Raw genomic sequence first — 54497 nt, 5'->3', positions numbered from 1 at the left:
TATCCTCCTTTGATTCCTCTGAGTCTTGAAATGGTGGTCTTACTGCCCGTTAGACTGCGATAAAAGGAAGGCCGGAATCGGCCTCCCCCCCTGAGCCCGCCTGATTAGCGGGCTTTTCACTTTCTAACAAGATCCCCAATCAGAATGTATCTCTGTGGCGCATCTCCAATAAAATTAAATGGGTAACAGGTGGTTACAGTCAGAGTTGCTCTAGGTTTAGGAACAATAACTGTTCTGTCGTCTGCATCGACAATCCTGATTTTACGCACCTTATAAGTGAACTCTCCGGCTGAAGTATTCACGACAAGCAGATCACCTATCTCTACTTCGCCAAGTTTACGAAAGACGGTATCCCGGTGGCCGGACAGGACAGAATTATCTTCTTCTCCAGGAAGGACGCTGCCTGCATAATGGCCAACGCCTTTTTCCAGTTCATCTTCATTAGTGCCATGGAAGATTGGCAAATCCGCTGATATCTTCGGTATTGACAGGACACCCATTTCTTCGCCCATTTTAGGACGGACATTGTAAAGGTTATGAGGCTCCGTTTTTTGTGCGGCCTTCACTTCTGTTTTTACATTGCTGCTCGGGGGAGCTATATGGGCTGAAGTCTTTTGATCATTCAAATATGGCATAAGATTTGAAGCGGCAAGCCAAACCCCACCCAAAATAAAAGCCAGACCAATAACTCCTTTTAACGTGAGTTTTCTTTTCACGCCTCTTACACTTTCCGTCTGAGTAAAATGGCAATCCCAATTAGGAGAAGTCCAATGCCTGCTATTACTCCTTCAATATAGTTTCCTGCTGTGTTTGGCAGTTTTCCGCCTTTCACAGTTTTTACAGGCTTTGAAGCCTGTTTTACTTTACCAGGATCTTGTTTTTTAATTACCGTTTCGGCCTGATCCAAATCGGTCACTGTGTCCTCTATCAGCTCCGAACTGAACATGTCAGCTGTAATAATCATATCTGCCAGGAACTGGCCTTGTGTATTATATAGCTCTATAAGCATGTCGTAGCCATTTGTATCTTCTAAAGCAATCATTTCAGCTGTTGTTAAATGGATTTTTTCACCATCTTTAAATAGGTAAAACTCGGCATCAAGCTGGAACAGATTCATCATTTCCTGCATAATGCTGATTAGTTCAGCAATTTCTGCTTCTGTTAAGTCATCGGCACTGTCAAACTCGCCAAATGCCATTAACCGGCTTTCAAGATCCATCATTTTATCAAGCAATTCTGGATCTTCGAAATCCAGAGTCATAAAATGTGCAAATAATGCTTCAAGTTCTTCATCGGTAAGATCTATATCTCCAAGAATTTGAGTCATTTCGTCATCACCGGGCATTTCATCGCCGCCCATATAAATGGAAACCATGATATCAAGATCCTCAATATATTCGTAGTTTTCAAGGGAGTCATCGTTCTCCTCAAGCAGAGAAAGGAGCTCTTCTTTTGTAAGTCCGTAATCATTTAATAGCTGCTGAAGAGTTTCGTCGTTAATTTCAGTGCCTGTATAGGTTAAAAAAGAAACAGTTGAATCCAATGCATCAAAATATCTAAACACATCGCTAACATCATCAGTTGGTTCCATTTCTCCGTTCTCGACCAGCAATGCCGTTAATTCTTCCTCATTTTCAAAACCATAGTCAGCCAGCAGCTGCTGAAGGTTTTCTTCAGTAATAGGCTCACCAAGATATTCAATCATTTCTTCGATTGTCTCGAAATCTTCAATACTCATATCCCAAAAGTATTCCAGATGGTCATTTAAGCCTTTTTCAGACCAATTTGTTTCCTTCAGGAATTTTGTCACTTCCGCATTGCTTGGAGCTGCCAGGCTGACAGCCGGAAACAGGCTCAACAAAAAGATCAATGCTATAACAATACTTAGTCTTTTCAATGGTGGTTCCTCCAAATAAGATAATTAATTCTAGAATAATATAATGGAAAAAATATTTTTCGGATAGAATTGTTATTTGGGATTTTATTAGCTATAATATTTGGTTTTTTTGCAGCAGAAAGGGACGGAAGAAATCCTTGTTTATCAAGGGATTTAATAATTGGGGGCATAGAATTCAGAACAAAACTGTGCGTGAAGTTCCTTAATGCACCATTTCTTCCTGTAATTAAATAAAGTTTAAATACACTTCCCTGCGAAGTAATAAATGCCAAATCAGGGATTGATTAATTTGTTTTATGTGTGTAATATTACACTAAAAGAACCGATTATAACTAAAAGAGGTGGATCCTTTGAACCCACAGACAGAAAAAGATCATCACGACATATTTCATGCTGAACTCACTAAATTGAAAGAGAAGGACTATATTTCACCAGAACATTATGAAATGACTATGAAAGCCCATCATCAGTACTATCAGGACCTTGAAGAGATGAAAAGAGAGCACATAAAGGCTGTAAATGCTGCAGAAGAAATCAGACTAAAGCCCATTCAGCCGGCAAAAAAAACTGTGAAAAAGAAGTTATCTCAGGAAGAAATCCGTGAAAGGAACATTTCCTGGCTGCTGAATATTGGAGTCATCCTGCTCCTGATCGGCGGACTTTTTGTTGCAACAAGCAACTGGGCGACAATGTCGAATTATATGAGAAGTGCATCCATTGCAGTGGTTTCCCTTCTTTTCTATGGCTTTGCGTTTATTTCCGGAAAGCTGCTGAAAATTGAAAGAACATCGTTTGCTTTCATTGTTCTTGGGAGTTTATTTTTGCCAATATTTATTTTGTCTGTCGGCTGGTTTGAACTGCTTGGCCCATATCTTTCCTTTTATGGGGAAGGACGCTATATACTTGGAGCGGCTGGCAGCTTATTGATCTTTCCAATATACGGTATATTTGCTAAGAAACTGAATTCCCGTCTTTTTGTCTGGTTTGCTTTTATTGCCCTGACTGCATGTGCAGGTTATATCCTGGCAGCATTCAGCCTTGAAAATGACAGTTTTTATCTAGGTTTAATGATTTTTAATGCTCTTCTGTCTGCAGCCTTTCATCGCATAAAAAAGCATACTTTCCTTAAATTATTTACAAGAGAAATGGTTTACTTTGCTCAAATCAATTTAGTGATCTCCACTTTATTGATGCTTATCTTTTTCAATAGCCATGTTTTTTACAGTGTGAATATCCTGCTGACTGCAGCCGTTTATTTATCAATGGTGTATGTAACAGGCAGGAAGGAGTTTCATTTCGTCTTCAGCTTACTGATTGTCTATGGTGCCTATCAGCTGATTGAAAACAGTATGTTAAATGCAGCTGGCCCGGTTTTCTATGCGCTTGCAGGAATTGGTTTTCTGTTTGTTCCTATGGTAATGGATAAGCAATATTCCTGGGAGAAGATTTTCAGACTGACCAGTGCAGGAGTTGCGCTACTTGCTTTTCTTTATATTTCAATCGAAGGAATCCTGTTAACGGCCGGGGAACCCTCTTTATCACTGCTGCTGGCTTATACAATACTCGCGGGGCAGTTTATATATTTGGCAAATATTATGGGAAACAGGCTGTTTGCTTACCTGGCACCTGTATTTTTAGCTTCTGCCCTATTCCAAGCAGTTCTTATGCTGGATAAAGCCCTCCCGTTCAACAATCTATCTTTACCTGTTTTCTTCATTGGCTTTGTGCTTTTTATCAGTTTCGGGTATCTGCTTAAATATCCGCTAATTAAAGTCGTGGAATCAAGCTCACGCGATGTGGCTGTCAGTATTATGCTGTTTTCGGCTGTGATAGCTGCAGGACTTCTCGATTGGCTTGCTGCAGGCACCGTGCTATTAATCTTCAGCTTTGTCCTGTACCTCATGAATAAGGCTGAAAATCGGATTTTTTATACAGAAACGATTCCCTGGGCTATTCCATTGTCAATCGGGTTTGCCTTTATGTTTTATGGTGAACATCTGCGAAGTTACTCAAGCTTTTATCAGAATGAGCTGGGTATGGCCATGAATACCGTAATGGCAAGTATAGCCCTCCTTATCCTTTATGTCATCCTTTCTAAGAAGGGGCACAAAACTCAAGCCAAAAACGTGTTTTTAATCTCGCTGGGATTTTATACAATCTCACTGTTTACAGCGGCTGCTTTGACGATCAATGAAGTTTGGATGAGACCTGCAGTATTTATAGGCGGTATAATAATGTACCTTGCCCTATATCAATTCCATAAGCAAAGCTGGATTCCGTTTGTGACAGCATCGATTTCACTTTTTACTTACTTTATGATTTTGATTGGTTTACCATTTAACTTTACATTTTTTAATTGGGTTCAATTTCCGCTGGGGGCATGGATCCTGCTTGGTGCGGCTTTTTATATTTCTAAAAAAGACGTTGTCCTGGCAAGAGGGTTCAGCTGGATTGGCCATATCTTCATGCCTTTTGCCATGATCCTAACATTTATCCTTTACAGGGAAGATAGTATCTGGCCATTTATAGCCACCCTGGCAGTCTATTGGATCAGTTTCAAGGTTTCTGCTAATGAGTGGAAAGAAAAGATATTCCTCTACAGCTCATTTATGACTTTGTTTATGGTGATTTTGACAGGTATGGGGCATATTTGGGAGGAGAGCTATAGTGAGTATGCTATATTATCAGTCAGCTGTGTCGTACTCTTATTCTGGATGACTGGTAAAACTCAGGATAAACAGAGGAGTGTTTACTTTTTTATACCCTGGTCTGTGATTGGGTTATTGGCTTTTCTGGCGTCCTATCCCTTTGGAGTTCTCCCGTTTATCGTATCTATTATCTATGCAGCAGGGTTAATCTTATATATGCATAGAACCAAGCTTGATATATTAGGTGCTATTCCATTGTTTTTACTGTATGCAGCAGTACTTAAATTCTTATTCATTAACGGTATTGCTCCAGATATGAAAATTGTGATTTCCGCTGGCTTCGGTATGGCTGCGGTTTTCACCGGCAAAATGGTATATGCCAAAATTTTCATGGGCAAAAAAGCTGATAGCTACACAATTATTTCCCTGCTATTTTTGCTTACCGCTTATCTTTTTCCGGCGGTTTCCCTATGGGCGGAAGTTCTCCCTGGACTCCTGATCAGCGCATTTTTATTTTTTCAGAGGAGCAGAGTGGCATCTAAATACTATAGGCTCCCTGAATTGCTGGCAGGAGCAGTATTACTGGAGCCATATTATAGTGTATTAAGGAATATTGAAATACCGGATCTTTTTTTTAGAGAGGCATATGTTCTCCCTTGGATCATCCTGATTATTTTTGTCAGGAAAGTCCTGAAGGGGCAGTACTCAAAGCTGACCAGTAAAATTCAGTGGGGAGTTCTCATAGCAGTATCGTTGCTGCTTGTGCAGGATGCTCTTTCAAGTAATACGGTTTATGATGCACTTATAGTCGGTACGCTCTCGCTAACCTCGATGCTGGCCGGCACTTTTTGGAGGGTAAAGTCTTATTTCTTTGTAGGTTCCGGGGTTCTGCTCCTGAATGTACTGCTTCAAACCAGACCGTATTGGGGGAACCTCCCTTGGTGGGCATACCTTTTAATCGCAGGCTCTATTCTCATTTCTGCAGCAAGCTATAATGAATGGCAGAAACAGAAAACAGCAAAAGGTGAAGAGCCTTTAATTTCTAAATGGAAAAATAACATAGTAAATAAGTTAAAAGAATGGTCCTGAGAAATTTAACCTAGCCCTCCATTATATGGGCTAGGTCTTTTTATTAACTTTAAAATAAAAAAGTAAATTTTCAGAAAATAAGTTGACTTTTTCCTATTTACACGGTATCTTTGTGTTAAATATATAACACTTATTTTATCTAACGATATTTAAACGTTATATTAAATTATTATCCTAATATTCTGGGAGGTCATGTCTTGATTCTGCATGATATTGAAACGGAAAGCCGCGATATGATAGAGGAATTGCAGCTGGACCGGCTCAGGCAGACAGTGGAGAGAGTATATAACCATGTGCCTTTTTATCGGAAAAAGTTTTTGGAAAGTAATATTGCGCCTCAAGACGTTACCAGCCTGGATGATATTCAAAAGCTGCCCTTTACTGTGAAAGCAGATTTGCGGGAACATTACCCATTCGGGCTTTTTGCTGTGGATAAAAAAGAAATTGTGCGTCTGCACGCTTCATCAGGAACGAGCGGAAAGCCGACTGTAGTGGGCTACACCCGGAATGACATCGAAATGTGGAGCAATCTGATAGCCAGGGCAATCTCCATTGGAGGAGGGGAACCTGGTCAGATATTGCATAATGCTTATGGGTACGGGCTGTTTACCGGCGGATTGGGCCTGCATTATGGCAGCGAACAGCTTGGCATGGCAACCGTACCTGTTTCTGGAGGAAACACAGAGAGACAAATTATGCTGATTCAGGACTTTAAGCCGGAGGTTATTTGCGGAACTCCTTCATATGTTCTCAATTTAGCAGAGAAGATGGAGGAGCGGGGAATCGAGCCGGCAAGTACATCATTAAAATTTGGGATATTTGGGGCTGAACCCTGGTCTGAAGAAATGCGGAAAGCACTTGAAGCTAAGCTTGGGATTAAAGCATGCGATATTTATGGGTTGAGTGAAGTGCTGGGACCGGGCATAGCTATGGAATGCCATGAAGCTCAGGATGGGCTGCACATTGCAGAGGATCACTTTTTTGCAGAGGTGATCGATCCAATAAAAATGACACCGCTTCCAAGCGGAGAAGAAGGTGAGCTTGTTTTTACCAGTTTAACGAAGGAAGCTTTTCCTGTCATCCGCTATCGGACTGGGGACATCGCCTCCCTTTCAAAAGAGAAATGTGCGTGCGGAAGAACCACGATCCGCATGAGCCGTGTGAAAGGCCGCATTGACGATATGCTCAGCGTTAATGGTGTAAACATCTTTCCGTCCGAAATTGAACGGTGTATTCTTCAAGTGCCTGAGCTTGCTCCCCATTATCAAATCCACGTGCATAAAAAGGGAAGCTTAAAAGTTTTAGAGCTTCATGCTGAATGGAGCGAAGAGTTTTATAGGGATATGGGAGAAGCGGAATTTGTAAAAAAGAAGATTCAGGAAGCATTGAAACAAAACTGCTTTATTACCATCAGACTTGTTCTCCATCCGCCCAAAACGCTGCCGAGATCGGAAGGGAAAGCTGTCAGGGTTGTAAGCCCGGCAGTGGAAAATGCAGTAACCTGAATGAACTATTTTAAACTCACTGGGGGTGAAACACATGTCAGAAGCTCTTTTCTTTCAAGAAATGACGGAAGAACAAAAATATGAGCAGTTCATGAAACGCATTAATGCAGGAGAAAAAATTGAAGCGGATGATTGGATGCCGGAAGATTATCGAATGACATTAATCAAATTAATTTCAATGCATGGTATCAGTGAAATTATGGGAGCACTTCCTGAAAAGGAATGGGTGCCGAAAGCTCCTTCATTAAAACGCAAGCTGGGCATCATGGCAAAGGTACAGGATGAGATGGGACATGGTCAGCTGCTGCTTCGTGTTGCGGAGGATTTAATGAAGCCCCTCGGCAAAAACCGTGAAGATATTATGCAGGATTTATTCAGCGGCAGACTGAAATTCCATAATGTCTTTCATATGGAAGCACCAACATGGGGGGATGCCGGTCTGATTGGCTGGCTGGTTGACGGTGCAGCGATCATTACCCAGACCAATATGCTTAACGCCTCTTACGGACCTTATGCAAGAGCACTTAAGAGAATTTGCGCGGAGGAGGTTTTTCATGCCCAGCATGGTGAAGCCATAATTATGGCCCTGGCTGAAGGAACCGGCGAGCAAAGAGCGATGGTTCAGGATGCGGTTAACCGATGGTGGGAAGCGCTGTTAATGTTCTTTGGCCCGGGTGATGCTTCTACAACAGGCACTTCCAAACAGGACACAACGATAAAATACAGAATTCGGACAAAGACGAACGAAGACTTAAGACAGGACTTTTTTACAAAATATATTCCCCGAGTTCTCTCGCTTGGCCTCACTCTGCCGGACGAGACGATGCATTTCGATCAGGAGCGGGAGCTTTGGGTTTATAAGCAGCCTGATTGGAATAGGTTCAAGGACATTATTAAAAATAATGGGCCAAAATCTCAAGAGCGGCTCGGCCTCCGGCGCACAGCTTATGATACTAACAAATGGGTGCGTGAAGCTCTCAATACTGCAAACTAAACCGTTCAGATGGGAGGGGTACCTTTGGGTAACGAAGGATTTTATCAGGAATATGAAGTTTTTAGTCAAAGAACAGATACCTCGCCTCTGCAATATCAATTTTCCCTGCTGGCGCCAAATCGGGAGCTTGCACTCGTCATGGCGCAGGAAAATTTTATGAGGAGAGAGCCGGCTGCTGATATCTGGGTCGTCAAACGCTCTGATATCCGGAAGATGACTCCGGAAGAAAAGCAATCACTTCAGCGTCTGGACAACAAAGAATACCGCACGACAAAAGGATATGGCTATCTGAAGAAAAAGTGGCGCCACTATGAGCAGGAAATGCTTGATGAAAAGGAAATACTTTCATGGGGAGGGATGAAGAAAGGTGACTGAGCCAGCAGGAAATATGCCTATCGACGCTAAGATTAAGCCGCCACTGACATCATTATTGTATCAGCTGGCTGACGATGATTTCATTCTTGCCTACCGTGGATCAGAGTGGCTTGGCCTGGCGCCTCACATAGAGGAGGATGTCGCCTTTTCATCCATCAGCCAGGATACCATGGGCCATGCGGCCATGTTTTATCAGCTGCTGGCTGATCTCGGGGAAGGCAATGTAGACAGTCTTGCTCATGCAAGAAAAACATCTGAAAGGAGAAATGCAGTCCTTTTGGAATTGGTAAATGGACCAGGTCATTATCTGTCTTCAGCACAATATGACTGGGCATTTGCGGTTGTAAGAAATTATTTTTATGCCCAAGCGAAAAAAATCAGAATGGATTCTCTGAAAAACTCTTCTTATCAGCCTTTAGCCGAAGTGGCATTAAAGGTCAATATGGAGCTTTATTACCACCTTCTTCACTGGAAAACATGGTTTATACAGCTGATGCAGGCTGGCGGGGAAGCCAGAACGAGAATGGAAGCGGCCATTGGAAGGGTATTAGCGGATTTCGAAGGAGTCCTGAATTTGGGACCCCTGGCAAAAGAAATGGCTGAACATGGCCTCATTGACAAGGAAGACGTTTTAAAGCAGCGCTGGCTGTTTATCATGAAGCCTGTTTTTGAATCTGTCAAACTGGCAGTCTCAGAAGCAGACCTGGCTATGAAGACTGGAAACGGACGAATAGGAGAGCATACTGCCGACCTTGATGACGCTTTATCCACTTTGAGCGAGGTATATAACATAAATCCAGCTGCAAGCTGGTAAGTTTTCTAAAGGGTGATGTAAATGGAGCAGGATCAAATATTGCTAAAAAACGTGTTAGAAGCGCTTCATAATGTTAAAGACCCTGAAATAGATACCATTTCAATCGTTGATTTAGGAATGGTAGAACAGATTAAGGTGGAGGGTCAGTCAGTTTTGATTAAACTGCTGCCTACTTTTATGGGATGCCCTGCCCTGGATATTATTCAAAAAAACGTTGAAGGCGAGCTGAGGAAAGCAGGGATTTTTGAAAAAATAGAAGTCCAGTTTATCTATCATCCGCCATGGACGTCTGACCGGGTAACAGAGACAGGCAGGATAAAGCTAAAGGAATTCGGGATCGCGCCACCTCCAAAATTCATAAGTGAAACGGGCGAATGGCATGTGGATTGTCCTTTTTGCGGGTCCGCATACACGACGATGGATAACCTTTTTGGCCCCACAGCCTGCCGCAGCATCTTATACTGCAAATCCTGCAAGAACCCTTTTGAAGCTATGAAACCAGTATCGACTATGATGTAGCAGGTATCTTTAAAAATAAAATCCAATACGTAAAACTATTAAAAATTGAGAGGAAGTTGACAAATGGTAAAATTAATCGCTCTTTATAAGCATCCTGAAAATAAGGAGGCATTTGATGATCATTATTTTAACACGCACGCGCCCCTTACAGCCAAAATTCCGGGTCTCCGAAAAATGGAAGTTACAAAAATTGTGGGCAGCCCTATGGGAGGCGAAGGGAAGTACTATTTGATGTGCGAAATGTACTATGACAGCCATGAAGCATTGCAGGAAGCCATGAGAACAGACGAAGGCAAGGCATCAGGCAAAGACGCCATGAAATTTGCAGGTGATATTATCACACTTATGATCGGTGAGGAAGCAGATGAGTAAAAGCTATGAAACCATTGAAGTTTCACAGCAAGGAAAACTTGGATTAATCGTTTTGAACCGGCCCAAGGTTCTAAATGCTATTAATCGCACGATGGTTTCAGAGATTCTTGCTGCAATGGAGGGCTTTGAGGCAGACTCAACCGTCAAGGCCATCGTATTAAGCGGCAATGGAAGAGCCTTTGCAGCCGGGGCAGACATTGATGAAATGGCAAATGATCATGCGATCGATTTTGAGCTTCGCAATCAATTTAAAGATTGGGATCGGCTGGCCATGATCAAGAAACCGATTATCGGAGCGGTGCAGGGCTTTGCCCTTGGCGGAGGCTTTGAGCTAGCGTTATGCTGTGATTTGCTTTATGCGGCGGATAATGCTGAATTTGGGTTTCCGGAGGTGAACCTTGGCGTTATGCCTGGTGCAGGCGGCACGCAAAGGCTTACTAAGCTTGTCGGAAAAACGAAAGCAATGGAATGGCTTTTTACCGGCAAAAGAATCTCGGCGAGGGAAGCGCTTCACCACGGCATCGTCAACCAGCTTATAGCAGAAGAGCTTCTGATGGAAGAAACAATGAAAGCGGCTGAGCATATTTCCAGCCAGGCGCCAATCGCCATACGCCTCATAAAAGAAGCGGTCCTAAAGGCAGTTGACACTCCTTTAAATGAAGGAATGGAATTCGAAAGAAAGAATTTTTACCTATTATTCTCGACAGAAGATCAAAAAGAAGGAATGAATGCCTTTATTGAAAAACGCAAGCCTCATTTTAAAGGAAAGTAGAGGAGGTGTACATAGCGAATGTTTGAAACTGTTAAATACGAGGTCGGAAACGGTGTAGCATGGATTACCTTAAACCGGCCGGATAAGCTGAATGCGTTCACCGAACAGCTGAATAAAGAGGTTCAGCATTCCGTAAAACAGGCAAGCAGAGATAAAGAAGTCAGATGTCTTGTCATTACAGGTGAAGGACGTGCATTCTGCTCCGGCCAGGATCTTCAGGGTGTAAATGAGGACATGGATCATGGTGAGGTTCTTCGGCAGTTCTATAATCCAATGGTGATGGAGATTCATAGATGCGAAAAACCTATTATCGCGGCTGTTAATGGGGTGGCAGCAGGTGCCGGAATGAGTCTTGCGTTAGCCTGCGATTTCAGGCTCCTGTCTGAAAAAGCCAGTTTTTTAGAAGCTTTTATTCATGTCGGGCTTGTGCCTGATGCCGGCAATCTATACTTTCTGCCAAAACTTATCGGTCATGCCAAAGCTATGGAGCTTGCTGTGCTTGGTGAAAAAATTAATGCAGAGGAAGCCAAAGAGCTGGGCCTTGCTACTAAGGTAATTCCTATGGAGCAATGGCAGGCTGAAATAACTGCTTTTGCAGAAAGGCTTGCCAGTATGCCGACAGCGGCGATTGCTGTAATCAAGAAAAACCTGAAAGCGAGCTGGGATTCAACTCTGGAAGAAAGTCTGGAGCGGGATGCACAAGGACAGCGGATTGCGGGCCTTACTCTTGATCATAAAGAGGGTGTAGCGGCATTTATGCAAAAGCGGAAGCCTGTGTTTCAAGGGAAATAACCTTTATAAAACTATAAAACTTAGAATTACTTTTAGAATATTTGCCCGTTATATGGTTTGCGAGCATCTCGTATCGGGTGCTCGTCTTTTTTTAAACTGAAAGGAGGAGTATACCTTGAAAAATATTGTCGTGATCGGTTCAGGTGTCATGGGGCGCGGGATTGCGTATGTAAGTGCAGTCGGGGGCTTCCATACAACCATTGTAGATATCAGCCAGGAGCAATTAATCCGTGCGGAAAAAGAGATTGACAGCATCTTTGAAAAAGGGCTCGCGAGGAAGAAAATTACAGCTGCTGATATGGAAGAAAGCAAGAACCGGCTTAACTATTCTGTAAGTATTGCACAGCATGTAAGTGAAGCAGATCTTGTTATTGAAGCCGTCCCTGAAGTGATGGATATAAAGAGAAATATTTTTGAAGTGATCGATCAGCACGCTTCAGAGCATTGCTGTTTTGCAACAAACACCTCTACCATGAGTCCAACTGAGATTGGGTCCTTTACCAATCGCCCGGACAAAGTGATTGCCATGCATTTCTTTAACCCGGTCCATAAAATGCCGCTTGTAGAAATTATTAAAGGGCTTGAAACGAGCGAAGAAACAGCACAGTTAATAAAACATGCTGCCGAGCAAATGGGAAAAGAAACAGTCGTCATAAATGAGTTTCCGGGCTTTGTGACGAGCAGGATCAGCGCGCTCGTGGGAAATGAGGCATTTTATATGCTCCAGGAAGGTCTCGGTACTCCCGAAGAAATTGATAAAGCCATTAAGCTTGGTCTGAACTATCCCATGGGCCCCTTCGAACTGGGCGACCTTGTCGGCCTCGATACACGCCTGAATAATTTAAAATACCTTCACAGCAAGCTGGGTGAAAAATACCGGCCGGCACCGCTGCTTGAACAGTATGTGAAAGCTGGCAGGCTTGGTCGTAAAACGGGCAGAGGTGTTTATGATTACACTGCCAGAGAGGAAGTCAGGCAATGAGAAAAGCAGTAATCGTTGATGCCGTCCGAACTCCGATTGGAAGATATAAAGGCGGGTTAAAGGATATCCGTCCCGATGATTTGGGAGCTATCGTTATTAAGGCCCTGCTGGATAGAAACCCCGTAGTGGACCCTGCAGAAATTGAAGAGGTCATAATGGGAAATGCAAATCAGGCAGGAGAAGATAATCGCAATGTCGCCAGGATGGCAGCCTTGCTCGCCGGTTTGCCTGTCGAAGTGGCTGCTTCAACGGTTAACCGGCTTTGCGGATCTGGTTTAGATGCGGTTAATTATGCTGCACGCGCTATTTTGGCAGGAGAAGGAAATATTTTTATTGCCGGTGGTACGGAAAGCATGACCCGTGCACCATTTGTCATGGCAAAGCCAAGCAGCGAGTTTCCAAGAGGGAATATGGAAATGTATGACACAACCATCGGCTGGCGATTTACAAACAGCAGGCTTGAGAATATGTATGGTGCCGAAAGCATGCCTAAGACGGCAGAAAATGTTGCAGAGAAATATGGTATATCCCGAGAAGAACAGGACCAGTTTGCACTTGAAAGCCAGAAGAGAGCAAAATCAGCTATTGAAAACGGGTTATTTGACGATGAAATCATTCCTGTTACATACATGGATAAAAAAGGGAAAGAAATCACGATTTCACATGATGAGCATCCCCGTCCGGAAACAACTTATGAAAAGCTCTCAAGTTTAAAGCCTATCTTCCAGGGGGGAACTGTTACGGCCGGAAATGCTTCAGGGGTTAACGACGGTGCCTCTGCATTGCTGCTGATGTCTGAGGAAAAAGCCCGTGAACTGGGATTAAAGCCCCTCGGATCTTATATTGTTTCCGCAGCAGCAGGGCTTGAACCGTCGATTATGGGAGCAGGTCCTGTTTATTCCACTCAGAAAGCCTTAAAGAGGGCGGGACTTGCCATGAGTGATATAGATTTAACTGAATTAAATGAAGCGTTTGCTTCACAATCCCTCGCCTGCATCAAAGAACTGGGCGCAGATCCGGAACGGGTAAACGTGAATGGGGGAGCGATTGCATTTGGCCATCCGCTTGGGGCGAGCGGCGCACGTATCCTGACAACATTATTGCATGAGATGAAGCGCAGGAATTCTAAATATGGCCTGGCAACGATGTGTGTGGGTGTCGGGCAGGGGATATCAACAATTGTTGAGCGCTGACCATAGAGGCATTATACTCTATGGTTTTTAAAGCTCTTAACGATTTTAGCGTTGGAGAAGGAAGGCAATTATTTAGTATGCCGAAAAAGTATTTTCAAAACTGCCTAATTTTAGTACAATAATATATAACGAAATTTTTCCGCTCAACCGACATGATGAAATGAGGATGAAGGCAAGTTGAATACGAGATCAATGATTTTCACACTTTATGGTGATTATATTTCACATTATGGAAGCAAAATTTGGATCGGCAGTCTTATAAAGCTTTTAAGTGAATTTGGGCACAATGACCAGTCCGTCAGAGCGGCTATTTCAAGGATGAATAAGCAGGGTTGGGTAAGTGCAGAAAAGATCGGCAATAAAAGCTATTATTCCTTAACGCCAAGAGGCCAGAAAAGGATTGAGGAAGCGGCTAAGCGTATTTTTAAATTAAAGCCTGAGGAGTGGGATGGCGAGTGGCGCATCCTTATGTATACCATCCCGGAGGAAATACGCAATGTGAGGGATGAATTGCGCAAGGAGCTTGTATGGAGCGGTTTTGGATCCATGTCCAGCAGCTGCTGGATCTCTGCTAATAATCTTGAGAAACAAGTATTTGATTTGATTGAGAAATATGATATTGCCAACTATGTTGATTTCTTTATTGCCCGTTATGCAGGACCGCATAAAAATATCGAAATTGTAGAAAAGAGCTGGAACCTGACAGAAATCAACGAAAGATACCAGGAGTTTATTTCTCAATACAGCCAGAAATATATCATTGATAAAAATAAGATTCTGAAGGGAAATATGACTGATGCAGAATGTTTCGTAGAAAGAACGAAGCTTGTGCATGAATACCGGAAGTTCCTATTTGTGGACCCTGGTCTGCCTGAAGAGCTTCTGCCTGATAAGTGGCTGGGCAGTCATGCTGCTGCCTTATTCAGTGAATATTATAAAGAACTGGCAGAACCCGCATCCAGATTCTTTGAAAGTGTTTTTAAAGAAGGAAATGAACTGAAAAACAGAGATGCTGATTATGACGCATTAAATCACCCCTATATGGTAGAGTGATAAAGAGCCATCTTGCTGCAGACAAGCAGGATGGCTCAATTATTTTCGCAAACAAAGGAATCGAATCTATTTCCATCAGTAAATATTAAAGCTTTCCTCGCAGTATCATTATATAAATCTAACGTAAAAGATCTATCGGCACCTCAAACGTTTTCCACAAAAATATAATCCAGATGAACCCGATTCCCACTGCTGCTAACGGCCGATTATGATGAATCCTAAGAATAATAAACATGAAAACATTAAAAAAGAACGACCATTGAATGGACCAGCCATTTAAATGCTCAATGAGGTTCAAATAGTAAAGATTGATAAATTCAATTGAGGTATATAGAAACACCCATAGCAAAATCCATCCAGCCTGCTTGAGGAGTCCAGCCGGATAACGGCCGATGAAAATTAGAATAGTTACCGGATACACGATTGCCATAATCATGAGATTAATGATCGGGTGTCCAATAAGGATATTTTCTGCAAATATGGTCTCTTTATATTGCCACATTGGGTAATTGCGAAAAAGAAAGTTTTTTAACAAATCACCTCCAATAAAAAAAAGTATAGTCGGGTAGTATTCACGCCAGTTTCTCCAATCCCCCCATTTCAGTCCCGCCAATAAAAAGAAAAAATTATAAAATAAATGCATCATATCCCTCTTTCAATACGAATCCCAAAAATAAAACATCGCATTAATGAATAAATATATGTTTCCTAAACAATATTATTTTTATGATACATTTCTTGATGATAGTTAATTAATCGCGAGAATCCATTCAAATAAGGTGATTTTATGGTTCTGCCTGCAGCTCTTGTAATTGCATTTTATACACTAAGTTTCTTTTTCTTTATAGAAAAAAAGCTTTCCTTTATGCAAAACTCTCTGGTTCTTATGCTAATTTCCATTGCAGCCCGAAATTACACAACCATACTTGCCCTTCAATTAAAGTGGATTCATATAACAGAAGACTCTATTTTATTTATTGTCTTTTTGATTCATCGTGAAATTATTGGCCCCTTTCTAGTTCTAATGTTTATTAATTTATATTGGAAAACTCAATCTGGCGTAAAAAGGGTAAGTGTCTTCTCCATATTCTTAATCTGTCTTCTTGGAATGGATCTTTTCAGCTTGATGTCCGGTGTAATTACATTTTTAGACTGGAATTTAATTAAAGCAGGCATAGGAAATTTGGCCTTTTTGATTGCCGGGCTCGGATTGTCCAGGGGGATAATGTATCTAAAGCAGGAGCCTACTAAATTTGGAAAAGGTATATGAAAGAGCTTTTGACGCAAATGAATGGTTTGTATTAGCAAATTTACTGATATCGCTAATTCTTATATGGAAACTGCCCAAAAAATTATCTGGCTTGGAAACGGCAGTTCATTTCACCATCGGCGTATTTATCGGGATGTTCTTCGATCATACCATTAGTATCAGGCCGTGGGATTTATATGATGTAAATGATACATCGAATTATCAAATCATTGATCTTTTGAGCTATATTTTGTACGGGCCATACAGTTATTTTTTTGTTTATTTATATGTGAAACTAAATCTAAATGGATATAAGAATATCCTGTATGTCACCCTCTGGTCTATTCTTGCTGTACTGATTGAATGGTTCACTGTTAAGCTCGGCATATTTCATTATGAAAAAGGCTATCAGATGGCCTGGTCTTTTCCTATTTATGCATTTGTTCAAACCCTGCAAATCATGTTTTATAAAATTTCACTAAAAATGGAAAAGCGTACTGAATAGAGGTCTGTCTGCAAAACAGCGATATGCATGTAACGGTCATTTTAACTTGAGGCATAGCTGCACCTTCATTGTTAAGTATATGTGTTCCTAATTGTCAAACTATTAAAATTAGTATAACATTATTTTAACGAAGGAGGAATTTTATTGAATAGATTAACAGACATATTAAATATTAAATATCCAATTATTCAGGGCGGCATGGGGAATATAAGCAATGCCATTTTAACAGCGGCCGTTTCGGAAGCCGGCGGGCTGGGCACGATCGGAGCAGGAACAATGCTTCCTGAGGATGTTGAAAGAATAATTGAGGAAACTAAGAGTTTAACAGATAAGCCATTTGCTGTTAACGTTGCATTAAGTGTCTCCCCATATGTAAAGGAAATTCTTTCTCTTGTCATTAAGCATAAGGTTCCTGCAGTTTCCCTTTCGGCCGGAAACCCTGCTCCTTTTATTCCAAAGCTTCATGAGAATGGGGTGAAGGTCATAACTGTTGCTGCTTCCGTAAGACAGGCGATGAAAGCAGAGGCAGCAGGAGCTGATATCATTGCGGCGGAAGGGTATGAGGCAGCAGGAATCAATAGTGCTCTTGAAACGACTACACTCGTATTGATTCCTCAAATAATAGGCAATGTCGCAGTCCCGGTAGTGGCAGCAGGAGGAATCGGCGATGGCAAAGGGCTTGCTGCCATGCTTGCACTGGGGGCGAGCGGTGTTCAAATGGGCACCAGATTCATAGCAACCAAAGAAGCGCCATTTCATCCGGAATATAAAAAGAAAATCATTGAAGCATCTGATCATGAAACCCTTATAGTGGGACGTTCAGTAGGCAGAATTCGAAGAGTTCTTTCCACCGGTTATGCCAATAAATTATTAGGTTACGAAAAACAAGGGATTTCTATTGATGAGTTTAATAAACTCACTTCTGAAGACTATCATAAAATTGGAGCGATAAATGGAAACGGTGACGAAGGTTTTATGAACAGCGGCCAGATAGCCGGCCTGATTTCCGATCTGCCAAGCGTAAAGGAGCTCTTGGATAAGATGATAGAGGATGCTGATCTTCAGCTCCAAAAGGCTAATAAGCTATTAAACTAGCAAGCAGGTTTTAAACACCTGCTTGCTTTTTTATAAAGATGATTTATTAAAATATATCAAATTTTTAGAATATTATTGACACTCTCGGGTTCCGGGTGATAATATAACGTTGTATTTACGATATCTAAAGTAAATATCATATAAATGGTAAAAACCATTTATTTACTTCAACATGTAAGCGTATACATAAGGTGTGTAAGCTATCAGCAAGCTGATAGTTAAATAAAGTAGTATAGGGGGTCATATAATGAAAAAATCGTTGAAAGCTTTTTCTTTATTAATGGCTGCAGGCATGCTTGTTTTGAGCGGCTGCGGACAGGAGAAATCCAGTGGTTCTTCTTCAGAAGGTAATGAAAAGAAGCAGCAGTACACAATTGGCATTACACAATTTGTCGAGCATCCTTCCCTGGATGCAGCGACAGAGGGATTTAAAAAAGCTTTGGAAGATGAGGGATTTAAAGAAGGCGATAATGTAAAATTTGATTTCCAAAATGCTCAGGCGGATATGAACAATACCCAGACGATCGCTAATAATTTTGTCGGTGATAAAGTAGATATGATTTTTGCAAATGCTACTCCAAGTGCTGTTAGTGCTCTTAATGCGACTAAAGATATTCCAATTCTCTTTACATCTGTTACAGATCCTGTTGGAGCCGGTCTTGTTGAATCATTTGATCAGCCTGGAGACAATATTACAGGCACAACAGATAACCACCCGGAAGGAACGGCAAAAACGATTGATTTTATGATTGATGAAGCGGGTGTTAAAAATATTGGCATCATCTACAATTCCGGAGAGCAAAATTCCGAGGTTCAGGTTAAACAGGTGAAAGATCTTGCAGAACCAAAAGGAGCCAAGATTGTTGAAGCCTCTGTTTCAACCTCTGCAGAAGTAAAACAGGCTGCCGACTCCCTTGTTGGAAGGGTGGATGCCATCTATATCCCTACGGATAATACAGTTGTGTCTGCTTTGGAATCGGTTATCTCTGTCGCTGACAGCAAAAAAATTCCTTTATTCGTCGGTGAGCTTGATTCCATGAAACGCGGAGCTATAGCAGCCAGCGGATTCAACTACTTTGATCTTGGTTACCAGACAGGCAAAATGGCAGCTGAGATCTTAAAAGGAAACAAAAAGCCTTCTGAAATTCCGGTTGAGCTTCCTGGAAGCCTGAAACTGGTCATCAATAAAAAAGCAGCTGAAGCACAGGGACTGGAAGTAAAAGAGGAATGGGCTGATTTCGCAGAGTTCCATGAAGAGTAGGAAAATCCGCCGGCTGGAAATGCAAATATCCGGCCGGCTGCTTTTTAAGCTAAAACAAAATAAAGGGTGTGATTCTTAGTGTTTACAGCGATATTCGGTGCATTCGAGTCAGGGGTTATCTACGCAATTATGGCACTTGGAGTATATCTTTCGTTCAGGGTCCTGGACTTTCCGGATTTAACGGTCGATGGAAGCTTTGTGACTGGAGCAGCTGTAGCTGCAACCATGATTGTCAGCGGGGCTAATCCTTTTCTTGCTACGGTCACTGCATTATTTGCTGGTTTTATTGCCGGCTGCCTAACGGGTATTATTCATACTTTTGGAAAAATTAATGCTCTGTTATCTGGAATCCTGATGATGATTGCCCTGTATTCGATAAACCTTCGTATCATGGGTAAATCAAATGTTCCTCTCCTGAACACAGAAACAGCCATTACACATGTAAGAGATTTTTGGGATAAAACAGGAATCGATTCTTTTTTCAATTCTATTTTGTCCATGGTAGGGCTGGGCGACAGCCTCCCGAGAACATGGGGCATTATTCTCTTTATGCTGGTTGTCACATTGGCTATAAAATTTTTGACAGATCGCTTTCTTCAGACTGAGATTGGTTTAGCTTTAAGGGCTACTGGTGACAACAAGAGGATGATCCGCAGTCTTTCTGCCAATACCAACATGATGGTGATTTTGGGGCTTGGCCTTTCCAATGCAATGGTCGCTTTCTCAGGAGCACTGATTGCCCAGCAGGGCGGATTCGCCGATGTTGGTATGGGTATCGGAATGATTATTATCGGACTGGCTTCAGTTATTATCGGTGAAGCCTTGTTTGGAACAAAAACAATTGCCAGAACGACTTTAGCGGTCATTGGCGGAGCAATTATCTATCGTATCGTGGTTACTATGGCGCTAAGGGTAGAGTTCCTTGAGCCGGGTGATATGAAGCTGATTACAGCAACTATCGTCATCCTTGCATTAATAATGCCGAAGATTATTGACCGCACGAAGGAGAAGAAACGGAAAGCTAAAAGACTGGCAGGAAGCATGAACATAAGTGAATTGCCATCAGGCAGAAAGGGTGAGACTGGTGCTGCAATTAAATCAGATTCATAAAGTCTTCAATGAAGGGACACCAGATGAAAAGATTGCACTTGATACGATCAATCTAACATTGAATGAGGGAGACTTTGTCACAGTCATCGGAAGTAATGGGGCAGGGAAATCCACTTTAATGAATATTATTTCGGGCGTCATGATACCTGATGTGGGGTCTGTGTTTATCGACAGTCAAAATGTCACAGGCATGTCGGAATATAACCGGGCAAAGCTTATAGGCAGGGTTTTTCAGGATCCGATGGCTGGCACTGCCCCGTCCATGACAATTGAAGAAAATCTGGCCATGGCGTTTTCAAGGAATAAAACAAGAACATTACGAAAAGGTGTGACGAAAAAGCGCAGGGATTATTTCCGTGAAGTTCTTGAAAGCCTTCATCTTGGCCTTGAAGACCGTTTAAATGCTAAGGTCGGTTTATTATCAGGAGGAGAACGGCAGGCACTTTCATTATTAATGGCAACCTTCACAGAGCCTTCCATTCTTTTGCTGGATGAACATACAGCTGCCCTCGACCCGGCACGTGCAGAGCTTATTACAAATCTCACAAAAGAAATTGTTCAAAAGTATAATTTAACAACCTTAATGGTCACACATAATATGCAGCAGGCGCTGGATTTAGGAAACAGACTGATTATGATGGATAAAGGCCAGATTATACTTGAAGTAGATGATGGACAGAAACAGCATTTGACAATTGAACAGCTGTTGAATGAATTTCAGCGAATCCGCGGAACAAAAATGGCAAGTGATCGTGCACTGCTTTCTTAAAATAATAAAAAGGATTAGCCAATTTGCCGGTTAATCCTTTTTACATGGATCAAATCAAAAGAATTTTTAAAGTTTTTACAATTTATTGACTATTCATTTAACGTAATGGTATCATATCGTTAAATAAACGTCATACATATTTATAATCAAAAAGGGAGGGGTGTTATGAAACCTGGGCTGCAAATTGGGAACCAGGCAGTTATCCGTGCAGTGGTCTCACCTGAAATGTTCGCACAATTTGAAGGAGAGGTCATTCATCCTGTCTATTCCACTGTAACCATGATCTATCACATGGAGTGGGCCTCCCGACTCCTGATCACCCCCTATTTGGATGAGGAAGAAGAAGGGATGGGTGGAGCTGTTTCTGCCAGGCATTTATCTCCGTCACCTGAAGGATCCTCCATTGTTATAACAGCTACCGTATCCAAGCTGGAAGGAAATTCAGTTTACTCAACTGTATCCGTCCATAATGGAGAAAACCTTGCTGGCGAAGGTGAAGTCAAACAGGTGATTCTGAAGAAAAGCAGGATTGCACAGTTGTTAAAGAAAGATTAAAAGAATAGCAGTATCAGAGTTACAAAAAAGGGATTTTAATTAAATTATATTGTAAGCGCTACCATATATAAAGGGGAGAACGAAATGACAGATATGTTTCAAAAAATTAAAGACCATGAACAGGTCGTATTCTGCAACGATGAATCTACCGGACTAAAGGCAATCATTGCTATCCACAGCACAAGGCTGGGGCCGGCATTGGGAGGCTGCCGCATGTTTCCGTATAAAAGCGTTGATGATGCCCTTGAGGATGTCCTCCGATTATCAAAAGGCATGACCTATAAATGTGCGGCTAGTGATTGTGACTTCGGAGGCGGGAAGGCTGTCATTATCGGGGATCCATTAAAAGATAAAACACCTGAGCTGTTCCGTGCTTTTGGCCAATTTGTTGAATCATTGAACGGACGCTTCTATACAGGAACAGACATGGGTACTTCTACAGAGGATTTCGTTCATGCACTAAAGGAAACGAATTGCATTGTGGGGGTTGATGAGGTTTATGGGGGAAGCGGCGATTCTTCTGTACCAACAGCGCAGGGTGTTATTTACGGCCTCCAGGCAACAAATAAAGCACTGAGCGGAACAGACGACCTTTCAGGCAAGAGTTATGCCATTCAGGGACTTGGCAAAGTGGGGTATAAAGTCGCAGAAAGGCTGCTGGAGGAAGGGGCAGATTTATTTGTGACAGATATCAGCCAGCAGGCAATCGACCAGCTCCTCAGCAAGGCGAAAGAAATTGGTGCCGGTGTGAAGGTTTTATCCAGCAATGAGATATATGAGGCCGAGGCAGACTTTTTTGTTCCTTGTGCAATGGGAGGCATCATTAATGATGACACAATCGACTTGCTTAAAGTAAAAGCAATTGTAGGCTCTGCCAATAACCAGCTAATGGATATACGCCATGGCCAAATCCTAAAAGATAAGGGAATTTTATACGCACCTGATTATATTGTAAATGCAGGGGGATTAATCCAGGTCGCAGATGAATTATATACACCTAATAAAGAAAGGGTACTCCGCAAAACGAAAGCTATTTATAACTCTCTTCTGAACATCTACGAACATGCTGAAGCAAATGGAATTACAACAGTTGAAGCATCCAACCAATTCTGCGAGAGCCGCATTGAAGCACGCACACGCAGAAACAGCTTTTTCTCCCATATGAAACGCCCGAAGTGGGCAGTAAGAACCTAATTTTTTTGCTTGGATAACAATATTTGTACCGTATAAAAGTTATTAAAATAATTTACCAGCCAAAGGGTGAGAAGATGGAAAATCACTTTCCGATCAGGCGAATAATGAACGAAAATGGAACGATCATCAATTCTGATTATAAAGAAAAAGTAACTGAAAAGATCGTAAAAGAGTTTTATAGACATATGGTAAGAATCCGTACTTTTGACCGCAAAGCTATTTCACTTCAGCGGCAGGGCAGGATAGGCACATATGCTCCTTATGAAGGTCAGGAGGCTTCCCAGGTCGGAACTGCTGTTGCGCTGGGGGAGAGCGATTGGATGTTTCCTACCTATCGCGACCACGGAGCAGCTATGACCTTTGGCCACTCACTGCGAAACATCCTGTTGTTTTGGAACGGAAGAAATGAAGGGTGTGTGCCGCCTGACGGAAAGAAGATCTTCCCTCCAGGCATTCCGATTGCGACACAAATCCCTCATGCAGCAGGAGCTGCATTCGCAGAAAGGAAAAAAGGCACTGCCAATGCTGCTATTGCTTATTTTGGTGATGGTGCAACCTCAGAGGGAGATTTCCATGAAGGCTTAAATTTTGCCAGCGTATTTAAAGCTCCGGTTGTCTTTTTTAATCAGAACAATCAATACGCCATTTCTGTACCGCTTGAGAAGCAGATGAATACAAAAACGATTGCCCAGAAAGCCCTGGCATATGATATTCCAGGAGTCAGGATTGATGGGAATGATGTTTTCATGGTTTATTTTGAAACACTAAAAGCCTTAGAGCGGGCCCGTAAAGGTGAAGGGCCGACACTCATTGAAGCCATGACATGGAGATATGGTGCACACACTACTGCAGATGACCCATCCAAATACCGCGATCAATCGGAAAGCAATAGCAGAAGACAGGAGACTGACCCTATTTTAAGGCTGGAACGCTGGATGAAAAATGAAGGAATATTTGATGAGATTTGGCAAAAGGCAATAGAAGAGGAAGCAGCAGCTGAAATAGACAAAGCTGTAGATGAAATGGAGGATTTTCCTCCTGTAGATCCTGCTGTTATTTTTGACTATGTCTTTGCTGAGCCTACTTGGCAAATCAAGCAGCAAAAAGAAGAGTATCTGAAGCTGATTGGAGGCGGCCGTTAATGAAAACAGCAGTTGGAGCAAAAACCATGACATTAGTGCAAGCCATTACGGATGCTTTAGATACTATGCTGAATGAAAAGGAAGAGGTTTTGCTGCTGGGCGAGGATATCGGCAGGAACGGCGGAGTTTTCCGTGCAACCGATGGTCTCCAGGCTAAGTACGGCGAAGGCCGTGTTATCGATACGCCTTTAAGTGAAGCCGGTTTTGTCGGAGCGGGGATTGGAATGGCTGTGAATGGATTTTTACCGGTGATCGAAATTCAGTTTCTTGGCTTTATCTATCCTGCATATGAACAGATCATGACCCATGCTTCAAGGCTCCGGATGCGGACAATGGGACATTTTACTGTTCCGATGGTAATAAGGGCTCCATATGGAGCGGGGGTTAGGGCTCCGGAAATTCACTGTGATTCAACAGAAGCTATTTTCACTCACATGCCCGGCATCAAGGTCGTCTGCCCATCCAGCCCTTATGACGCCAAAGGACTGCTGATTGCTGCGATTGAAGACCCGGATCCAGTTCTGTTTCTTGAGCCGATGCGCTGCTATCGTTCGGCCAGAGAGGAAGTGCCTGAAGGGAAGTATACAGTTGAAATAGGAAAAGGCAAAAAACTCATGGATGGGGACGATGTAACGGTCATCACGTGGGGAGCCATGGTGCCAGAGGCTATGAAAGCGGCAAAGCAGATGAAAGAAAATAACGTACATTGTGATGTAATTGATTTAAGAACCCTATTTCCACTGGATAAAGACATGATTGCAGAATCTGTCCAAAAGACAGGGAGAACAGTTATTGTCCATGAAGCTCATGCCACCGGCGGAGTCGGAAATGATGTGCTTGCCATCATTAATGATACATCCTTTTTATATCAGAAAGCACCTGTTGAACGGGTTACTGGATTTGATGCGCCAGTTCCATACTTTGGTTTTGAGGACCATTACCTGCCAACTCCGGCAAGGATTCAGCAGGCAATAGAAAAAGTAATGAAGTTTTAGGAGGGGAAGCCGTGGAGGTGAAACTGCACGATATTGGTGAAGGAATGACGGAAGCAGATATTAATTGCTTTTTAGTTAAGCCGGGGGATGCAGTCAAAGCAGACGATCCGCTTGTTGAAGTACAGACTGATAAAATGACTGCTGAAATACCTGCCCCGAAAGCAGGCATTATTAAGGAATTTACAGTGCAGCCTGGCGATACGGTTAAAGTGGGTTCGACCATTTTAATTTTAGAATCTGCTGGTGAGGAAGGCGCTGAAAAAGAGAATGCTGTTTCTATTCCTGTTTACACACATTCGCCGCAGAAGCAAAACCATTCTTTTGTGGCATTCAAAGGAAATCGGGTTCTTGCTTCTCCTTTCACAAGAAAAATAGCGCGCGATAATGACATTGATATTGAGAAAATCATAGGAACAGGTCCTGCTGGCCGTATTTTAGATGAAGACATCTATCAATACATAGCTTCTCTTCAGACGAAGCCGGCCCATGATGAACAGGAACAAGCAACTTTGAATGAAAACATAAAAAGTCCCCCTGCTGAGAAAGAGATCATTCCGTTCAGGGGCAGACGGAAGCAGATTGCCAGGAAAATGGCACAATCACTCTTTACCATTCCCCATTGTACCCATTTTGAAGAAATCGATGTAACCGAGCTGATTGCTTTCAGAAAAGAGCTTAAGCTTCTAAACCTAAATATATCTGCTACAGCCTTTTTCCTGAAGGCTTTATCAATTTGCCTGAAGGAATTTCCTGTGTTTAATGCAGTGCTGCATGAAGAAAAGGAAGAAATACATTTGGCAGGTGAACATCATATCGGTATTGCGGTTGATACGGACGAAGGTCTAATCGTTCCGGTCATAAAGCATGTCGAAAATAAAACAATTAGAGAAATTCATGCAGAAATGAAAAATCTGACGGAAAAAGCAGTGGAGAATAAGCTTACTGTTAAAGAAATTTCTGAGGGGACTTTTACAATCAGCAATGTGGGGCCTCTTGGCGGAAGCTTTGGAGCAACTCCGATTATCCAGCATCCGCAAACCGCTTTGGTATCTTTCCATAAAACAAAAAAGATGCCTGTTGTGACCGATGATGACCAGATTGTCATTCGGTCAATGATGAATATATCAATGTCTTTTGATCATAGAGTTGCAGACGGGGCGACAGCTGTACGCTTTACAAACCGCTTTGCTGAATTGATTAAAAATCCGAAAATGCTTGTTCTGGAGATGGTATAAATGGTAGTTGGAGAACTGGCACATGAGCGTGATGTCATCGTAATCGGCGGCGGCCCCGGGGGCTATCATGCCGCAATCCGCGCTGCACAGCTGGGGCGAAATGTTACATTAGTTGAACAGGATCAGCTTGGCGGGATCTGTTTAAATAAAGGGTGCATACCTTCCAAGATTCTCACACAGTCTGCTGAAAAATTCACTTCATTCCAGGAAGGGGAAAATTGGGGGCTTGAAGGAGGAAATATTTCATTAAACTTAAACAAGCTCCAGGAATACAAGCAGAAGAAAATTAAGCAGCTCCGGGCAGGAATTGAAGCCCTCTGTCAAGCTAATAAAATAGAAGTTCTTAATGGTTCAGCCTTTTTTCTGTCAGAGGATAAGATTGGGATCGAAAAAGGAGACCAATTTGACGTTTTCCGATTTCAAAATGCCATCATTGCGACCGGCGGCAGACCGGAAAAACCTCTTTGGTTCAGAGAAATAAGTGAATTAGTATTCGATCAGCATTCCATTTCAAATTTGAGTGAAATACCCGATAAACTATTAATCTATGGCAATGATTACATTGCCCTCGAAATAGGTATGGCCTATCAGGCACTGGGATCTAAAGTGACTCTGATCCTCGAAGATGGAAAAGAGGATTTTGATTTTGATCAGTCCATTTGCCGGGAACTGAAGAGGATATTAAAAAAGAAAAAAATAGATATTGTAAGAAATTCGGATGTATTGGGACTTGAGCATAATGAAGGAATGTTAACAGTAACTTTTGAGAGTAAAGGAAAAAGAGAAACCATTTCAGGCACACATCTATTTGTTTCATCTTCCATTCGGCCAAACACTGACCAGCTGGGACTCTCCCGTATAGGGGTGGAGCAATGTGAAGCAGGGTTTATTAAGGTTGACCGTCAAAGCCGGACAACACAGAAACATATTTTCGCAGTCGGTGATGTAACAGAAGGTCCTGCACTTGCGGTAAAAGCTATTAAACAAGGAAAAACAGCCGCTGAAGCAATTGCGGGAATTAAATCGGAATCAGATTTTCACTTCATTCCGATTGCTGCACATACACAGCCTCCTATTGCGTGTGCGGGGTTAACGGAACAGGAAGCCATTAACATGGGCTATGACATTGAAATTGGTGTATCCTCATTATCTGCCAACGGATTCAGCACATTGAGCGGGAAAAAAGATGGATTTATAAAAGTGATCAGCTGCAGGAAAAAACAAGTTCTTCTGGGGATCCACATGGTAGGCTCCGGAGCAATAGAATTAATTTCAGCTGGAATTACTGCATTGGAAATGGGAGCAAGGGATGAAGATTTAATTTTCCCTAACTACCCGCATCCAAGTATAAATGAAGGCTTGCTGGAAGCTGTAGAAGCTTTAAAGAATTTGGCTGTTCACATACCGCCCCTAAGCAAAAAAACGCAAAAAATAAAAGTATAAATTCCTTTAATGCAGAAGTGCATTATAGCTTTAACTTGAACTCTTGAGAACATTTACACGTTTCCTATATGATGAATTCAAAATATTATTAATATTAAAACGGAGGGGTTAGCATGCAAAATGAAAAATTGTTGAAGGAACAGAAGGTAGCCGATTTCTTTCCTGTGAAGGAGGTAGATTATTTAGAAATCTATACAGGAAATGCAAAACAATCCTGCCATTATTTCTGCACAGCTTTCGGTTTTAAGCCAGTTGCTTATTCCGGTCTGGAAACCGGCAATAGAGAAACAGTCTCTTATGTCCTTCAGCAGAGAAAGATTCGCCTGGTGATCACAGGAACATTAAATGACAGTTCCAGAGTTTCAAATTTCATTCATAAGCATGGAGATGGTGTAAAAGATATAGCATTAACTGTTGATGATGTTGAAAAGGCATACAAAGCAGCGGTTGAAAGAGGTGCAATCGAAATACAGCCTCCAGCTGAGATAAAAGACGAACACGGCACGGTCAAAAAGGCAGTTATTGGTACATATGGAGATACCATTCATACACTTGTTGAACGGAATGATTATAAAGGGGTATTCATGCCTGGCTTTGAGCCTTATCAAACTGAAGTTCCATTTGAGGATGCAGGTTTTATCGGCGTCGACCATGTTGTTGGAAATGTAGAGAGAATGGAGGAATGGGTGAATTATTATGCAAATGTAATGGGCTTTAAGGAAATGAAGCACTTTACAGATAAAGACATTACAACAGAATATTCCGCTCTGATGTCCAAGGTTATGCATAATGGAGGCAGAATTAAGTTCCCAATTAACGAGCCTGCAGAAGGGAAGCGCAAATCCCAGATTGAAGAATACCTTGAATACTACAACGGGGCTGGAGTACAGCATCTGGCCATTCTGACAGAAGATATTGTCAGCACTGTCAGCATCCTTCGCAAAAATGGGGTAGAGTTCTTAAGCACTCCAGATTCTTATTATGAAATGCTTTCTGAGCGCGTAGGGAAAATTGATGAAGAGATCGACAAATTGAAGGAATTAAATATTCTCGTTGACCGCGATGACGAAGGCTATCTGCTTCAAATTTTCACAAAACCAATCGTAGACCGTCCGACCTTATTCATTGAAATCATTCAGCGTAAAGGTGCCAGAGGGTTTGGTGAAGGCAACTTTAAAGCACTCTTTGAATCTATTGAACGTGAGCAGGAAAGACGGGGGAATTTATAACTTTTCAGCTTAAAAGGGAGAAAGCATTTCTCCCTTTTTTAATAAATTTTAGAAGGAGGCAGACCAGATGGCTAGAATCCAGACAAAAAGCGCTGTGGAAAAGATTGTTTCTTATCCGCTTGGCAGCTCGCCGGAAGAGATCAAAGAAAAGTACAATTTAATGGCTGTCCGGAAAATGTCTGATAATGAAAATGTGTATGGCTGTTCACCCGAAGTCAGGAACAGCATCAGCAAAGCGATGAACAGTCTTTACTTATACCCGGATGGCACTGTTTCCCTCCTCAAACGCAAGCTGGCCGGATTCTATAATATAAGTGAAGATAACTTTCTGGTCAGCAATGGTTCAGAAGAGATCATCCGATTATTGACTAGAGCATACATAAGTGCTGGAGATGAAGCTGTCATGGCTCAGAATACATTTCCACGATATGAAACAAACGTCCTTATTGAAGGAGGCAGTGCGATAACAGTACCGCTGCAAAATGGAACACATAACTTAAGAGCCATGTATGAGAAGATGAATGAAAAAACAAAGATGGTGTTTATCTGCAATCCCAACAATCCTACAGGAACCATAGTCGGAAAAACAGAACTGCTGCAATTCATTGATAAAGTTCCTTCAAACATCCTGATTATTCTTGATGAAGCATACTATGAATATGTGAATTCCGAGGATTATCCTGACTCTATTCCGCTTCTTGCACAGAGGCCTAACTTAATCATCCTAAGGACTTTCTCCAAAATCTATGGTCTTGCAGGACTCCGTGTCGGCTATGGAATCATGCATCGGGAGATCGTGAATGACCTTCATAAGGTAAAAGATGTATTTAATGTCAACCACCTGGCACAGGCAGCGGCTTCTGCAGCACTAAATGATCAGGACTTTATAAAGGATTGTGCACAAAAAAATGCCGAAGAGATGAAATTTGTGTGCCAAAAACTAACTGAATTACATGTCGGCTATTTTCCTTCCCAAACTAATTTTATGTATATTTTCAGCCAGCTTCCTATTGCAGACAACTTGATTGCAAATGGCTTGGTTGTCCGGAAAATGAAGCTTGACGGCTATCTTGATGCTTTTCGGATGACGTTAGGAACAAGGGAAGATAATGAAGCGGCATTGGCTGTGATAAACAAACTTCTGAATGAAAAGGCGGTGTAGGGCATATGGAATTAAATCCACAGAGTCTCGAGTGGAAAGACGCATATAAGCTGATGGTTGGCTCAATTCTGCCGCGTCCCATTGCGTTTGTTACCACTATGGACACAGATGGAAATGTTAATGCAGCTCCATTCAGCTTTTTTACAGCCATATGTGCAGATCCGATGCTGATTTGCTTTTCACCTATGCGAAAAGGGACAGATGGCTCTAAGAAAGATACGCTTGCTAATATTGAAGCCACTAAGGAATTCGTTATTAACATCGTCAGTGAAGACTTTACTGAAAAGATGAATATTTGTGCAGCGGATTATCCGGCTGGTATAGACGAACTGGACGCAGCGGGTCTCGAAAAAGAAAAAAGTGCCTCTGTTAAGCCTCCTAGGGTTAAAGAATCAAAAGTCCACTTAGAATGCAGTCTCTATCAGGTACTTCACTTTGGAGAACAACCCGGTTCAGGAAGTCTGGTAATTGGAAAAGTGGAGCATGTGCATGTTGCTGAAGAGCTTTACGAAAATGGAAGGATTAATTCCGAAAAGCTGAAGCCTGTTGGCCGGATGGCAGGACATATCTATACGAGGCCAATGACTGATGTATTTGAATTGATCCGAAAAACGGACCCAAGGTGATGCTATGAAATTCATAACCTTTCGAAAACCGGATGGATCTATAAGAGCGGGCTGGCTGAAGAATGAGGAGTATGCTGTTGATATGCATGAAGCGACCAATGGTGTTCTGCCCAAAACAATGCTGGCATTCCTTGAGAATCATGAGTTTTTTATGGAGTACCTATCTTCCAGCAAAAAACTGAAGAACACGGATAAAGGGGTATATCCTTTATCCGAAGTGAACTTAATGGCTCCACTGCCAAATCCAAAAAGCTTTCGGGATTTCTATGCTTTTGAAGAACACGTGAAAACGGCAAGAGATAACCGCGGACTTGATATGATACCCGAATGGTATGAAATACCCGTCTTTTATTTTTCAAATCATCTGAGCATTAAGGGTCCAAATGAAGAAATTTCGCGTCCCAAGCATTGTGAATGGCTTGATTACGAGCTCGAAATTGCCTGTATTATCGGCAAAGAAGGAAAGGATATTAAAGCTGCCGAAGCGGATGATTATATATTTGGGTATTGCATCCTGAATGATTGGAGTGCAAGAGATATTCAGCGAAAAGAAATGAAGGTAGGTCTTGGCCCTGCCAAAGGGAAGGATTTTGCCACTTCTGTCGGGCCATATATCGTTACAAAGGATGAGCTTGAGAATTTCCGTGTTGAAAATGGCTATGATTTGCTGATGACAGCAAAAGTCAACGGAACTCTTCTTTCAGAAGGGAATATGCAGGATATCTACTATTCCTTTTACGAAATGCTTGAGCGGGCTTCAGATGGTGTAACACTCTGCCCAGGTGAAATGATAGGCTCCGGGACTGTTGGCAGCGGCTGCATCCTTGAGCTGGGCACCGATGTGCACCGCTGGCTTAAGCCTGGAGATGAGGTTGAGCTTGAGATTGGCAATCTCGGAATATTAAAAAATCGGATCGCAAATGAGTGAGGTGGAAATATGTTTTATCGTCAAATGGGGAAAATCCCGCACAAACGCCATACAACCTTCAAAAAATCGGATGGAACTCTATTCAGGGAACAGGTAATGGGAACAAAAGGTTTTTCCGGCACCCAATCCATTCTTTATCATCACTATATGCCGACAGAAGTAGCACGAACTGAACTGATCGGAAAATATGTTCCAGAGTATGAAGATCAGGGGAGCTTAAAGCATAGGCATTTGTTTACAGATCAAATTGAAAAGAAAGGGGATGCACTTTCAGCAAGGGAATATCTGCTCGGGAATGATGACCTTTTAATAGGCACCATAAATATTACTGAGCCCATGAAAAGCTTTTACCGGAATGGCGATGGAGATGAGATGCTCTACATTCACTATGGAACCGGAAAAGTTGAGACCATGTTCGGAACTTTATCCTATCGTCCTGGAGACTATGTCATTATTCCGATTGGCACTATTTACCGCGTAATTCCGGATAAAGAGCAGATGACTAAAGTGCTCCTTGTTGAGTCTTTCAGCCAGATTACAACACCAAGAAGATACCGGAATGAGTATGGGCAGCTGCTTGAACATAGTCCATTTTGCGAACGGGATATCAGGGGACCGGAAACACTGGAAACATATGATCAAAAAGGAGAATATGAAGTTATCACGAAAACCAGGGGATATTTGCATTCTCATATTCTGAATCATCACCCGCTTGATGTGGAGGGCTGGGACGGCTATCTTTATCCGTGGGTCTTTAATATAGAAGATTTTGAACCGATTACCGGAAGGGTGCATCAGCCTCCGCCGGTCCATCAGACATTTGAAGGCCATAACTTTGTTGTGTGTTCCTTTGTTCCCAGATTATATGACTATCATCCAGAGGCCATCCCTGCCCCTTACTATCACAGCAATGTCAACAGTGATGAACTGCTGTACTATGTGGAAGGCAATTTCATGAGCAGGAAGGGGATTAGAGAAGGCTCCATCACCCTTCATCCAAGCGGGATTCCACATGGCCCTCACCCTGGAAAAACAGAAGCCAGCATAGGGAAAAAGGAAACTCTTGAGCTTGCTGTTATGATTGATACATTCAAGCCGTTAAAGCTGGTGAAACACGCTAAGCTAATAGAAGATGAGAAGTACATGTTTACTTGGGTGGATTAGAAAAAAAGCACTTTCCTTTCGGAGAGTGCTTTTTTAACTTGCGTTCTGCCAAATAATGGCTAGAGTTCCCTCGCCGGCATGTGCAGCGATCGTTGAACTAATATCACCAATGAAAATATCGAGGCGCGGAAAATGGGACTTTATTTCTTCGGCCAGCTCCTCCGCATTTGCAGGCACATTCCCATGCATGATTTGAACCTGGGGGATTGTGTGGTTTTCATATGAATTCCCAAGCAATTCTATCATTCTTTTGATTGCTTTTTTTTCTGAACGGACTTTATCAAACAGTTCAAACTCCCCATCCCGGTTAATGCGGATAATTGGCTTTATTTTTAATATGCTTCCCAGCAGGTATTGTGTGCCTGACATTCTGCCGCCCTTATAAAATTGCTCAAGGCTTCCAAGCAATATATAATTCTCGGATTTCTCTGTCTCACTTTGCAGGATATCTGCAATTTTATGCGCCGGCATATCATTTTCAGCAAGCTTTAATCCTTTATTGATCAATGTTGTAATAGCATAAGACATACATTTAGAATCGACTGTGAAAATAGGAAACTCTGCCAGCTCTGCTCCGGCTATACAGCTATTTAGCGTGCCGCTAAGCTTGCTGGATACATGAACAGCAACTGCAGCATCATATTCCGGCTTCAATGATTCAAATAGTTCCGCAAATTTTCCGGCGGAGGGCTGTGAAGTTTTAGGAACTTCTTTTTCATTGCGAATCCGGCTATACAGCTGATCTGTATTTAAATCAATACCATCTTCATAGGATTCCTCACCGAATGTAATAGTTAGAGGAACCACATAAACGTCAGGATGTCCCAGCATCTCCTTAGTAACATAGGCTGTGCTGTCTGTAATCCAGGCAATTTTCTTTTTTATCATAAATGTTTTAAGTCCTTTGTCAATTATTTTGGAATAAATTGAACCGCTTCCATTATTGAAAACTCCCCTCATTATACACGAATAGACCATTACCTGTATTGCTTTTTAGTGATCCATTTATAGGAAATATCCTGTGTATGTCAATTAGAAGTATATATGGAGCACTTGAAGGCAAATAAGAATCTTTTGTGAACAATGAATGTAATGATAAAAAGTATCTTAAAATGAAAAAATCCCCTGCGTGGCAGGGGAGAGTCCTTAATCTTTATTAAAAAACTTTCGTAGTCCAATCCTCACAATTCCAAATATCGGTCGCAATTTCACGATAGAAATCAGGTTCGTGGGAAACCATCAGGATACTTCCGCGGTATGCCTTTAAAGCACGCTTTAATTCTTCTTTTGCATCCACATCCAAGTGATTGGTAGGTTCGTCCAGAATTAATAAATTCGTTTCTGTGTTTAATATTTTACACAATCGAACCTTCGCTTTTTCGCCACCAGAAAGGACTTCGACTTTACTTTCAATATGTTTCGTCGTTAATCCGCATTTTGCAAGAGCAGCACGAACTTCAGCCTGATTCATACTTGGGAACTCGCTCCAGATCTCTTCAATACAAGTGTTATAGTTGGACTGTTTAACTTCCTGTTCGAAGTAACCGATGTGTTGATACTCACCGCGTTCCACTATACCCGAAATTGGATTAATCAAGCCAAGAATACTTTTTAACAGAGTAGATTTACCAATACCGTTAGCACCCACAAATGCAATTTTTTGTCCGCGTTCCATTTTCAAATTAAGAGGGCGGGAAAGTGGTTCATTGTAACCAATAACAAGATCTTCAGTCGTGAAAATCCAGCGGCTGGCTGCACGAGCTTCTTTGAAAATAAACTCTGGTTTCGGCTTCTCTCTCCCCAATTCAATAATTTCCATTTTGTCGAGCTTCTTTTGACGGGACATCGCCATATTGCGAGTCGCAACACTTGCCTTGTTGCGGGCAACGAAATCCTTTAAATCGGCAATTTCTTGTTGTTGCCGCTTGTATGCAGATTCCAGCTGCTGCTTTTTCATTTCATATACTTTTAAGAAGTTATCATAGTCACCAACATAGCGATTCAACTCCTGGTTTTCCATGTGATAGATCAAGTTAACAACACTGTTCAGGAATGGAATATCATGTGAAATCAAAATAAATGCATTCTCATATTCCTGTAAATAGCGCTTCAGCCATTCGATATGCTGTTCATCCAAATAGTTTGTAGGCTCGTCCAGTAATAGGATTTCAGGCTTTTCCAGCAAAAGCTTAGCCAGCAAAACTTTGGTACGCTGCCCACCGCTAAGGTCATCTATATCTCTATCAAGTCCAACTTCGTCTAATCCCAGGCCACGGGCAACTTCCTCAACTTTTGAATTAATTTGATAGAAATCATTACTATCTAAAGTTTCTTGCAGCTCTCCAACTTCTGCAAGTAATGCATCGATATCAGCACCTTCATCACCCATTTTTGCATAAAGTTCATTGATCTCTGTTTCAGCATCAAAAAGATATTGAAAAGCAGTACTTAAAGCTTCACGCATCGTAGTGCCTTTTTTGAGTACAGCATGCTGATCTAAGTAACCAACACGAACTTTTCGTGACCACTCAACTTTCCCCTCGTCGGGCTGCAGCTTCCCGGTAACTATATTCATGAAAGTAGACTTACCCTCACCATTTGCCCCTACTAGCCCAACGTGTTCACCTTTTAAAAGCCGAAAAGACACATCATTGAAAATCGCACGATCACCGAAACCGTGACTTAAGTTTTGTACGTTTAATACGCTCATTTTTTTACCCCTTCTCTAATATTCCATGTGGATATCTTACTAGATTTAAACTGTTTTTTCTATCTAAAGTTATTTCCTGTGAAAAATGCAATTCAATTATTGGGATAAAATGAATTCTGCCCTTATTTAATTATAGGCTCTTTTAAAACTGATGGTTAATTTTATAGCATTGAAAAATAGGCGGGAAGTAATATTGGGAGATCAGCAAATAGGGGGTCACATTAACACTTCAACCGGAAAAAAGGTGCCAATTAGGTTATTGGCACCTTTTACTATTTCTAATGGTTCACTTGACTCCCTGCGGAACTGCCAGGCCAAGGCCTTTAGCAATACGTGTACCGTAATCAGGATCCGCTTTAAAGAAATGCTGAATCTGGCGCAGTTTAATTTCTTCTTTTTCTACAGGCTTCATGGCAGCAACAATGTTTGCCACAAGACGGGAGCGTTCCTCTTCACTCATTAAGCGGTATAGATCACCGGCTTGTGTGTAGTGGTCATTATGGTCATACGCAACGCTTTCGGCTAAACCGGATACAGGGTATGCAGCCTGTTTGTGCTCCTGTACTTCAGTTGGTCCCCCAAAGCTGTTCGGCTCGTAATAAACAGATCCTCCGCCATTGTTGTCAAAGCGCATCTGGCCGTCACGCTGATAGTTTTGCACTTCGTTTTTAGGGCGGTTGATTGGCAGCATCTGATGGTTTGCCCCTACACGGTAACGGTGTGCATCATGGTAGGCAAACAGGCGGCCCTGGAGCATTTTATCAGGTGACACATCAATGCCAGGTACTAGAGTTCCGGGAGAGAAGGTAGCCTGCTCAACTTCAGCAAAGTAGTTTTCCGGATTTCTATTGAGAACCATACGTCCTACTTCGATTAATGGGTAATCTTTTTGTGACCACACTTTCGTGACATCGAATGGGTCGAAACGGTAAGTATTTGCATCCTCAAGCGGCATGATTTGCACGCAAAGCTTCCAGGAAGGATAGTCTCCATTCTCAATTGCATTGAATAAGTCCTCTGTATGGTAATCCGGATTTTCGCCCGCCATTTTAGCTGCAGCTTCTACGCTGAGGTTTTTAACACCTTGCTCTGTTTTAAAGTGATATTTCACCCAGACGCCTTCGCCTTTATCATTAACCCACTTGAAGGTATGACTTCCAAATCCATGCATATGTCTTAGTGTTGCAGGAATTCCCCGGTCAGACATTAAGATGGTTACCTGGTGCAGCGACTCAGGGGATAATGACCAGAAGTCCCAGACGGCAGTCGGATTTTTCAAATGAGTCTTAGGATCACGCTTCTGTGTATGAATAAAGTCAGGGAACTTGATTGCATCCCGGATAAAGAATACAGGCGTGTTGTTTCCTACAAGATCGTAGTTTCCTTCTTCTGTATAGAACTTAACAGCAAAGCCGCGCGGATCGCGTACAGTATCTGCAGAACCAAGTTCGCCGGCTACAGTTGAAAAACGGATGAATAAAGGCGTTCTTTTGCCTACTTCAGACAGAAATGCGGCTTTTGTATATTTAGTGAGGTCATTTGTAACTTCAAAATAGCCATGTGCACCCGCACCTTTTGCATGAACAACACGCTCAGGCACACGTTCTCTATTAAAATGGGCGAGCTTTTCCAGCAAGTGTACATCCTGGATCAAGGTTGGCCCTCTTGAGCCGGCAGTCATTGAATTTTGGTTGTCGCCAACTGGGGCTCCCCAGCTTGTAGTGAGATTGTTCTTTTTTGTCATTCTATAATCACCTCATAAAAGTTTAATAACTTGCTTATGTTTGTAATGATAACACTTCTCAAAGTAAAATCAATACTTTTTTATAATTATTATAAATAAATATAAATTATTAAGAGAAACATCTTATAAAAAGAGCAGGCAAATGCTTATTTTAAAAGGGCATTAGTATATTTATATTTCCGTTTTTACCTAAAAGAACTTGTTTTTTGAAAGGGGAAGGAGTAGGAGTAGGAGTAGGAAGGATCTCTAATATAAAAAATCGGGCGGTTTGGCAACCGCCCGATTTATTAGCTAATATTCTCTCTTATGATCGGCATGCTCATGCATCTTGGGCCGCCGCGACCTCTTGAAAGTTCCGAGCTGAGAATTTCAATGACTTCAACTCCATTTTGCCGGAGTATGTCGTTTGAAACATAGTTTCTGTCGTAAGTGACAACTACACCGGGAGCAATGGCGAGTGTATTGGAGCCATCGTTCCACTGTTCGCGTGCCGATGCAATCGGGCAGCCTCCTCCGCAGGGGATTAACACTAATTCATTAAGATGAAGCACTTCTTTCAATGTTTCTTTCAGCGAGTTTTTCTCTGTAATCTTAAGAGTATCAGAATTATTCTCCTGTTCCAGTATGTAAATCTTCATACTGCCATCTCTATCTTCAATAGCAGGATGGTAGGTGAATTTATCATGATCAATCATAGTGAAAACGGTATCCAGGTGCATGAATGCGCGGATTTTAGGGATTTCAACTGCCACAACCTTTTTAATGGCATCCTGACGGGAGAATAACTCTCGTGCAAGTTTTTCAATTCCTTGTGCAGAGGTTCTTGCACTGACGCCAATAGCAACCACTTCATCACTTAAAATCAGTTCATCTCCACCTTCAAGAGAGTAGAGATCATCACGCTTAAAGTAAGCAGGGATTTCATGTTTATTAAAACGCGGATGATGATTCATGATGCAGTCCATAAAAATGGATTCTCTTCTCCTTGCAGGCTCATGCATTCGATTAATCGTTATGCCTTCACCGATAACCGCAGCCGGATCCCGGGTAAAATAAAGGTTAGGCATAGGGTCGAGATAAAAAGGATAATGATCCGGCATCATTTCATGAAGATGAATTTTCTTATCCTGATCAATATCCGATTTAACGACACCAGCCATCACTTTCTTAACCAGTTCATCGGGAGGAAGAGCTAAAAGATACTCTTTCACTGTATCGTAGGAACCATTGATATTTGATTGACTTTCCCGTAAGACCTTTTCAATAAAAGCCAGTCTGGCCTCGTCCTGCTGTATGGCTTCTGTCATCAATTTATCGAGATATAAGACCTCAATTCCGCGGTTGCTTAATATATTGGCGAAATAATCATGTTCTTTTTGAATGGCAGGCAGAAAAGGAATGTCATCGAATAAAAGTCTTTTCAAATATTGAGGCGTAAGATTTTCAATTTCTTTACCCGGTCTATGCATAAGGACCGTCTTTAATTCTCCTATTTCCGAAGTTACATTTAGCGGATGTTTCATTATAATAAATACCTCCAAAGGCTTAATGCCTGACCTATTGTTCTATGTTTGATTGGTTCCCTGTGCAATCATAGAGTAAACAGATCAATTATGTGTATATTTATTCAATTGAGCTAAATATGCAGGTAAATTTTTTCGAGATAATAGGGAAAACTTATTATAAGGAAATTTCATAGAAACACTAATAGAAAATCTGTCCTTCATAAGTGTACAAAATGAAAAATTGTGTTAAAGTATAATGTGAAAAAACCTTTACATAGCTAAGTTTGTTTAATTAAAAAATGTCCTCTCTGAAAATACAGTTGTATATGAGTTGGCGACATTCAATAAAAAGTACTGGGGGATACTGATATGACCAGCAAAATTTTAGATGCTTTTTTACAAGAAAACCTGGAGGATTTAAAGGATAGAGGACTTTACAACGTAATTGACCCACTTGAAAGCCCAAATGGTCCAATAATCAAAATCAACGGCAGAGAACTAATTAATCTTTCATCCAATAACTATTTAGGTTTGGCAACTGATGAAAGACTAAAAAAGTCTGCAATCGAAGCAATTGAAAAATATGGGGTTGGAGCAGGTGCTGTCCGCACGATCAATGGAACACTTGAGCTTCACACGAAACTAGAAGAAAAGCTGGCTGAGTTCAAGCATACAGAAGCAGCTATCGCATACCAGTCCGGATTTAATTGTAATATGGCTGCTATTTCTGCTGTTATGGATAAAAATGATGCCATTTTATCTGATGAGCTGAACCATGCTTCCATCATTGATGGATGCCGCTTATCCAAAGCCAAGATTATTCGCGTAAATCATTCTGATATGGAAGATTTAAGAGCTAAAGCGAAGGAAGCGAAAGAATCAGGACAGTACAACAAGATCATGGTTATTACTGACGGAGTCTTCTCGATGGATGGGGATATCGCCAAGCTTCCTGAGATCGTGGAAATCGCTGAAGAGTTCGATCTGATCACATATGTGGATGATGCACACGGTTCAGGTGTTCTTGGAAAGGGAGCAGGCACTGTTAAGCACTTCGGCCTTTCCGATAAAATCGATTTCCAGATCGGCACACTTTCAAAGGCGATTGGTGTTGTTGGGGGATATGTGGCCGGCAAAAAGGACTTGATTGATTGGCTGAAAGTACGCAGCAGACCATTCCTATTCTCTACATCTTTAACACCTGCAGATGTAGCAGCAAGTACGAAAGCTATTGAGCTGCTGATGGAAAGCACAGAGCTGAATGAAAAGCTATGGGAAAATGCCAACTACCTTAAAGACGGGCTGCAAAAATTAGGCTTTGATATTGGCGACAGCGAAACACCGATTACTCCTTGTATTGTTGGAGATGAAGTAAAAACACAGGAATTCAGTAAAAAGCTCAATGAAGAAGGCGTTTATGCAAAATCAATCGTCTTCCCGACAGTCCCTAGGGGAACGGGCCGTGTCAGAAACATGCCATCTGCAGCACATACGAAAGAAATGCTGGATCAGGCAATTGCGATTTATGAAAAAGTCGGCAAAGAAATGGGAATTATTTAAGTTCGGCTATAAATGGCTTCAAAATTAAGGCAAAGAGGAAACGTTGGAGGAATAAGATGAAACGGATAATGATTACAGGAGCTTTAGGCCAAATCGGCTCTGAACTAACCTTGAAATTAAGAGAAATTTATGGAACGGACAATGTTATCGCAACAGATATCAGAAAAAATGACTCCGAGGCTGCTAATTCAGGGCCATTTGAAATGGTTGACGTTACCGATGCAAAATCAATGCTGGATACAGCAAAGAAATACAATGTAGATACAGTTATTCATATGGCAGCTCTATTATCAGCTACAGCTGAGGCTAACCCTGTATTTGCATGGAATTTAAATATGGGCGGGCTTATGAATGCACTTGAAACAGCAAGAGAGTGTAATGCACAATTCTTTACGCCAAGCTCTATTGGCGCATTTGGCCCTTCTACGCCTAAAGACAACACTCCACAGGATACTATTCACCGCCCAACTACTATGTATGGCGTGAATAAGGTTGCAGGCGAATTGCTGTCAGATTACTACTATTACAAGTTTGGAGTAGATACTCGAGGCTTGAGGTTCCCTGGTTTAATCTCCTATGTAACTCCTCCAGGGGGCGGAACGACGGATTACGCTGTTGAGATCTATTATGAAGCCATTAAAAATGGCCGCTATACATCCTATATCGACAAAGGCACATATATGGATATGATGTATATGCCGGATGCGCTGAATGCCATCGTTGATTTAATGGAAGCTGATGCAGATAAACTCATCCACCGCAACTCCTTTAATGTAACAGCAATGAGTTTTGAACCTGAACAGATTGCAGCTGAGATCAGAAAGCATATCCCTGGGTTTGAAATTTCTTATGAAGTGGATCCTGTGCGCCAGGGAATTGCAGACAGCTGGCCAAACTCGATTGATGCTTCTGCAGCAAAAGAAGAGTGGGGATTCAAAGCAGATTTTGATTTAGCAAAAATGACTGCTGATATGCTTGATAAATTAAGAACAAAATTATGATCAATTTAAAAGGGACGCCGCTGGGCTGTCCCTTTTACAATTTTATTCTGAATTGCCCGAGAAGAAATTCTCCTTTTTCCTCCTCGGTTAGTTCGAATTTATTTTTTCTGGATTCTTCAGACTTAGTGACAGTTAATCCCGAAAGTGTAATACGGCCATCCTTTGTAGCAATAGTGGCCAGGTCGCCATGTGTAAAATGGGATTCGGGTGAGGTTTGATTGAATAAACAGGCATCATGAAAGTCGCCAAGCTGCACCGGCTTATCAGAAAAACGGTATAGAATTTTCCATTTGCCATCCGCAAGCCGTTGAAGATCGAACTTTTCTCCAGCTGTTGATTTTATCCTATATGTTCCGCTGACATCGGTTCTTTCCTCACCGGTTAAAGGCAGAGGCTGCCTGACGGAATCACCAAACCCTACATCAACCAAATAAGGAAGCTGGTGCAAGTAAACCAGTATGGCTGCATGAGAATCTTCTCTGACCCATCCATCAGGCTTTTTAACGGTACAGGAAATAAGATGTGATTGAAATCCCAGTTCCGACAGCAGAAGTTGAAACAGACCGTTTAATTCATAGCAAAAGCCTCCCCGGCTCCGTTCCAGTATTTTCTCAGAAAACAAATCTGTGTCCAGCCTTATCGGGATTTTTCGTGTCACATCCAAGTTTTCAAATGGAATATTGAGCATATGCCCTCTCTGCAGTTTTGTCAGATATTCAAGATCCAGATTACGGTCAGCCGAAACTTTAATTCGCTGCAGGTATTTTTGTGCATCCATCAAATCACTCCATAAATTTTTTTGCTTTCTATTTTGAAGGAAAAACAAATCGATTTGCAGTAATAAAATAGTTATACTAGAATGTCATTATATTTTATTTTAACAAATACACGGGGGTTAAAATATGACTTATGAAGTAAAAGTTGAATTTTGCATGATGTGAAACTACGCACCTAAAGCCGCGAGTTTCGCGGAAGAGCTATTTACTCATTTTCGTTCTGATATTTCAAAAATGGAGCTGGTCCCAAGCAAGGGCGGAGCTTTTGAAGTAACAGTGAATGGAGAAAAGCTTTATTCTAAGCTGGATACAGGCGTTTTTCCTAAAACCAAAGAAATCATCGAAAAAATGCAAAATTAAAACGGTAAAAAACCTTCTCCGGGCGGAGGAGGTTTTTTGCTGATCTATGTAAACAAAGGGTATAAGGCAACCTCTAGCTCAGTTTATCAATCGATGATTATCTCTCTATTGCATCCCGGTCCCGCTTCATTTTTATTGATAAAAATCTCTAATATCTCATTTGCAAACTCTGCACTAACCATTTTATTTACAACTGAGAAAGGCAGTTTAACTTTTCGCATGCATGGATGACCGCGCCGAATTGCTTCTGTGTCATCTATTTTAGCAGCTTTGATGATTACGCTGTCTTCTTTTAAGGAAACGGTTACATCTTTTGATGCACATCCCGTTAAAAGCGCCTCAACGATAATCTGCGCTTCCGTATCGTATAAGTCGATGCGGAATGTTATCTGATCCAAATAAGAAGAAAGCGGGTCCAGGTAATAATCCTCCATCCATTTTTCCAATTCACTCAAATTAAAAGGATGGAAATCTTCCTTTTTGTTCAACTTCAAAACCCCCTTGTTTCATTCTATAGTATTCATTTCATGCAAATTAGTGAAAAATGATATAATAACGGGGCAAATGCTGGAGGGATATTATGAAGAGTACAGTCAGAAATATTTTGCCGGTGCATGAACTGCAAAAAGACCGGCGTTTTACTAATTTAATGAACCAGTATGGAATTGACTTTATACATACAACCAACATGCTGAAAGAGGTAATTTCTGAGATAAGGAATACTATTCTTGCTGGGAATTGGACCGGTGAGGAGCCCGGTACGGAGAAGTTTACGGACCTAATATTTCAAAAAGCAGAAGAGGTAATCACTGTTCGGTATGGATATACACTTAAAAGAGTTATTAATGCTACTGGCACTATTCTTCACACTAATCTTGGCCGGGCACGGTTAAGCAAGTCTGCAGCGGATCATGTGCTTGAAGCTGCCATGAACTATTCCAATTTGGAGTATAACCTGGTTGAAGGCGAACGGGGATCCAGGCATAGTCACCTGGAAAATCTGGTCAAAGAACTGACAGGTGCAGAAGCAGCCATGGCAGTCAATAATAACGCTGCTGCCGTTTATTTCATTTTAAGAGCTCTTGCGGTAGAAAAAGAAGTAATCGTTTCCCGTGGACAGCTAGTTGAAATCGGAGGCTCCTTCAGGGTATCAAGCATAATGGAAGAGAGCGGGGCAAAGCTCGTTGAAGTAGGAACAACAAATAAAACCCACCTGGAAGATTATGAAAAAGTGATAAATGAAGATACAGCCATGATTATGAAGGTGCACACGAGCAATTTTAAAATTATCGGTTTTACGAAAGAAGTCGGCACCGGGGAACTTGCCCGCCTATCAAAAGAAAAAAACCTCATATTTTATGAAGATCTGGGAAGCGGTGCACTTTTTGATTTTAAAAGCAAAGGAATCGGAAATGAACCAGCAGTCAGCGATGTTTTAAAAATGGGGGCAGATATCGTTTCTTTCAGCGGAGATAAGCTTTTGGGCGGTCCACAGGCAGGAATTATTGCCGGAAGAAAGGATTTAATCGAAAAGCTGAAAAAACATCAGCTTGCCCGGGTTCTTCGGGTGGATAAAATGACAATTGCTGCTCTTGAAGGCACGCTAATTGATTACTTAAAAGGCGAAGAGGGTCTGAAAAATATTCCTGTGGTCCATGATGTTTTGATGACCAGTGATGAACTTAAAGTGAGAACGTCCCAATTTCTTAACAGAATACAAGCTGCCGGGAACGATTATGTATGCTCAATGAGAGAAAGTACAGGGCAGGTTGGGGGTGGCACGATGCCTGAGGTAGAGCTTCCGTCCTGGATTGCTGTTTTAAAGCACCGTCAATATTCAGCAGATCATATCGGCCGCCAGTTAAGGATTAATTCTTCCATAATAGTCAGGATTCAAAAGGAAGAAATTCTGATTGATCTTAGGACAGTAACTACTGAAGAAGAGGACACCATAATAAATGCTTTAATTGCTGTATAAAGAAAAAGCAGCTGCCTGATGATGAGGCAGCTGATTCTTTACATTCACATATCGTGGTGTGAATTATGTTTTTGTCTGGTGTGGTTACGGTTTTTTACTTTCTTAGAGCCGCTTAATGGTTCAGGCTGTCCATCATTGTTATGTCCTTTAGGTGCATTTCTGCGCATGTCTTTGCCATTGTTTTTGTTCAATTGAAGCCCTCCTCGGATAATAGGATGTTTCTTCCGCTCCAGGCAGCTGATTTGCCGGCTGCCGTCTTAATGGCTGACGGGTAGAAAAGATACAAGGTGATATTCACCTTCATCTCATGTGTTAGTTTGTCTCTTTTCATTGAAAAATTGCCTTGCAAAATGTGGCTGAATGTCAAGATTTCCTCCTGAGTGATTTCGCGGAATATTTTATGATGCTATTGCACAATTTAATGGTACAAATTTTATTAGGAGTGAAATAAGCATGCCATATCATAAAGATAAACAGCAGGCATTTCAGGCTGCACAGCAGGGAATGGAAGATGCACAGGAGCTCTACGCTGAAATTGTAAAAGATTCTGCCAGTTATGGACATCAGCTAAAACATCTAAAGCAGGAAGTAAATGAAGCATACGCTCAAATTGAAAATGCCCTGGAGGTTGCTTCTGACCATCAGCGTGCACAGCTGGAGAGATTCCAGCAGGATTTAAGATCCATGGTTGATGATGTAAACCAATACTAGAAATTTACCCGGCTGAAGTTCAGCCGGGTATTATTATTTATCGCAGTCTAACGGGCAGTAAGACCCCCACTTCAAGACTCAAAGGAATCAAAGGAAGATAAGAGGGTCAAACTGCCCGTAAAGGTCCGAAAGAGGACAAAGACTAAGAACGCCACGTCCTGTGGCAACGTCTTTGTGACCCACTTCCTGTGGGCCGCAACTAACAATCAGCGGGGAGAAAAGCACTCCCCAATGATTGAAGTTTCACTTTATTGATTCTTCTTGCGCTTTTTATTGTTTTGCCTTTGAGCTTCTGTTAATGGTTCATTCGCATATTCCTCATTATACCCTGCGCCCATGCCCTGGCCTTTTGCAGCGTTCATACCCTCAATAATATGATTAGACTTTCTTTTAGCCATAGTCAATCACCTCCCTGATATTATTTTTCCTTGGATAATGTCAATTTATGTTTTTTTTTGGACCGGCGGATTCCTTTTTTCGTTTTTGCAGTATAATAACCACTCAATAAAAGGTATTTTCATCTAATTGAAAAACACTATCAATTACGGCATTTAAAAGGCTTAATGAAGTAATTTAGAAATTATGATAAGAAAAACTTATCAAAAACAATAACTTTCTTGTTATTTACTTATATAGCAGGTTGTATTAATATAGGAATTGTGAGAAAAGTAAGGATGGATGAAAATTCAAACTTTTCGACAATTACCTAACACTTGGTATATGATGTTTATTGAAAGAGGGGGTAATACATTTGGCAAAGAACGATGTGTTCAATTCCCGCAAATCCTTTGATCTGGACGGGAAGCGCTATCATTACTATCATTTAGGTGCTCTGGAAAAAGCTGGAGTAGGTAATGTTTCCAAATTGCCTTATTCAATTAAGGTATTATTGGAATCAGTACTTCGTCAATATGACGGCCGTGTAATTACAAAAGAGCATGTTGAAAACCTGGCAAAATGGGGAACTTCTGAAGTAAAAGAAGTAGATGTTCCTTTCAAACCATCACGTGTAATTCTGCAGGACTTCACTGGAGTTCCGGCAGTAGTTGACCTTGCTTCATTGCGTAAGGCAATGGCTGACATGGGTGGGGATCCTGACAAAATTAATCCTGAGAAGCCTGTTGATCTGGTTATTGACCACTCTGTACAGGTAGATAAGTATGGAACACCTGATTCACTTGAAGCCAACATGGAGCTTGAATTCGAGCGAAATGCAGAGCGTTACCAGTTCTTGAGCTGGGCACAAAAAGCATTTGACAATTATCGTGCAGTTCCGCCTGCAACAGGTATTGTTCACCAGGTAAACCTTGAGTTCCTTGCGAATGTTGTTCATGCGCTTGAGACAACGGAAGGCGATTACGAAACTTTCCCTGATACTCTTGTTGGTACTGACTCCCATACAACCATGATCAACGGTATCGGCGTTCTTGGATGGGGTGTAGGAGGTATTGAAGCTGAAGCAGGTATGCTGGGTCAGCCTTCATATTTCCCTGTTCCTGAAGTTGTAGGAGTTAAGCTCACTGGCGAACTTCCTAACGGAACTACTGCTACTGACCTTGCATTAAAGGTAACTCAAGTACTGCGCAGCCAGGGAGTGGTTGGCAAATTTGTAGAATTCTTCGGCCCTGGTGTCACACAGCTTCCACTGGCTGACCGCGCTACAATTGCTAACATGGCTCCAGAATATGGTGCAACATGCGGTTTCTTCCCTGTTGATGCAGAAGCCCTTGATTACATGCGCCTGACTGGACGTCCTGAAGAGCAAATCAGGATTGTTGAAAAATACTGCAAAGAAAATGGAATGTTCTTCGATCCATCTCTAGAGCCGGTATACACAAATGTAGTTGAAATCAATCTTTCCGAAATTGAAGCGAACCTTTCAGGTCCTAAGCGTCCGCAGGATTTAATTCCGCTTTCAGCAATGAAAAAGGAGTTCAATGACGCTATCACTGCTCCACAGGGCAACCAGGGCTTTGGCTTGAATAAGAAAGAAATCGACAAAGAAGTTACTGTTGAATTTGCAAATGGCGATTCAACCAAGATGAAAACGGGTGCTGTTGCCATTGCGGCAATCACTAGCTGTACAAATACTTCAAACCCTTACGTTTTAGTTGGTGCAGGTTTAGTGGCGAAAAAGGCAGTTGAACTTGGAATGGAAGTTCCTAAGTTCGTAAAAACTTCTTTGGCTCCGGGATCAAAGGTTGTTACCGGATACCTGCGTGATTCAGGACTTCTTCCATACATGGAACAGCTTGGATTCAACCTTGTTGGTTATGGCTGTACAACATGTATCGGTAACTCCGGTCCATTAAGAGAAGAAATCGAAAAGGCTGTAGCTGAAAGCGATCTTCTTGTAACATCTGTTCTTTCAGGCAACCGTAACTTTGAAGGACGTATCCATCCGCTTGTAAAAGCTAACTACCTGGCTTCTCCGCCATTAGTTGTCGCTTATGCACTAGCTGGTACGGTTGATATTGACCTTCAAAACGAGCCAATCGGAAAAGACAAGAATGGCAATGATGTCTTCTTTAACGATATCTGGCCTTCAACTGCTGAAGTTAATGAAGTGGTTAAACAGACTGTTACACCTGAATTGTTCCGTAAAGAATATGAGCATGTATTTGACGACAATGCTCGCTGGAATCAAATTCAAACTAGCAATGAGCCTTTATATTCATTTGATGATAATTCAACATATATCCAGAATCCTCCGTTCTTCGAAGGCTTAACTCCTAATGCTGATGAAGTTAAACCTTTATCAGGATTGCGTGTTGTCGGCAAGTTCGGTGATTCTGTAACAACTGACCATATTTCTCCGGCAGGTGCGATCGGCAAAGATACGCCAGCAGGAAAATATCTTCGCGAGAACGGTGTTGAACCACGTGACTTTAACTCTTATGGATCCAGACGGGGTAACCATGAGGTAATGATGCGCGGTACATTTGCAAACATCCGTATCCGCAACCAAATTGCGCCAGGCACAGAAGGCGGATTCACAACTTACTGGCCAACTGGTGAAGTTACATCTATCTATGATGCTTGTATGAAGTATAAAGAAGATGGAACTGGCCTTGTTGTTCTTGCCGGCAAAGACTATGGAATGGGATCTTCCCGTGACTGGGCTGCAAAAGGTACGAACCTGCTTGGAATTAAAACTGTTATTGCTGAAAGCTATGAGCGTATCCACCGTTCTAACCTTGTTCTAATGGGAGTTCTTCCACTTCAGTTCAAGGAAGGCGAAAGTGCAGAAACTCTCGGCTTGTCAGGAAAAGAAACGATCGATGTTCAAATCGACGAAAATGTTAGACCACGTGACTTTGTTAAGGTTACAGCTACAGATGAAAACGGCAACCAGACTACATTCGAAGTTCTTGTCCGTTTCGACTCTGAAGTTGAGATCGATTACTACCGTCATGGCGGAATCCTGCAAATGGTTCTTCGTGATAAATTGGCTAACTAATTTGACCCGCCGCTATGTGTTTGCTCACATAGCGGCTTTTTTATTTACAAAATATACGGGTTTAGGTATCTTGATTGTATCTTTAATTTTGGAGGGCTGATATTGGGTGCTTTTTTGATTGGACCATTATTAGTGAAGTACGAATGGGTTATTGTGCTGCTTTCAGGATTTGTTACTTATTTCACTCTTCTACAAGTCCTAAGGGACAGCGAGGAATATAAAAAAGTCTTTCTGAATGTCATCTTGAATTCAGTTCTTATCGGCTATTTTACTTATAAGTTTAGTTCAATCTTTTTCCAAACAGAAAATATTCTTAGCAGCCCGATGGGATTTTTATATTTCTCAGGAGGACGAAAAGGAATTATTTTAGGAACCTTTTTTGCTATATTCTATTTAGTATTGGCTATTAAGAAATACAACTATCCGCTGAATAAATGTATTCAAGGAATTGTTTACGGATCTGTCACATTTATGCTGTCTTATTGGCTGTTCAGAACCTTATTAATTTTGCTTTTCTAGGTTAAAATACAATCAAGGAAGCAAAAAGGCTTAATAAGCCGGGAGGGAAAACAGCATGTTCAAAAAAATGTTTGCAGCTTCTGTGTTATTAATCATTATTACCGCGGTTTTTGTAGTGCAGGCTTTTGAAAAAAGTGATGTCGAAAGTCAGCCCGTTAATCAGACAGGATTAGGAATAGGCTTGAAGGCCCCGGATTTCGAATTGAAAAACCTGCAAGGGGAAACCGTCAAGCTCTCAGATTACAAAGGAAAAAAAGTCATGCTAAACTTTTGGGCAACCTGGTGTCCTCCATGTAAAGCTGAAATGCCTGATATTCAAAAATTTTATACTCAGAAGGGAGATAATGTTGCTATATTGGCAGTGAACATTGATCCTCAGTCTGATGTAGCAGGGTTTGCTAGGGAAATGCGAGTAAACTTTCCGATTTTACTTGATGTGGACGAAAAAGCTTCTAACGCCTATCAAATAATAACAATTCCAACCACTTTTTTTATTGATGAAGAAGGAATTATTCGGAATAAATATTTAAGTGCGATGTCCGTGGAGCTTATGAATCAGTATATAGATGAAATGTAAAAAAACATTTGCATAAGCAGATGTTTTTTTTTAGGTTTATGCTGTAATAAAAAGGGAAAAATTTAATTAGAATTAACGTTTTCAGAATATTTTATCAATAATTTCGAACCATATGTACTTTTTTCACGTAGTCTGGGTATATGCGGATTAAATTTTCGAAAAGTTGTAATAATTCAACGGTTTTCTGGAGATAATGATTGTTACAATGTTATTAAAGGAAGGTGAAAGATTTATGAGAAAGCCTAGAAAACGCTCCTTTGCTGAATTAGTACTAGAAAATAAACGCCAGCTGCTTAAAGATCATGATGCTATGGAAAAAATTGAAGAGCGCCTCGAGCTTAAACGTCTGAACAAGGCCGAATAGAATTACTTGCCAATCATGAAACCCTCCTCAAATGCACAAACTTTAAATGGAGGAGGGATATAATGAGTAATCCAAAAAGACACCCTAATCATTTCAATCCGAACCATATTGGTACACAATCACGCGGATTTGGCGGCAACAAAGGCAAGAAGATGCAGGACAAATCCGGACAGCATGCTCAAGTGATACAAACTAAAGGCGAATAATTTAGAAAAGCGCAAGCGCCTTGTCCACGAAGGAACGCAGACTAAGAACGCCACGTCCTGTGGCAACGTCTGCATGACCCGCATCCTGCGGGCCTCAAGCACAAGACGAGCCTCCCGGAAAGGCGTTCTTTGCCTTTTTGGGAGGATTGCCTGAAAAGTGAAGGCGACTGTCCAGGGACGACAAGCATAAGACGAGCCCTGCAAAGAAGGTGTTCTTTCCTTCTGGAAGGGATCGGCTTATGTCTCGAGTCCCTAGGAGCCGCAACTAGACAAGCTTGTGACCTCGAGGGGGTAGGCGCTGGAGCTGGACAGTTATCGACGTTCAAAAGTTATATACGTTCTTATCTTTTGGAGTAAAACCTGCCATTTTTATATAGGGCAGGTTCTTTTGTTTCTGATCATTTCTGGTAAATCAGGCAGGCGACCCACACTTTTCCGCCAATATTTTTCTTGTTCTTTCACAAACTAAATTTGTACCATCACCTAACAAAGGGAGGAACATACCATGGCACATAATAGACCAAACCCTGATGACCGCAGCGATAACGTTGAAAAGCTTCAATCCATGATCGTTCATACAATTGAGAACATGGACGAAGCTGAAGAATCAATGAAGTATGCAAATGCAGAAGATCTTGCCAGAATTGAAGCTAAAAATGAACGCCGCCGGGAAAGTCTTGCTTCATTCCGTTCGGAAATAAAAGATGAATATCAGGCACAGCAAAACGGCAATAGCAGTGAGAACAATAATTATTGACATAATTCAAGACCTAATCCAATGTGATTAGGTCTTTTCCTTTGGAGCAAAGGTGCGCATCCTTATAGATAATTACAGAAATATGGTAAGATAAGTTGAGGAAACTAAGAAGAAGAAGTGATAATCGATGACACAGCAGAATAGACAGGCAACATCAGAAGAAATTAAGGTGGGCCATTGGAAGAATGAGCTTGATCAATACGGATACATACAAAATGAAGCAGAGCTGCTAAATGTAATTAAGAATATCAATGAAAAGACAGACCCAGGTCTGCTTTCGGAATTATTGGCCATGGCTGCTATCTCCAGGCTAAACAACAATACTGATGATACTCTTGCCAGTGCATGGCTGCAGAAAGCTGTTGAACTGGACATTGGAAATACAATGGCAGCAGCCCAATTAGGAAAATCCGAATGGAAAAATAAAAGCAATCTACTTGAAGCCCTGACTTTCCCTCCAATTCGCGAAACCGATAACAGGGCAGCTAAAAAGAAAACAGCGGAGCAATTTATTGAAATTTGCCGAAGCTTTATAAACAAAGCTGATGATGAGTTAGAAGACCTGCAGAAAAAGCAGCATGCCTATGAGGATAAGGAATACCGGAAGCTGGCTGAAATACTTGAAAAAGCTATTGAGGAGACAGCTTTACTTTTAAAGGCTTCGGAGGAATATGAGCAATCCATATCAGGTGTTTTCCATACTTCAACTTATTATACCGATATGAAAAACCACTTGAATGCCATCAGCAGGCTTAAAAATGAGTGGAAAGTGATATTTGAATCAGAGGAAGAGGAGTCTGATGTGCAAACCGATCCTCTGGATGAACTAAATGAAATGGTTGGCCTGCACTCGGTCAAAAGCAGAGTTCATGATTTTTATCGGTTTTTAAAATATCAAAATGAACGGAAGTCACTTGGTTTTCAGACGAAGGATGAACTCAGCCTCAATATGATACTAACCGGGAATCCAGGTACGGGCAAAACGACTATCGCACGGCTTTTGGCAAAGATTTATCACAGCCTTGGTGTTTTGCCTCGGGAAGAAGTAATCGAAGCTGACCGGTCACAGCTGGTTGGAGGGTTTGTCGGGCAAACAGAAGAAAATGTCAGAGCGGCAGTTGAAAAGGCGATCGGCGGCGTACTATTCATTGATGAGGCTTACAGCTTAAAGCGTGAGGGACAGACTGGCAGCGATTATGGACAAACTGCTATTGATACCCTTGTATCTTTGATGACCGGAACTGAATACGGAGGAAAGTTTGCGGTTATTATGGCCGGTTATCCTGAAGAAATGAGACAATTTCTGGACAGTAATCCTGGTCTCCGCAGCCGTTTCCCGGAGTCAAACTTTATTGCGCTGCCTGATTATTCGAATATGGAGCTTTTGCAGATTGCTGAGAAGCTGTCAGCCGATAATGATTATGTTCTAACAGAAGGAGCAAAACAGGAACTGGGCAAACGTATTGAAAAAGAGCGGGTTGATGATACATTCGGTAATGCCAGGACGGTAAGAAACATTGTTCTGGATGCGATTTTTAAAAAAGGCTCTAAAGCAAAAAGTAACGAAAACATCATGTCTTATACACTTTTGGAAAAAGAAGATTTTGAAAGTGAAGAAGAAGAAAAGCTGATGAATCCTCGGGAGCAGCTTGACCGGCTGATCGGACTTGAAACAGTTAAAAAAGAAGTTCAACATTTAGTGTCCTTTGTTAAAATGCAGCAGGTACGCCGTGAAAGAGGTCTTCCGGTTGTCCCTATCCAGCTTCATTCAGTATTTACCGGTAATCCGGGAACAGGAAAAACGACTGTAGCAAAGATCTATGCAGAATTGCTGAAGGAATGCGGATTTCTGAAACGCGGACATTTGATAGTTGCGAGCCGTGCTGATTTTGTAGCCGGCTATGTTGGCCAAACTGCTATCAAGACAAAGAAAAAGATAAGAGAGGCATTGGGTGGTGTCCTATTCATTGATGAGGCATATTCACTTCTTTCTCAGACATCAGGAGATTTTGGCAAAGAAGTCATTGATACGTTAGTGGATGAAATGACAAAGCATAATGAAAATCTTGTTGTTGTTTTGGCTGGCTATCCGAATGAAATGGAGAAGCTAATGTCAAGTAACCCGGGGTTAAAATCGCGATTCAAAAAGTTCTTTCATTTTAAAGATTATTCAACCCCAGAGCTCCTGGAAATTATTATTTCGTATGCTGGAAAATATGAATACACACTAACGGAGGAAGCAAAGGATTACCTTAACCACACTTTATCAAAGATTGAAGTAAACGGGAATGGACGTTTTGCGGCCAATCTTGCTGATGAGGCCATTCAGGCACAGGCCATGAGAATTGTTTCAGCACTTGCTGAGGATATTGAGCAGGTAAGCAATTTGGAGAAGCCGGATTTCGAAATAGCTTTAAATAAAATAAGTAAAGGGGAATAGGGATGCTCATCTCAACAAAAGAAATAGAGGTAAGGTATGCAGAAACAGATCAAATGGGAGTAGTATATCACGCCAATTACCTGGTATGGATGGAACTTGGCCGGACACAGATCATTAAAGATCTTGGATTCAGCTATGCTGAAATGGAGAAGGATGGAATTATCTCTCCTGTTCTGGATATTCTTGCTTCTTATAAAAAACCATTGCGCTACGGACAGACTGCAACAATTAAAACCTGGATCGAAGAGTATGACGGTTTCCGCGTCAGCTACGGATATGAAATATTCAATGATGAAGGAGAGCTTGCCGTAACAGGCTTGTCAAAGCATGTTTGCGTCAAAAAGGATAATTTCCGCCCAATTTCAATTAAAAAGAAATATCCTGATTGGCATGAAGCATATGAAAAAGCGAAAAAGCAGCCTGAAGGTGCTGTCAGATAAGTGAAACTTCAATCAGTGGGAGTCTTACTGCCTTAAACTGCGATAAACTAAAGGATGGAGAATAGAAATGGCATTCGGCCTTCGAAGAAAAGATCTTCAAGAATGGAAGAGGAAAATAGACCGTGGAGAAATTGCTTTTTTAACTCATTATTGGCTGGATGAGCGATTCCCTGGGTGTAAAACGGTCACAAAGGTCGGCTGTTCAGATTTGAAGAAATTGATAGATTGGGGAGAATCGCATGGGCTTAAGCCAGAGTGGATTGATTATCGGACTGATGGCTACTCACACTTTGATTTAATTGGTGCCAGGCAGAAGGAAATCCTTAAAAAAGAGAAGCTATTGGAGCAGCTGGAACAGCTGGAATAAGAAAAGCGGAAGGCGCCCGCCAATAAAGGAGCGCAGACTAAAACCGCCACGTCCTGTGGCAACGTCTGCATGACCCGCATCCTGCGGGCCCAAGCATAAGACGAGCCGGCTGAAAGGTTGTTCTTTAACCTTTTGGACGGATTGAAAGAATTGAGGCGAATGCCCAGGGACGACTAGCATAAGACGGTCCCTGTAAGAAGGTGTTTTTTCCTTCTGGAAGGGAGCGGCTTATGACCTCGAGCCGATGGCGCCTGGAGCTAGACAGTTATCTAACTTCAGAATATATACTTATTTTCTGAAAAAAAGAAGCAGGCGGTGTCTGCTTCTTTTACTCATGTGCGCCCGGCATGGGTGC

The 54497-nt window shown here is 41.7% G+C and carries 54 protein-coding genes and 1 pseudogene; 43 read left to right on the top strand and 12 right to left on the bottom strand.

Annotation, left to right across the window (positions count from 1 at the left end; genetic code table 11):
• Nucleotides 1–116: 116 nt before the first annotated feature.
• A complete protein-coding gene (locus tag CE058_RS06255; protein WP_163141270.1) occupies nt 117–716 on the bottom strand; it encodes a class D sortase in 600 nt (199 codons plus the stop codon).
• Between the two features lie 5 nt (nt 717–721).
• Nucleotides 722–1897, bottom strand: a complete 1176-nt coding sequence (locus tag CE058_RS06250) for a processed acidic surface protein (protein ID WP_163141267.1) — start codon at nt 1895–1897, stop codon at nt 722–724.
• 350 nt (nt 1898–2247) lie between these two features.
• On the opposite strand from CE058_RS06250, the gene CE058_RS06245 reads away from it, so the two are divergent.
• The 12 genes from CE058_RS06245 to paaX all read left to right on the top strand — a co-directional run bounded on the left by CE058_RS06245 (nt 2248) and on the right by paaX (nt 15005).
• Nucleotides 2248–5634: a hypothetical protein gene (locus CE058_RS06245; RefSeq protein WP_163141264.1), complete on the top strand. Its 3387-nt coding sequence runs from the start codon at nt 2248–2250 to the stop codon at nt 5632–5634.
• Nucleotides 5635–5831: 197 nt separating this feature from the next.
• Nucleotides 5832–7139, top strand: a complete 1308-nt coding sequence (locus tag CE058_RS06240; protein ID WP_163141261.1) for a phenylacetate--CoA ligase family protein — start codon at nt 5832–5834, stop codon at nt 7137–7139.
• A gap of 34 nt (nt 7140–7173) precedes the next feature.
• Nucleotides 7174–8133: a 1,2-phenylacetyl-CoA epoxidase subunit PaaA gene (paaA, locus tag CE058_RS06235; protein ID WP_048010149.1), complete on the top strand. Its 960-nt coding sequence runs from the start codon at nt 7174–7176 to the stop codon at nt 8131–8133.
• A gap of 24 nt (nt 8134–8157) precedes the next feature.
• Nucleotides 8158–8508, top strand: coding sequence for a 1,2-phenylacetyl-CoA epoxidase subunit PaaB (gene paaB, locus CE058_RS06230; protein WP_156185173.1), 351 nt, complete (start codon nt 8158–8160; stop codon nt 8506–8508).
• 13 nt (nt 8509–8521) lie between these two features.
• Nucleotides 8522–9322: a 1,2-phenylacetyl-CoA epoxidase subunit PaaC gene (gene paaC / locus CE058_RS06225; RefSeq protein WP_204260524.1), complete on the top strand. Its 801-nt coding sequence runs from the start codon at nt 8522–8524 to the stop codon at nt 9320–9322.
• A gap of 21 nt (nt 9323–9343) precedes the next feature.
• Nucleotides 9344–9841, top strand: coding sequence for a 1,2-phenylacetyl-CoA epoxidase subunit PaaD (gene paaD, locus CE058_RS06220; RefSeq protein WP_163141255.1), 498 nt, complete (start codon nt 9344–9346; stop codon nt 9839–9841).
• A gap of 63 nt (nt 9842–9904) precedes the next feature.
• On the top strand, nt 9905–10213 hold the full coding sequence (locus CE058_RS06215) for an EthD family reductase (RefSeq protein ID WP_009334759.1): 309 nt from the start codon (nt 9905–9907) through the stop codon (nt 10211–10213).
• Nucleotides 10206–10985: an enoyl-CoA hydratase-related protein gene (locus CE058_RS06210; RefSeq protein WP_048010145.1), complete on the top strand. Its 780-nt coding sequence runs from the start codon at nt 10206–10208 to the stop codon at nt 10983–10985. The genes CE058_RS06215 and CE058_RS06210 overlap by 8 nt, the downstream gene beginning before the upstream one ends.
• Nucleotides 10986–11003: 18 nt before the next feature.
• Nucleotides 11004–11777, top strand: coding sequence for an enoyl-CoA hydratase-related protein (locus tag CE058_RS06205; protein WP_048010144.1), 774 nt, complete (start codon nt 11004–11006; stop codon nt 11775–11777).
• A gap of 115 nt (nt 11778–11892) precedes the next feature.
• Nucleotides 11893–12759 carry a 3-hydroxyacyl-CoA dehydrogenase gene (locus tag CE058_RS06200; RefSeq protein WP_163141252.1) on the top strand — a complete coding sequence of 289 codons (867 nt, stop codon included), beginning with the start codon at nt 11893–11895 and terminating at the stop codon, nt 12757–12759.
• Nucleotides 12756–13952, top strand: coding sequence for a thiolase family protein (locus tag CE058_RS06195; RefSeq protein WP_163141249.1), 1197 nt, complete (start codon nt 12756–12758; stop codon nt 13950–13952). Before CE058_RS06200 ends, CE058_RS06195 begins: the two co-directional genes overlap by 4 nt.
• Nucleotides 13953–14129: 177 nt before the next feature.
• On the top strand, nt 14130–15005 hold the full coding sequence (paaX, locus tag CE058_RS06190; protein ID WP_163141247.1) for a phenylacetic acid degradation operon negative regulatory protein PaaX: 876 nt from the start codon (nt 14130–14132) through the stop codon (nt 15003–15005).
• 118 nt (nt 15006–15123) lie between these two features.
• On the opposite strand, the gene CE058_RS06185 is transcribed toward paaX, so the two are convergent.
• Nucleotides 15124–15648, bottom strand: a complete 525-nt coding sequence (locus tag CE058_RS06185) for a CBO0543 family protein (RefSeq protein WP_163141244.1) — start codon at nt 15646–15648, stop codon at nt 15124–15126.
• Nucleotides 15649–15792: 144 nt separating this feature from the next.
• On the opposite strand from CE058_RS06185, the gene CE058_RS06180 reads away from it, so the two are divergent.
• The 17 genes from CE058_RS06180 to CE058_RS06100 all read left to right on the top strand — a co-directional run bounded on the left by CE058_RS06180 (nt 15793) and on the right by CE058_RS06100 (nt 32667).
• Complete coding sequence (locus CE058_RS06180; protein ID WP_163141241.1) at nt 15793–16275, top strand: hypothetical protein; 483 nt, start codon at nt 15793–15795, stop codon at nt 16273–16275.
• Nucleotides 16259–16759, top strand: coding sequence for a hypothetical protein (locus CE058_RS06175; RefSeq protein WP_048010140.1), 501 nt, complete (start codon nt 16259–16261; stop codon nt 16757–16759). The genes CE058_RS06180 and CE058_RS06175 overlap by 17 nt, the downstream gene beginning before the upstream one ends.
• Before the next feature lie 144 nt (nt 16760–16903).
• Nucleotides 16904–17854 (top strand): NAD(P)H-dependent flavin oxidoreductase, encoded by a 951-nt coding sequence (locus tag CE058_RS06170; RefSeq protein WP_048010139.1) that lies wholly within the window; start codon nt 16904–16906, stop codon nt 17852–17854.
• 247 nt (nt 17855–18101) lie between these two features.
• Complete coding sequence (locus tag CE058_RS06165) at nt 18102–19115, top strand: ABC transporter substrate-binding protein (protein WP_163141238.1); 1014 nt, start codon at nt 18102–18104, stop codon at nt 19113–19115.
• 78 nt (nt 19116–19193) lie between these two features.
• On the top strand, nt 19194–20225 hold the full coding sequence (locus tag CE058_RS06160; protein ID WP_048010137.1) for an ABC transporter permease: 1032 nt from the start codon (nt 19194–19196) through the stop codon (nt 20223–20225).
• Nucleotides 20200–20994: an ABC transporter ATP-binding protein gene (locus CE058_RS06155; RefSeq protein WP_163141235.1), complete on the top strand. Its 795-nt coding sequence runs from the start codon at nt 20200–20202 to the stop codon at nt 20992–20994. Before CE058_RS06160 ends, CE058_RS06155 begins: the two co-directional genes overlap by 26 nt.
• A gap of 165 nt (nt 20995–21159) precedes the next feature.
• Complete coding sequence (locus tag CE058_RS06150; RefSeq protein ID WP_048010135.1) at nt 21160–21549, top strand: thioesterase family protein; 390 nt, start codon at nt 21160–21162, stop codon at nt 21547–21549.
• Nucleotides 21550–21633: 84 nt separating this feature from the next.
• Nucleotides 21634–22743, top strand: a complete 1110-nt coding sequence (locus tag CE058_RS06145) for a Leu/Phe/Val dehydrogenase (RefSeq protein ID WP_048010134.1) — start codon at nt 21634–21636, stop codon at nt 22741–22743.
• Between the two features lie 74 nt (nt 22744–22817).
• Entirely contained in the window at nt 22818–23885 is a 1068-nt protein-coding gene (gene pdhA, locus CE058_RS06140) for a pyruvate dehydrogenase (acetyl-transferring) E1 component subunit alpha (RefSeq protein ID WP_163141232.1), read from the top strand.
• The gene (locus CE058_RS06135) at nt 23885–24880 is read left to right on the top strand and encodes an alpha-ketoacid dehydrogenase subunit beta (protein ID WP_163141229.1); all 996 of its coding nucleotides are present in this window, start codon (nt 23885–23887) and stop codon (nt 24878–24880) included. The genes pdhA and CE058_RS06135 overlap by 1 nt, the downstream gene beginning before the upstream one ends.
• A gap of 11 nt (nt 24881–24891) precedes the next feature.
• Nucleotides 24892–26115 carry a dihydrolipoamide acetyltransferase family protein gene (locus tag CE058_RS06130; RefSeq protein WP_163141226.1) on the top strand — a complete coding sequence of 408 codons (1224 nt, stop codon included), beginning with the start codon at nt 24892–24894 and terminating at the stop codon, nt 26113–26115.
• Nucleotides 26116–27558 carry a dihydrolipoyl dehydrogenase gene (lpdA, locus tag CE058_RS06125; protein WP_163141223.1) on the top strand — a complete coding sequence of 481 codons (1443 nt, stop codon included), beginning with the start codon at nt 26116–26118 and terminating at the stop codon, nt 27556–27558.
• Between the two features lie 113 nt (nt 27559–27671).
• Nucleotides 27672–28787, top strand: coding sequence for a 4-hydroxyphenylpyruvate dioxygenase (gene hppD, locus CE058_RS06120; protein ID WP_163141220.1), 1116 nt, complete (start codon nt 27672–27674; stop codon nt 28785–28787).
• 67 nt (nt 28788–28854) lie between these two features.
• On the top strand, nt 28855–29949 hold the full coding sequence (gene hisC, locus CE058_RS06115) for a histidinol-phosphate transaminase (RefSeq protein WP_163141217.1): 1095 nt from the start codon (nt 28855–28857) through the stop codon (nt 29947–29949).
• Between the two features lie 5 nt (nt 29950–29954).
• The gene (locus CE058_RS06110; RefSeq protein WP_163141215.1) at nt 29955–30575 is read left to right on the top strand and encodes a flavin reductase family protein; all 621 of its coding nucleotides are present in this window, start codon (nt 29955–29957) and stop codon (nt 30573–30575) included.
• Nucleotides 30576–30579: 4 nt separating this feature from the next.
• Nucleotides 30580–31503, top strand: coding sequence for a fumarylacetoacetate hydrolase family protein (locus CE058_RS06105; protein ID WP_163141212.1), 924 nt, complete (start codon nt 30580–30582; stop codon nt 31501–31503).
• A gap of 9 nt (nt 31504–31512) precedes the next feature.
• On the top strand, nt 31513–32667 hold the full coding sequence (locus CE058_RS06100; protein WP_163141209.1) for a homogentisate 1,2-dioxygenase: 1155 nt from the start codon (nt 31513–31515) through the stop codon (nt 32665–32667).
• A 33-nt stretch (nt 32668–32700) separates the two neighbouring features.
• Here CE058_RS06100 and CE058_RS06095 read toward each other — a convergent pair whose 3' ends face one another.
• The 4 genes from CE058_RS06095 to arcA form a co-directional block, all read right to left on the bottom strand.
• The gene (locus tag CE058_RS06095) at nt 32701–33555 is read right to left on the bottom strand and encodes a DegV family protein (RefSeq protein ID WP_163141206.1); all 855 of its coding nucleotides are present in this window, start codon (nt 33553–33555) and stop codon (nt 32701–32703) included.
• Nucleotides 33556–33823: 268 nt separating this feature from the next.
• Nucleotides 33824–35377: an ABC-F family ATP-binding cassette domain-containing protein gene (locus CE058_RS06090; RefSeq protein WP_163141203.1), complete on the bottom strand. Its 1554-nt coding sequence runs from the start codon at nt 35375–35377 to the stop codon at nt 33824–33826.
• A gap of 286 nt (nt 35378–35663) precedes the next feature.
• A complete protein-coding gene (katA, locus tag CE058_RS06085) occupies nt 35664–37121 on the bottom strand; it encodes a catalase KatA (RefSeq protein WP_163141200.1) in 1458 nt (485 codons plus the stop codon).
• 287 nt (nt 37122–37408) lie between these two features.
• A complete protein-coding gene (gene arcA, locus CE058_RS06080) occupies nt 37409–38644 on the bottom strand; it encodes an arginine deiminase (RefSeq protein ID WP_163141197.1) in 1236 nt (411 codons plus the stop codon).
• Nucleotides 38645–38995: 351 nt separating this feature from the next.
• On the opposite strand from arcA, the gene CE058_RS06075 reads away from it, so the two are divergent.
• Together CE058_RS06075 and CE058_RS06070 are read left to right on the top strand one after the other, a co-directional pair.
• Entirely contained in the window at nt 38996–40186 is a 1191-nt protein-coding gene (locus CE058_RS06075; RefSeq protein WP_048010122.1) for a glycine C-acetyltransferase, read from the top strand.
• 56 nt (nt 40187–40242) lie between these two features.
• Complete coding sequence (locus tag CE058_RS06070) at nt 40243–41187, top strand: L-threonine 3-dehydrogenase (RefSeq protein ID WP_076256322.1); 945 nt, start codon at nt 40243–40245, stop codon at nt 41185–41187.
• A gap of 34 nt (nt 41188–41221) precedes the next feature.
• On the opposite strand, the gene CE058_RS06065 is transcribed toward CE058_RS06070, so the two are convergent.
• Complete coding sequence (locus CE058_RS06065) at nt 41222–41965, bottom strand: arylamine N-acetyltransferase family protein (RefSeq protein ID WP_163141194.1); 744 nt, start codon at nt 41963–41965, stop codon at nt 41222–41224.
• A 175-nt stretch (nt 41966–42140) separates the two neighbouring features.
• Between CE058_RS06065 and CE058_RS25255 the strand changes: the two are divergent.
• Nucleotides 42141–42323: pseudogene (locus CE058_RS25255) on the top strand (Rdx family protein); the annotation flags it as partial.
• An 86-nt stretch (nt 42324–42409) separates the two neighbouring features.
• Here the strand turns inward: CE058_RS25255 and CE058_RS06055 are convergent.
• Nucleotides 42410–42811, bottom strand: a complete 402-nt coding sequence (locus tag CE058_RS06055) for an Hsp20/alpha crystallin family protein (RefSeq protein WP_048010119.1) — start codon at nt 42809–42811, stop codon at nt 42410–42412.
• A 92-nt stretch (nt 42812–42903) separates the two neighbouring features.
• On the opposite strand from CE058_RS06055, the gene selA reads away from it, so the two are divergent.
• The gene (gene selA / locus CE058_RS06050; RefSeq protein WP_163141191.1) at nt 42904–44301 is read left to right on the top strand and encodes an L-seryl-tRNA(Sec) selenium transferase; all 1398 of its coding nucleotides are present in this window, start codon (nt 42904–42906) and stop codon (nt 44299–44301) included.
• A gap of 44 nt (nt 44302–44345) precedes the next feature.
• Here selA and CE058_RS06045 read toward each other — a convergent pair whose 3' ends face one another.
• Together CE058_RS06045 and CE058_RS06040 are read right to left on the bottom strand one after the other, a co-directional pair.
• Complete coding sequence (locus CE058_RS06045; protein WP_076256329.1) at nt 44346–44492, bottom strand: small acid-soluble spore protein P; 147 nt, start codon at nt 44490–44492, stop codon at nt 44346–44348.
• On the bottom strand, nt 44489–44668 hold the full coding sequence (locus CE058_RS06040; protein ID WP_163141188.1) for a hypothetical protein: 180 nt from the start codon (nt 44666–44668) through the stop codon (nt 44489–44491). Before CE058_RS06040 ends, CE058_RS06045 begins: the two co-directional genes overlap by 4 nt.
• Nucleotides 44669–44754: 86 nt before the next feature.
• Between CE058_RS06040 and CE058_RS06035 the strand changes: the two genes are divergently transcribed.
• Nucleotides 44755–45012 carry a hypothetical protein gene (locus tag CE058_RS06035; protein WP_009334724.1) on the top strand — a complete coding sequence of 86 codons (258 nt, stop codon included), beginning with the start codon at nt 44755–44757 and terminating at the stop codon, nt 45010–45012.
• 248 nt (nt 45013–45260) lie between these two features.
• Here CE058_RS06035 and sspO read toward each other — a convergent pair whose 3' ends face one another.
• Nucleotides 45261–45410 carry a small acid-soluble spore protein O gene (sspO, locus tag CE058_RS06030; RefSeq protein WP_048010116.1) on the bottom strand — a complete coding sequence of 50 codons (150 nt, stop codon included), beginning with the start codon at nt 45408–45410 and terminating at the stop codon, nt 45261–45263.
• Nucleotides 45411–45763: 353 nt separating this feature from the next.
• On the opposite strand from sspO, the gene acnA reads away from it, so the two are divergent.
• The 9 genes from acnA (at nt 45764) to CE058_RS05985 (ending at nt 54142) form a co-directional block, all read left to right on the top strand.
• Complete coding sequence (gene acnA / locus CE058_RS06025) at nt 45764–48472, top strand: aconitate hydratase AcnA (RefSeq protein ID WP_163141185.1); 2709 nt, start codon at nt 45764–45766, stop codon at nt 48470–48472.
• Nucleotides 48473–48574: 102 nt separating this feature from the next.
• Complete coding sequence (locus CE058_RS06020; RefSeq protein ID WP_163141182.1) at nt 48575–48991, top strand: hypothetical protein; 417 nt, start codon at nt 48575–48577, stop codon at nt 48989–48991.
• A 55-nt stretch (nt 48992–49046) separates the two neighbouring features.
• On the top strand, nt 49047–49568 hold the full coding sequence (locus CE058_RS06015) for a peroxiredoxin family protein (RefSeq protein WP_163141179.1): 522 nt from the start codon (nt 49047–49049) through the stop codon (nt 49566–49568).
• A 232-nt stretch (nt 49569–49800) separates the two neighbouring features.
• Nucleotides 49801–49932, top strand: a complete 132-nt coding sequence (locus tag CE058_RS06010; protein WP_175609044.1) for an FbpB family small basic protein — start codon at nt 49801–49803, stop codon at nt 49930–49932.
• 62 nt (nt 49933–49994) lie between these two features.
• Nucleotides 49995–50138 carry an acid-soluble spore protein N gene (locus CE058_RS06005; protein WP_035332449.1) on the top strand — a complete coding sequence of 48 codons (144 nt, stop codon included), beginning with the start codon at nt 49995–49997 and terminating at the stop codon, nt 50136–50138.
• A gap of 505 nt (nt 50139–50643) precedes the next feature.
• Nucleotides 50644–50895 (top strand): small acid-soluble spore protein Tlp, encoded by a 252-nt coding sequence (gene tlp, locus CE058_RS06000; RefSeq protein WP_048010110.1) that lies wholly within the window; start codon nt 50644–50646, stop codon nt 50893–50895.
• Between the two features lie 127 nt (nt 50896–51022).
• Nucleotides 51023–53335, top strand: coding sequence for an AAA family ATPase (locus tag CE058_RS05995; RefSeq protein ID WP_163141176.1), 2313 nt, complete (start codon nt 51023–51025; stop codon nt 53333–53335).
• A 2-nt stretch (nt 53336–53337) separates the two neighbouring features.
• Entirely contained in the window at nt 53338–53775 is a 438-nt protein-coding gene (locus CE058_RS05990; RefSeq protein WP_048010108.1) for an acyl-CoA thioesterase, read from the top strand.
• A 67-nt stretch (nt 53776–53842) separates the two neighbouring features.
• The gene (locus CE058_RS05985; protein ID WP_061790818.1) at nt 53843–54142 is read left to right on the top strand and encodes a hypothetical protein; all 300 of its coding nucleotides are present in this window, start codon (nt 53843–53845) and stop codon (nt 54140–54142) included.
• Nucleotides 54143–54497 lie beyond the last annotated feature (355 nt).

The sequence above is a fragment of the Bacillus sp. 22-7 genome (assembly GCF_010628845.1).
GTDB lineage: Bacteria > Bacillota > Bacilli > Bacillales > Cytobacillaceae > Cytobacillus > Cytobacillus firmus_B.
The sequence above is the reverse complement of the archived record's forward strand: the minus strand, read 5'-3'. Positions and strand labels throughout refer to the sequence as shown.

Bases quoted from the DNA above. Each gene is read 5' to 3' on its own strand.
- pdhA (WP_163141232.1), top strand. From the start codon at position 22,818: ATGGAAAATCACTTTCCGATCAGGCGAATAATGAACGAAAATGGAACG.
- paaA (WP_048010149.1), top strand. From the start codon at position 7,174: ATGTCAGAAGCTCTTTTCTTTCAAGAAATGACGGAAGAACAAAAATAT.
- CE058_RS06180 (WP_163141241.1), top strand. From the start codon at position 15,793: ATGGTTCTGCCTGCAGCTCTTGTAATTGCATTTTATACACTAAGTTTC.
- CE058_RS06195 (WP_163141249.1), top strand. From the start codon at position 12,756: ATGAGAAAAGCAGTAATCGTTGATGCCGTCCGAACTCCGATTGGAAGA.
- CE058_RS06075 (WP_048010122.1), top strand. From the start codon at position 38,996: ATGACCAGCAAAATTTTAGATGCTTTTTTACAAGAAAACCTGGAGGAT.
- arcA (WP_163141197.1), bottom strand. From the start codon at position 38,644: ATGAAACATCCGCTAAATGTAACTTCGGAAATAGGAGAATTAAAGACG.
- CE058_RS06035 (WP_009334724.1), top strand. From the start codon at position 44,755: ATGCCATATCATAAAGATAAACAGCAGGCATTTCAGGCTGCACAGCAG.
- CE058_RS05985 (WP_061790818.1), top strand. From the start codon at position 53,843: ATGGCATTCGGCCTTCGAAGAAAAGATCTTCAAGAATGGAAGAGGAAA.
- CE058_RS06090 (WP_163141203.1), bottom strand. From the start codon at position 35,377: ATGAGCGTATTAAACGTACAAAACTTAAGTCACGGTTTCGGTGATCGT.
- CE058_RS06010 (WP_175609044.1), top strand. From the start codon at position 49,801: ATGAGAAAGCCTAGAAAACGCTCCTTTGCTGAATTAGTACTAGAAAAT.
- CE058_RS06215 (WP_009334759.1), top strand. From the start codon at position 9,905: ATGGTAAAATTAATCGCTCTTTATAAGCATCCTGAAAATAAGGAGGCA.
- CE058_RS06145 (WP_048010134.1), top strand. From the start codon at position 21,634: ATGACAGATATGTTTCAAAAAATTAAAGACCATGAACAGGTCGTATTC.
- CE058_RS05995 (WP_163141176.1), top strand. From the start codon at position 51,023: ATGACACAGCAGAATAGACAGGCAACATCAGAAGAAATTAAGGTGGGC.
- CE058_RS06150 (WP_048010135.1), top strand. From the start codon at position 21,160: ATGAAACCTGGGCTGCAAATTGGGAACCAGGCAGTTATCCGTGCAGTG.
- CE058_RS06185 (WP_163141244.1), bottom strand. From the start codon at position 15,648: ATGCATTTATTTTATAATTTTTTCTTTTTATTGGCGGGACTGAAATGG.
- sspO (WP_048010116.1), bottom strand. From the start codon at position 45,410: ATGGCTAAAAGAAAGTCTAATCATATTATTGAGGGTATGAACGCTGCA.
- paaD (WP_163141255.1), top strand. From the start codon at position 9,344: ATGGAGCAGGATCAAATATTGCTAAAAAACGTGTTAGAAGCGCTTCAT.
- lpdA (WP_163141223.1), top strand. From the start codon at position 26,116: ATGGTAGTTGGAGAACTGGCACATGAGCGTGATGTCATCGTAATCGGC.
- CE058_RS06070 (WP_076256322.1), top strand. From the start codon at position 40,243: ATGAAACGGATAATGATTACAGGAGCTTTAGGCCAAATCGGCTCTGAA.
- selA (WP_163141191.1), top strand. From the start codon at position 42,904: ATGAAGAGTACAGTCAGAAATATTTTGCCGGTGCATGAACTGCAAAAA.
- CE058_RS06210 (WP_048010145.1), top strand. From the start codon at position 10,206: ATGAGTAAAAGCTATGAAACCATTGAAGTTTCACAGCAAGGAAAACTT.
- paaC (WP_204260524.1), top strand. From the start codon at position 8,522: ATGCCTATCGACGCTAAGATTAAGCCGCCACTGACATCATTATTGTAT.
- tlp (WP_048010110.1), top strand. From the start codon at position 50,644: ATGGCACATAATAGACCAAACCCTGATGACCGCAGCGATAACGTTGAA.
- CE058_RS06135 (WP_163141229.1), top strand. From the start codon at position 23,885: ATGAAAACAGCAGTTGGAGCAAAAACCATGACATTAGTGCAAGCCATT.
- CE058_RS06065 (WP_163141194.1), bottom strand. From the start codon at position 41,965: ATGGATGCACAAAAATACCTGCAGCGAATTAAAGTTTCGGCTGACCGT.
- CE058_RS05990 (WP_048010108.1), top strand. From the start codon at position 53,338: ATGCTCATCTCAACAAAAGAAATAGAGGTAAGGTATGCAGAAACAGAT.
- CE058_RS06105 (WP_163141212.1), top strand. From the start codon at position 30,580: ATGAAATTCATAACCTTTCGAAAACCGGATGGATCTATAAGAGCGGGC.
- CE058_RS06165 (WP_163141238.1), top strand. From the start codon at position 18,102: ATGAAAAAATCGTTGAAAGCTTTTTCTTTATTAATGGCTGCAGGCATG.
- hppD (WP_163141220.1), top strand. From the start codon at position 27,672: ATGCAAAATGAAAAATTGTTGAAGGAACAGAAGGTAGCCGATTTCTTT.
- CE058_RS06205 (WP_048010144.1), top strand. From the start codon at position 11,004: ATGTTTGAAACTGTTAAATACGAGGTCGGAAACGGTGTAGCATGGATT.
- hisC (WP_163141217.1), top strand. From the start codon at position 28,855: ATGGCTAGAATCCAGACAAAAAGCGCTGTGGAAAAGATTGTTTCTTAT.
- CE058_RS06015 (WP_163141179.1), top strand. From the start codon at position 49,047: ATGTTCAAAAAAATGTTTGCAGCTTCTGTGTTATTAATCATTATTACC.
- katA (WP_163141200.1), bottom strand. From the start codon at position 37,121: ATGACAAAAAAGAACAATCTCACTACAAGCTGGGGAGCCCCAGTTGGC.
- CE058_RS06005 (WP_035332449.1), top strand. From the start codon at position 49,995: ATGAGTAATCCAAAAAGACACCCTAATCATTTCAATCCGAACCATATT.
- CE058_RS06110 (WP_163141215.1), top strand. From the start codon at position 29,955: ATGGAATTAAATCCACAGAGTCTCGAGTGGAAAGACGCATATAAGCTG.
- CE058_RS06100 (WP_163141209.1), top strand. From the start codon at position 31,513: ATGTTTTATCGTCAAATGGGGAAAATCCCGCACAAACGCCATACAACC.
- CE058_RS06095 (WP_163141206.1), bottom strand. From the start codon at position 33,555: ATGATAAAAAAGAAAATTGCCTGGATTACAGACAGCACAGCCTATGTT.